Origin of the sequence: Mycobacterium helveticum (assembly GCF_007714205.1) — a bacterium.
GTDB classification, from domain to species: domain Bacteria; phylum Actinomycetota; class Actinomycetes; order Mycobacteriales; family Mycobacteriaceae; genus Mycobacterium; species Mycobacterium helveticum.
This window is the reverse complement of the sequence record NZ_VMQU01000020.1, coordinates 1-52,814: the sequence shown is the minus strand read 5'-3', so window position 1 is coordinate 52,814 and position 52,814 is coordinate 1. Positions and strand designations below refer to the sequence as shown.

The window sequence follows — 52,814 nt, the reverse complement described above, 5'->3', positions numbered from 1 at the left end:
CGCGACTGCCAGGCCTTGATCTCATCGACGACGACCTCGGTGATATTGGAGATCAATTCCCGCGACACGGCAGCCCCGTACACCTCGCCCAAGTGTGCCTCGATATCGCGGGTCGTCATTCCCCGTGAATACAGCGACAACACCACCGAATTGATGTTGTTGAGCCGGCGGGTCTTCTTCGGCACGATCGCCGGCTCGAACGAACCGTTGCGGTCACGCGGCACATCGATGCGGACCGGGCCGTTGACCGTAGTCACGGTTTTCGGCGTCGTGCCGTTGCGGGAATTGCCCGACCCGCGCCCAGCCGGGTCACCGGCCTCATAGCCCAGATGATGAGTCAACTCCGAATCCAGCGCACGCTCCAATACCGCCTTGGTCAACTGATTCAGCAAACCATCCGCGCCGTCGATAGGCGTCCCTGATTTCACCGCGTCTTTGATCAGCGAATCCAACGTCTCCGCGGTGAACGTCTCGGCCAGTCGCCGCGCTGCCGTCTTGTCCTCAGCCGGCGACTGCGTGGTCTTCGTCACAAAACACTCCTTCTGCTCCGCCCAACGGCGGTCCGATGATGGACCACCCCGGACTTACACAGATGGAATGACACGCCCGTCGACGCGATCGGCAACCCCATCTGCCGCTGGATATAGCCGATCAACCCCGCCGCGAACTGCAACTGCGGAACATAGACGTTGCAATACATCCGATCGATGCACTCCACCTCGAAGCGCACATGATCGCTCAAGACATCGCTGACAGATCGCGCTACGGTCATGATGGGCTCCGGCCTTTCGGGCGGCCAGTTAGGCCAACCAACCGCATAGACGGTTCATACACCGGATCGGGTTTCCCGGTCACGGTCTCACCCCGACCGGCCGGAGCCCCCATACCATCGGCGACCAAAGGCACGCCTTGTCGGGCTGGGGCGAAGCCCCGTTAGTCTTAATTCAGTGCGTCGATCAGGGCTTCGGTCGGTTCTACACCGCCAAGCTGTGCCTCAACGGCAACCATTGGGCCCAGCGCCAAGCAGCCAAGGCCGGGATCGGGTTCACCGCGCCGGACAACGGTTTTTCCGCGGTCGACGACGTCGACCCAGCGCCGCACCCACGCCTGCTGCAGGCGCTACTGACGTTCGGCTGCCAAACCAACGGGTTCACTAACCGCGATCTGCGCGCCCTGACCACCGCGCTACGCGGGCTCGATCCCGGCGCCATCACAACCGGACAGATCACCTACGACCTGCGCCGGCTCAAACTACCGCGGACTGATCACCCGCATCACGGCCTGCACACCGCCCACTTCCTCACCTGCGTCCATGACCGATTACTGCCCACAGGCGTGGCGCAGCTCGCAGACTTGACTCAAAATGCCGGCTGTGCAGGAACTAGCCAAGCTACGCCGAGTCCGGGACTGCGCCCGGAATCGGTGGCCCTACGGGCAGTTTCGGCTCGCCGGGAGTACGCAGGTGGTAGCGGTCGTAGGTTGATGCGATGGCCGACGATTTCAGCCTTCGCTATGGAGACCTGCTGACCGGCAGTTATGACTGCGTGGATCGGATCGTGCTCAATGCGTTCTACCCTCTCGGATATCAACCCGGCGGGTTGCGGGTGTGGTGGCGGCGCTGGCATGACGACAGCGACGAAGAGCTGGACAACACCCATTTGATGCGGCTGGCCGGCAGGTTCGCGCGACGGGTCAAAGCATGGGGCGCGGCCAACGATGTGCCGGTGATCTTCTGCAAGGCCGGTGAACGCAAGCACCGCATCGCCGAGCAGTATCTGGCCGAACACGAGGTCGGTATCGGGGTGTTTTTGGTGCTGGCGGCCAAGGCGCCGGCGCCGGTGTGGAAGGTGAAGCGGTCGGCGGCCGGGCGGATCGTGAACATCGAGAGGAGGCGCGAGTACGTCAACCACTATTCGTTTCACATCATGGACCCCGTCTGGGGGCACGTGACCATCAAGATGTCGGGGCATCCGCCGTTCGGCGCACAGGTCATGCTCAACGGCCACGAATATGTGGCCCGGCAGGCCGAGGCGGCAGGGATAGCATTCAGCAAGGTCGGCAACTGTTTCACCGCGGTCGCCGACCCGGTGGGCCTGGCTCGGATCGCAGATGCCTTGTCGCAGGAAGCGGCTGTAGGGCGGCTGAGCCAGGTCTGCCAGCGCTGGATCTACTCCGCGTGCCTGTGCTTCGCACTCGACCTCGACGAGCAGCAACGCAGCGGATTTGCTTACGGTTTCGCCGTCTATCAGCTCGAATACAGCCGCAACCTGATCTTCGCCGACGGATACCGCATGCAACAGGTCTTCGACGCGGTGGTGGACCGGACCCGCTCCCGCCTGGACGTGCCGAAAATACGCACCGTGTTCGGCACCGCGCAGCGTCCCCGCCGCACCCGCAGATCCTCCTCGGTGATTGAAGCCGCGATCGAGACACCTAGCTACTTCGACCTGAAAAAGTCGGCGCGTTGATCCGCGGTCGGCTGGTTCTGAGCCGGGAGGATGGCCTGAACCCCTTGGGCTAGAAGGGATTGAGGCCATCGTGTTTCGTACTTTAGGTGATCAGCCGTCGTTGTGGGAGTCGATCCTGCCCGAGGAGGTGCGGCGGCTGCCCGAGGAGTTGGCGCGGGTGGATGCGTTGTTGGACGATCCGGCGTTCTTTGCACCGTTTGCGCCGTTCTTCGACCCGCGGATCGGCCGGCCCTCGACGCCGATGGAGACCTATCTGCGGTTGATGTTCTTGAAGTTTCGCTATCGGCTGGGCTTTGAGAGTCTGTGCCGGGAGGTCTCGGACTCGATCACCTGGCGGATGTTCTGCCGGATTCCGCTGGAGGTGGCGGTGCCGCATCCGACCACGTTGATGAAGCTGACCACGCGCTGCGGGTCGGCGGCGGTGGACGGGCTCAACGAGACGCTGCTGGCCAAGGCGGCCGAAGCGAAGGTGCTGCGCACCAACCGGATCCGGGCCGACACGACAGTGGTTCCGGCCAATGTGGCTTATCCGACTGACTCGGGGCTGCTGGCCAAGGCGGTACGGCGGATCGCAACAACCAGCAAGCGGGTCCAGGCCGCTGGCGGCGCGGTGCGTACCGGGGTCCGCGACCGCTCCCGCGCGGCGGGCAAGCGCGCGCATGCGGTCGCGGCGAAACTGCGCTCGCGCGCCGCAGCGGGCCGCGAGGAGGCCACGGCCGCGGTGCTTAAAAGCACCGCTGAGCTGGCCGGATTGGCTCAGAAGGCGGCACGCGATGCCCAGCGGCTGTTGGTCAACGCCAAGCGGGCGGTGCGCCGGGCGAAGGCCAAAGCGGCCGAGATGCGTGAACGCGGTGAACACGATGCGGCCGCTGGCCGACGGCGCGGCCGGCTCGTGCGCGCGGTCAACGACCTGGCCAAGCTGGTAGCCGCGACCCGCCAGATCGTCGCACAGACCCGCCAACGGGTGTCCGGGCAGACTCCTGACGGCGCCACTCGGCGGGTCAGCCTGCACGACGGCGATGCCCGCCCGATCGCCAAGGGCCGCCTCGGACGACCGGTCGAGTTCGGATACAAGGCCCAGGTCACCGACAACGACGACGGGATCGTGCTCGACCACACCATCGAGGCGGGCAACCCGCCCGACGCCCCGCAACTGGCGCCCGCGGTCGCGCGGGTCACCAAGCGCACCGGGCGTACGCCCGCCACCGTCACCGCAGACCGCGGCTACGGCGAGAAACGCGTCGAGGACGCCCTGCACGACCTCGGTGTGCGCACCGTCGTGATACCCCGCAAAGGCAAACCCGGCCAGGCTCGTCAAGCCAAGGAACACCGACCCGCGTTTCGGCGAACAATCAAGTGGCGCACCGGCTGCGAAGGCCGCATCAGCACCCTCAAGCGTGGCTACGGCTGGGACCGCACCCGCATCGACAACACCGAGGGCGCCCGGATCTGGGCCGGGCATGGAATCCTGACGCACAACCTGGTCAAGATCAGCGCCCTCGCCGCGTGATCGACAGCGCCGAAGCCCCATTCACACGCAAAATTAGGCACAACCGGAACACCCGCTCAGCACGAGCGAGGGTTTTTCAGGTCGAAGTAGCTACGACCTGACCGTGTTCAAGCTGCACTTCGGGCGGCTGACCGGCAAGGCGTACACAAAAGGCGAACGCGTGCTTAGGTTCGAGGCGATCGTGCACAACACCGCGGAGTTGCGCTGTGGGCGGATGATCGAGCACTTCCCCGAGATCGTGTCTCAGCTGGCCGGTATCGCCGAACGGTTCTGCACCGCACTGGACTGCGTGGACACCGGATTCATCGCCGACGGTGTGCTCGACGAGCTGCCCACCGGATCCACGCTGGGCGCTACCCGGGTCGGCGGTGTCGACTTGAACAAGCAGCGGATGCGGGACGTGCTCTCGGCCGTGCTCGCGCTGGCCCCAGCGCCACGCGGGTTCACCGTCGGCGAGCTCGCTGCGAAGGTCCATGCGATGACCGGACGATCCGCTGCGGGATACACCATCCGGCAGGCGGCCTACGATCTGCGCAAACTCCGCGGCAAACAGCTCGTCGACAGACCGGGTCGCTCCCGCCGCTACCACGTCCCACCCGTCGCCGCGCGCACCATCGCCGCCCTGCTCACCCTCCGCGACCAGATCGTCGCCCCCATCCTCGCCGGGATCCGCAACCCGAGAATGGGTCGAAAACCCAAGGCCTGGAACAGGGTAGACCGCGACTACGAACAGATCCGCATCCACATGCAGACCCTCTTCGACGACCTCGCCCTCACCACCCCTGATCCACTAGCCGCTTGAGGATGCCCTCACCGCCGAGCAGCCCACATCACCAACAAATTGTCGAAACCTGATCCTCAAGCCGCTAGCCGCTGTTGCGCAGCGCGCTGGCCAGCCCGTTCATCGTCAACAGGATGCCGCGCTGCACCAACTCGTCGTCGTCGCCGCAGCGATAGCGGCGCAGCAGTTCCACCTGCAGATGGTTCAGCGGTTCCAGATACGGGAAGCGGTTGAACACCGAACGGGCCAGCGCCGGGTTGTCGGCCAGCAGGTCGCCCTGCCCCGTGATGAGCTTGTGCATGGCGATGGTTCGCTGGTGCTCGGCGACGATCTTGTCGAACACCCGGTGCCGCAACGACTCGTCGTCCACCAGTTCGGCGTAGCGGGCCGCCAGTCCCAGGTCGCTCTTGGCCAGCACCTGCGCCATGTTCGAGAGCACGCTGCGAAAGAACGGCCACCGGCGGTACAGGTCGTGCAGGGCCCGCACCCGCTCGTCCTGGGTCTCCGGGCCCGCCGCGATCCACCGCTCGAACGCCGTCCCGGTGCCGTACCAGCCCGGCAGCATCACCCGGGACTGGCTCCACGCCAGCACCCACGGGATGGCGCGCAGGTCGGCGATCGAGGAGGTGGGCTTCCGCGAGGTCGGGCGGCTGCCGATGTTCAGCGACCCGATCTCGCTGGCCGGGGTGGAGGCCATGAAGTACTCGACGAAACCCGGTGTCTCGTGCACCAGTTCGGCGTAGGCGCGCCGCGCCAGCGCGGCCACCTCGTCGAGCAGCGCGTACGCCGGCTCCGCCGCGTCGCCGAGGCCCTCCACGTCCAGCAGCGTCGACTCGAGCGTCGCCGCCACCAGGCTCTCCAGGTTGCGCCGCGCCGTGCGCGGCTCGGCGTATTTGGCGGCGATCACCTCCCCCTGCTCGGTGAGCCGCAGCGAACCGCTCACCGCACCCGGCGGCTGCGCCAGGATAGCCTGGTAGCTCGGACCGCCGCCGCGGCCGACGGTGCCGCCGCGACCATGGAAGAGCCGCAACCGTATTCCGGCCTTGCGGGCCACCTCCACCAGCGCGAGCTCGGCGCGGTAGACCGCCCAGTTGGCGGCCAGATACCCGCCGTCCTTGTTGGAGTCGGAGTAGCCGAGCATCACCTCCTGGCAGTCCCCCCGCGCGGCCACCAGCGCCCGGTAGAGGGGCAGCTCGAGCATGGCGTGCAGGGTCGCCGCCCCGTTGTGCAGGTCGTCGATCGTCTCGAACAGCGGCGAGATCGCCACCGGGCAGTGCGGTTGCGGCCCGGCGACGTCCAGCAGTCCGGCCTCCTTGAGCAGGATCGCGGCCTCCAGGACGTCGGACACCGACCGGCACATCGAGATGACGTAGTTGGGCACCGCGGCGGGGCCGTAGGTCCGGATCGCGTGGGCGGCGGCCGCGACGACGCCCAGCTCGCCGCGGGCCAGGTCGGACAGTCCCCCGCAAGCCGGTGGTGCCCCCAGCGCGCGCTCACCGACCAGCGGCCGGCGGGTTGCGAGCTCGCCGGCCAGCAGCGCGACCCGCTCCTGTTCGGGCAACGAGCCGTAGTCGGGGTGCACCCCCGCCCACGCCAGCAGCTCGGCGACCACCTGTTCGTGCACGTCGGAGTTCTGCCGCAGGTCCAGGCCGCACAGGTGAAACCCGAAGGCGTGCACACCTTCCCGCAGCAGCGCCAGGCGGTCGTCGGCCAGCAGCGCGCCGCCGTGCGACCGCAGCGAGGCGTCGATCGTGTCCAGGTCGGCCCGCAACTCGGCCGGCGTGCCGTAGGGCGCCAGGCCCAGGTCGAGCCCGTGTTGCGGGCGCCGGTCCAGGATGTGTGCGGTCGTGGCGGTGAGCCGCCCGCGGATCACCCGCAGCGCCCGCCGGTAGGGCTCGTCGGCGCGGGCCTGTTCCCGGCAGCCGTCGGCGAGTGCGGCCAGCGCGTCGGTGACGCGGACCAGCCGCGCCGACATCGACAGCTCCTGCTCGAGGTGCGTCAGCTCCGACAGGTAGTGGGCCAGTGCGGTGAACGCGGCGCTGCCGGTGGCCAGCCGCACGACGTCGGCGGTCACGTTCGGATTGCCGTCGCGGTCGCCGCCGATCCAGGAGCCGGGTTGCAGCAGGGGCCCCGACAGCAGGTCGGTGCCGGGCCAGCGGGCGCGCAGCGCGGCCCGGACCTCGGCGTTGACCTGCGGGATCACCTCGAACAACGCCGCCGGGTAGTACCGCAGCCCCACCTCGATCTCGTCGGAGATCTTCAGCCGCGACAACCGGATGAGCGCGGTCTGCCACAGCGTGAGGACGTGCCGGCGCAGTTCGCGTTCGATGCTGCGCCCGTCGGCGGTCTCGGTGCGCCCGTCGGCGTGCAGCCGCATCAGCTCGGTGATGCGGTGCTGGGTGACGAACACGGTGCGACGGCGTGTCTCGGTCGGATGGGCGGTGATCACCGGGGAGACCAGCGCGCCCCGCAACGCGTCGGCGACGGTGGCCGAATCCAGCTCGGCAGCTTCGAGTTTCGCGTACGTGGCAGCCAGGCTGCTGTCCTGCGGCGGGTCCCCGGCGGCGACGTGGACCGCGCGACGGCGCTCCCGGTGGATGTCTTCGGCGACGTTGGCCAGCAGCGCGAAATGGCTGAACGCCCGGATGACCGGGATGGCCCGGTGGATGTCGAGCCCGGAGAACAGGCGCGCCATGTCGGCCCGGTCGATCTCCGAGCGCCGCACCCGGAACGACTCCACCCGGGCGCGTTCCACGAGGTCGAACACCTCGTCGCCGTTCTGCTCGCGCACGGTGTCGCCGAGGATGGCGCCCAGCAGACGGATGTCGGCGCGCATCGGCTCGGTCGCCTCGCGGCCGACCAGGGTCCGTTGCACGGCGCCGATCGGTGCCAGTGCGGTGTCAGAAACCTCGACCATAGGTCCCAGTATCGGCGGGGAGGGGGCGGTCCGCCCGTCGAGCGCCCGACGGTGCAACCGGCGACGCATTACCGGCGCGTCGCGTCGTGGATTTCACGCTCGGCGTTGTCGCGCCGGAAGGTCAGCGGTATTTGATGAGCAGGGCCATCCCGACGATGCACACCAGCCAGATGCCGACGATGAACAGCGTCAAGCGGTCGAGGTTCTTCTCCACCACCGTCGACCCGGACAAGCTGGACTGCACACCCCCGCCGAACAGCGTCGACAGGCCGCCGCCCTTGGCGCGGTGCAACAGCACCAGCAACACCACCAGGATGCTGGTGACGACCAGCGTGATCCGCAGGGCCAACTCCATGGGACGCAGTTTAGCGGGTCGGGCGGGGCGGTTTCGGCGCCCCTACGGCAGCGGCCCGCCGGCGGCGATCGCCGCCAGCATCGCGAACTGCTCCCCGTCCAACGACGCCCCACCGACCAGTCCCCCGTCGATGTCGTCCCGGGCGACGAGCTCGCCGACGTTCTTGGCGGTCACCGAGCCCCCGTAGAGGACCCGCACGGAGTCGGCGACCCGCGGTGAGGCCAGCGAGCCCAGCTCGGCGCGGATGGCCGCGCACACCTCCTGCGCGTCGGCGGCGCCGGCCACCCGCCCGGTGCCGATCGCCCACACCGGCTCGTAGGCGATGACGACCTTGGCGATCTGCTCGGCCGACAGCCCGGCCAGCGAGCCGCGCAGCTGCTCGACGTTGTGGGCGACGTGGTTTCCGGCCTCGCGGACGTCGAGATGCTCGCCGATGCAGACGATCGGGGTCAGCTCGTTCTTGAGCGCGGCGGCGGCCTTGGCGGCCACCAGCGCGTCGTCCTCGTGATGGTAGGTGCGCCGCTCGGAGTGCCCGACGACGACGAAGGTGCAGCCCAGCTTGGCCAGGAAGGCACCGCTGATGTCGCCGGTGTAGGCGCCGGCATCGTGCTGGGACAGGTCCTGGGCGCCGTAGGTCAGCCGCAGCTTGTCGCCGTCGACCAGGGTCTGCACGCTGCGCAGGTCGGTGAACGGCGGGATGACCGTGACGTCGACCTTGTCGTAGTACTTGTCCGGCAACGCGAACGCGATCTTCTGGACGAGCGCGATCGCCTCGAAGTGGTTGAGGTTCATCTTCCAGTTGCCCGCGATCAGTGGCTTGCGGCTCACGAGTCTGCTGCCCCCTTGTTTTCGCCAGGCTGAGGCTGACTTAGCACCTCGATGCCCGGCAGCGTCTTGCCCTCCAGATATTCCAGCGAGGCGCCGCCGCCGGTGGAGATGTGCGAGAAGTCGCCCTCCGGGATGCCCAGGGCGCGCACCGCGGCCGCCGAGTCGCCGCCACCGACGACGCTGAACGCGCCCTTGCCGGTCGCCGCGGCGATCGCCTCCGCGACACCCCTGGTGCCCGCGGCGAACGCCGGGAACTCGAACACCCCCATCGGGCCGTTCCAGAACACGGTGCTCGCGTTGGACAGCAACGTCGCGAACCGTTTGACCGAGCCCGGCCCGATGTCCAGCCCTATCGCGTCGTCTCCGATGGCGTCGGCGGCGACGGTCCGCGGGGTCGCGTCGGCGGCGAACTTCTCGCCCACCACGATGTCCACCGGCAGCCGCAGCACGTCGTGATAGTCGTCGAGCAGCCTGCGGCAGGTCTGAACCATCTCTTCTTCCAACAACGACTTGCCCACCGAAAGACCCTGCGCGGCAAGGAAAGTAAAGCACATCCCGCCGCCGATGACGATGCTGTCGGCCTTGGTGGCCAGCGACTCGATGACGCCGAGCTTGTCGGACACCTTGGACCCGCCGAGTACCACCGCGTAGGGCCGTTTGGTGGAGCTGGTCAACTGCTCCAGCACCCGGATCTCCTCGGCCACCAGCGTGCCGGCGTAGTGCGGCAGCAGGGTGGCAACGTCGTAGACGGACGCCTGCTTGCGGTGCACCACCCCGAAGCCGTCGGACACGAAAGCGCCCGCGGGACCGACCAGTTCGGCCAGTTGCCGGGCCAGCGCCAGTCGCTCGCCGTCGTCTTTGCTGGTCTCGCGCGGGTCGAAGCGGACGTTCTCCAGCAACAGGACGTCGCCGTCGGTCAGGCCCTCGGCGCGGGCCAGCGCGTCGGCGCCGACGACCGGGGAACGATCGGAGCCGGCCATCTGCACGTGCCGGCCCAGCCGCTCGCCCAGCGCAGCGGCGACCGGTGCCAACGACAGCTTCGGGTCCGGACCGCCCCTGGGCCGGCCCAGGTGCGCGGCGACCACCACTTTGGCGCCGGCGTTCAGCAGTGCCGCCAAGGTGGGCACCGACGCCGCGATGCGGCCGGGATCGGTGATGGCGCCCTGCTGACCGGCGGAGTTGTCGAGCGGCACGTTCAGGTCGGAGCGCACCAGCACGCCGCGACCCGAAACACCTTCCGCCAGAAGGTTTTCCAGAGTGTGGATGGCCACGGTTACAGGGACTTGCCGACCAGGGCGACCAGATCGATGAGGCGGTTGGAGTAGCCCCACTCGTTGTCGTACCAGGACACCACCTTGGCCTGGTTGTCGATCACCTTGGTCAGCCCGGAGTCGAAGATCGAGCTGTGCGGGTCGGTGACGATGTCGCTGGAGACGATGGGTGCGTCGTAGTACTTCAGGATGCCCTTGAGCCTGCCGTCGGCGGCGGCCTTGAACGCCGCGTTGATCTCCTCGACGCCGGCCGCCTTGGACAGGTCGGCGGTCAGGTCGGTGACCGAGCCGGTGGGGATCGGCACCCGCAACGCGTAGCCGTCCAGCTTGCCCTTCAGCTCGGGCATCACCAGGCCGATCGCCTTGGCCGCACCGGTGGACGTCGGCACGATGTTCAGCGCGGCGGCGCGGGCGCGGCGCAGGTCCTTGTGCGGCCCGTCCTGCAGGTTCTGGTCCTGGGTGTAGGCGTGGATGGTGGTCATCAGGCCCCGGACGATGCCGAACTCGTCGTTGAGCACCTTGGCCAGCGGCGCGAGGCAGTTCGTCGTGCAGGAGGCGTTGGAGATGATGTTCTGGCTGCCGTCGTACTTGTCGTCGTTGACGCCGAGCACGATCGTGATGTCGGGGTCGGTGGCGGGCGCGGAGATGATGACCTTCTTCGCGCCGGCGTCCAGGTGGCCCTTGGCCTTGGCCGCGTTGGTGAACAGACCGGTGGATTCGACGACGACGTCGACGCCGAGGTCGCTCCACGGCAGCGCGGCCGGGCCCTCCCGGACCTCGAGCGCCTTGATCTTGCGGTCGCCCACGACGATGGTGTCCTCGCCCTCGAGGCCGACGTCGTAGGGCAGCCGGCCCAGGATCGAGTCGAACTTGAGCAGGTGCGCCAGCGTGTGGTTGTCGGTGATGTCGTTGACGGCGACCACTTCCATGTCCGCGGCACCCTGCGCCTGCTGCGCCAACAAAGCCCGGTAGAAGTTGCGCCCGATTCGGCCGAAGCCGTTGATGCCTACTCGGACCGTCACTATTCTCTCCCTGTCTCCCTGTGTCCCTGTGTTCCTGTGTCCGCCGATCAGCGCTTTGCCGTCAGCCTAGATCAGTGCCGCGCGCCGCCGGCTCACCGGTAGAAACCCGGGAACCCCGCCGCGGTCGGGCACCGCGCGCCACGCAGCCGAAAAGGCCCACAGGAATTCTTTCCGAATTTGTCCCGGCGGGCGCAACGGCGCCGCTTTATACCATGTTTGACAAGGCCCCCGGTAACCGAATCATGACTGCTTCGCATCGGTTTAATAGACGCCGCAATTGTCCGACAGAAAATAGTGGACAACCCGCACTACATTGGACGCGAGCGCGATTACCGCCCGGGGTGTCCCGGTGCGGCCGACGGCAACGACCACAGCGTGAAAGCTTCGGCCCAGGCGGGTTTCGGCGGCAGCCGGCACCGAGCGGCGCCGAGCGGAGCCGACCTTTTCCGGGGTTTCGGCGGCGCTTTTCGGTCGGCGGGCACCGGCAACGTCACCATTTGGAAACGGCGCGGTGCGGCGTGGCCCGTGCTGCGCGCCTGCTGCTGATAATCGTGTCGGTCGGCTAGACACCTCTGCGGTACGGCTAATGCGGTTCTGCTGCACCACTTGATTGCGAAATACCGAGCGCTCATAAAGGAGTCGACGTTGATGACGATCTTTGATCGGTTCAACATCAAAGTAGTTGCCGGCGCGGGATTGTGCGGGGCTGCTATGGCGTTGAGCCCCGAAGCGGCAGCCGCCCCGCTGAAAACCGGCGGCTACGCGTGCGTCCAGGATCAGGCGGGTGACGCCGCGGCCCCGGCCGCCGCCGGCGCTCCCGCCGCGGCCGGCGCGGCCGGCGCTCCCGGCGGCGTCTGCGCCAGCGCTCCGCTCACCGACATGGCCGGGGTCCCGGTGATCGCGCCCGGGCCGGTGGTGCCGGTGGGCGCCCCACTGATCGCCCTCGGGCCGCCGGTGCCGGCCGGTGCCCCGCTGCCCCTGGGCGCCCCGCTGCCCCTGGGCGCCCCGCTGCCGGTGGTGCCGGCCGGTGCCCCGCTGATCGCGCTCGGGCCGGTGCTGGCCGGGGCTCCCGTGGACGGCATCGCGGCCGCCCCGATCATCGACATGGCCGGTGCCAAGGATGCGCCGACCGGTCCGGCGCCGGCCGGCGGCCCGGTTCCCGGTCAGCCGGCGCTGCCCGGACCTTCGGGAGGCTGACGCCGACCCCCTCCGACTGAAACGGACCCGCTGGTTGCGACCAGCGGGTCCGTTGTTTGTATGTCTGGGTTGTTGTATGTCTGGGTTGTTGTATGTCTGGCAGTGTGTGTGGCCGGCAGCCGGCCCCGGCTATTCCTGCACGATCACCGGGTCGCCGACGTGGACCGTGTTGTAGTACCACTCCGCGTCGGCCGGGCTGAGGCTGATGCAGCCGTGGCTGACATTGTCGAGCCCGAGTGAGTTGATGGCCCACGGGGCCGAATGCACGAAAAGGCCACGGCTGGTGATGCGGACGGCGTAGTCCACCGGGATGCGGTAACCGTCTGGATCGTCGACGGGGACCCCGACGCTGCTCGAATCCATGATCACCGAGCGTTCCTTGGACAGGACGGTGTAGGAGCCGGTGGGCGTCGCAAACTCCGGCCTGCCCATCGAAGCCGGCAGCACGCCCTCTTGCCCCCAGTGCGGCCGGTGGTGCGGCGCCGGCAGCGGAGGAGGCGGATCGGCCTCGGCACCGTCGATGCTCACGGTGAACGTGTGGTCCGAGATGTTGGCGACGCCGACGACGGCGGGACCGGTTTGGAAGTCCAGGGAAAGGCCGTGCCGTCCACCCACCGACAGCGCCACCGTGCTGTGCGCCGGCCAGTACCGGCTGGGAACCCACTGCACGACGTTGCTGTCGAGCCATTCGAACCTGCCGGTCCTGGCGGGCGACGACGTGACGTCCACGGCGCGCTCGGCCGCGTGCCGTGCGGCCGGGCCGGCGACGGGCGCGCGGAACGTCACCACGACCGGGTGCGCGATGCCCACCACCTCGCCCCGCGTCGGCAGAACCGACGCGATGGCGAACCGGTCGGACTGGTTGGCCGCCGCCAGGCTGGCGCCGGCCGGCCCCGCAACCACGCTCGCAGCAACGCTCGCAGCAACGCCGATGACCCCGAGAACATCCCGAACAACTGCCCGCATGGCTCCAATCCCCGTGTAACTGACATCGTTGCAATAGTGATCGTAGGGGTGCCGTCGCGTGTGGAACCGCAAGGGCGCATTCGCGATTCGGTCAAGGCTGTGTCACGTTTCGGCTACGGCGGCCGGCTCAGCGCCGCTTGCGCGCCCAGCGCAGCGCCGCGTCGGCGGCGTGGTGGCCGCACAGCCCGTGGACACCGGCGCCCGGCGGCGTGGACTGCGAACACAGATACACCCCCGGTACGCCGGTCGCGTAGGGGTTGACCGCGACCCGCGGGCGGAACAGCACCTGCAGCCCGTCGTTGGCGCCGCCGATGATGTCCCCGCCGACGAAGTTGGGGTTGTAGGCCTGCAGGTCGGCGGTGCCCGTGCTGACGGTGGCGACGACGCGGTCGCGAAAGCCCGGGGCGAACCGCTCGATCTGCCCGACGACCGCGGCGGTGGCGTCGCCGTCGTAGCCGAAGGGCACGTGCGCGTAGGCCCAGACCGGGTTGAGGTTGCCCGCGCTGCGCGACGGGTCCGCCAGGTACTGCTGCCCCACCAGCACGAAGGGGCGCCGCACCATCGCGCCTTGTGCGCGTTGACGTTCGGTGTCGGCGACCTCGGCGAAGGAGCCGCCGAGGTGGACGGTGCCGGCGCGCCCGCAGTCGGGGTTCGTCCAGGGGACGTCGCCCTCGATGACGAAGTCGACCTTGAACGCCGACGCGCCCTCGCGGTAGCGCCGGTAGGAGCGTCTGATCCGGGCGGGCATGAGATCGCCGTAGAGGTCGTGGGCCTGCGCGGGGCTGAGATCGAGCATGACGATGTCGGCGTCGGGGATGTCGCGGCGGTCGGCGACGGTCACCCCGGTGGCCACGGCGCCGCCGTGCTCGGTCAGCGCGGCGGCCAGGGCGCGGGTGATCGAACCGGATCCGCCTTCGGCGACGGGCCAGCCGTAGCGGTGCCCGCTGGCCAGGATCATCAGCCCGAGCGACGCGGTCAGCGGCCGGTCCAGTCTGGTGTAGACGTGCGCGGCGGTGCCGCCGAACAGCGCGCGCGCCTGCTCGGTGCGAAACCAGCGGGCCATCGTGGTGGCCGGCAGCAGCGCGCGCGGACCGAAACGGGCCAGCCGCAGCGGGTGTCGCGGGACGTTGATCACCGGGCGGAGCAGATCCTGCGCCAGCGCGTCGAACCCCGCCGCGAGGTCCCCGACGGCGCGCCGCCACCGCGCCGCGTCGGGCCCCATGCGCTGCGTGGTCCGATCGATCGACCGGTACAGCACGCCGGCGGTGCCGTCGTCGAGCGGGTGGGCGCAGTCCACCTCGGGCCACTTCCACACCAGCCCGTGGCGCGCCAGGTCGATCTCCCGCCAGAACGGGGAGCCGACGCCGAGCGGGTGGAACGCCGAGCAGTGGTCGTGGACGACCCCGGGCACCGTCAGCTCGCCCGAGCGCGCTCCCCCGCCGACCGTGTCACGGGCCTCCAGCACCTGTACGTCGACACCGTGCCGGGCCAGGTGGATCGCGGCGGCGAGGCCGTTGGGGCCGGCGCCGACGACAACGGCCCTAGACATGGCAGGTCATCAGGTGGTGCGCTGCGCGGTGACGTGGACCGGGTAGTCGTCGCCGGGTTGCGGCCACGGCTGGCGGGTCAGCATGTCGGCGACGTCGACGTAGCCTTCTTCGATCAGGCCGGACTCGGCGTCGACGATGCGGTACGCCTGCCGCCGGGTCTGGATCGGCTGGCTTTCCAGGATGATCACCCGGACGTCTCCGTCGTCGAACCGGCAGCGCCGCTGCACGGCGGCGAGCAACTGCTCGTTGTGCAGGTGGCCTTCGCCGAAGTTCCACCCGATCAGCGGCCCGGCGACGATTTCGCCGTCGCGCAGGCTGTAGTCGGCCTCGTCGAGCCCGCGCAAGGCGCGCGGTATCAGCCCGTTGAGCGTCCGCCCGTGGGTGTGCATGGACCGCCACGCCATCAACTTGTCGATCACGAGTTCGGCCGTGGCCGGACCGTAAAGGCGGGCAAGCTGTTTGGGGACCAGCGCCGAGGACTTGGTGACGCTGGACTCGATCTTGTCCTCGGCGCCCCGGCGCAGGCACCAGGTGCTGGTAGCCCAGTTGCCGGCGTAGTAGCGCATCGCGGGCAGGAACGAGATCTGCCGGGGGAACAGGTTGCCCACGACCGGCACCACCACCAGCGCCGCGATCAGGATGGCCAGCAGCAGCGGGGAGCCGAGGTCGACGGCCCGGATCCCGGCGTAGTGGCCGAACAGGTAGAACAGCGAGAAAAGGAAGAACACGTTCCACTCCAACGGAACCCCCATCGGGATGGTGGAGGTGATGTTGAGGTGGAACAGCACCATGAACCCGATCAGGAACCAGGCCCACCGGTGACCGTCGGCGAAGAAGACCAGCACCAGGGGCACCAGGAATTCAGCGGTGGTGCCCCCGACGTGGGCCATGATCTTCGGCACCCGGGAGGGGCGCAGGTCGTCGACGGGGTCGAGGTAGAGCCGGTGCTTGAACCAGTTGAACGCCTTGCTGCGCAGCAGCGGGCTGTTGCTCATCATGACCGCGACCACGTAGGGGAAGTGGTGGTTGAGCTTGGAGGTCGCCGCGCCCCACCACAACGCCAGCATGATGATCTTGAAGGCGGCGATCTGGTCGGTGAACCCGAAGAAGAACACCAGCAGCGTCAGCCCGTAGTGCTCGCCGCGCGCGGCGAGGAAGATGGTCTTGTCGCGCAGGCCCAGCAGCGCCAGCGCGACGATCATCGGGACCACCAGCACGGGATCGATCAGGCCGATGTCATTGGAGGGGTCACCCGCGGCGGTGACCGGGCCGCCCGTACCCGGCGAGAGCAGGGCCCAGACCCCGGAACCCAGCACGATCGCATAGAGGGCGACGTCGACGACGGTGCGGTTGTCGCCAGCGGTCAACGGCACCCTACCCGGCCAGGGTGGCAGCCGAATCGTGTTGGGCCGCAACCAATACAGAAAACCACCGAACGGCGGCCAGAACCGGGCGGTCAGCGCTCCCGAACCGCAGCCCAAGCCCAGGATCTCGAACAGCAGCGTGAAGATGACGACTTTCTGGTAGACGATCGGCTGGGTCCACCAATCGGCGACGCGCCCGAGCCCGCCCAGCCCCGGCGTCAGCGAGATCACCGCGGCGGCACCGGCGCCGTAGGCGGCGATCTTGAACACGTAGAACAGGTACAGCGCGTAGGGGGTCCCGAAGCCGTGCTCGACCCAATGCCGGGCCATGATCTGCCGCCGCTCCGCGCGCGGCCGGGAGGGCCAGGTTTCGGGGTCGACGTCGGGGAACTCCGGTGCCATGAATCCCATCGGGCGTACGCGCCTACCGGACCGCGAACCGCACCTGCGCACCGCCGGCGACGCCGCCCGGGTCCTGCCGCGGGAAGCGCCGGTGCAGGTTCTCGATCAGACCGTCGAGGATCCGCCGGTCCTGTTCTTCGCCGTGGGCCGTCCGCCGCAAGCCGTAGGCGCGCTCGGCGTCGCCCCCCTTCTCGGCGGCGACGACGGCCCTGCGGCTTTCGTCGATCCGATGGTCGATGAGGCGGCGGCGCTGCAGCAGCAGACCCAGAAAATACTCGGCCTGGCGACGGTCGGCCGTCTCGGCCGCCACGGCCGCGGAGCCATCGGGCGTCACCCCGGTGGCGCCAACCCGCGGGGGCACGTCAGTCAGGCCGGCGAGGTCCATTCCGTCCCTCTCAACTGGGGTTTACCGTCGGGCGTGGGTAACCATAGCGCGCCGCACGCGGCCGGCACCATACGCGTGGACGTCAAGATACGCCGCCGCCGGGCCCGCCGCGGCGAGTTGCGCGGGAAAAGAAAACGCGGAGCAACCCCCCGACACCGGCCCGTTACGATCGGGGAACGCACCGTCGCCTCGATGCGGCCCGGCCCCGAGGTAACCCAACCCGAGGTAACCCAACCCGAGGAGCAACGTGACCGAAGACGCCGCGGACGTCGGGGACATCGACAAGTGGGATCCGGGACTGACGCAGCGCGTGATGGGCGTCATGCGTCCGGTGCTCAAGACCTACTTCCGCTGCCAGGTGCACGGTCTGGGCTCCTTCCCGCCCGGCGGCGCGCTGGTGGTCGGTAACCATTCCGGCGGCATGTTCCCGATGGACGTCCCGATCTTCAGCGCCGAGTTCTATGCGCGGTTCGGGTACGACCGGCCGGTCTACACGCTCAGCCACGACATCCTGATGGCGGGGCCCACCGGGCAGTTCTTCCGGCGCACCGGCTACATCCGCGCCAACCGGGAGAACGCCGCGGCGGCCCTGCGGTCCGGCGGCGTGGTGATCGTGTTCCCCGGCGGCGACTACGACGCCTGCCGGCCGACGTTGTCGGAGAACGTCATCGACTTCAACGGCCGCAAGGGCTACGTGCGCACGGCGGTCGAAGCCGGCGTGCCCATCGTGCCCGCGGTCTCGATCGGCGGGCAGGAGACCCAGCTCTACCTGTCCCGCGGCACCTGGCTGGCCGAGCGGCTCGGGGTGAAGCGCCTGCTGCGCAGCGCCATCCTGCCGCTGTCGTTCGGCTTCCCGTTCGGCCTCAGCGCGGTGATCCCGCCCAACGTGCCGCTGCCCACCAAGATCGTGACGCGGGTGCTGGAGCCGATCGACATCGCAGCGCGCTTCGGCGACGAACCCGACGCCGACGAGGTCGACGAGTACGTGCGCTCGGTCATGCAGCAGGGTCTCGACGAGCTGGCCGCCGAGCGCCGCTTCCCGATCCTGGGCTGAGCCGTGGACTCTCGCATCGGACAGGCCCTGGGCCTGCTGGGCACGTTGCGGCGCGCCGGACTGATCGCGCCGCTGCGCCCCGACCGCTACCTGAAGATCGCCGCCGCCATGCGGCGCGAGGGCATGGGCATGACGGTGGGCTTCGCCGGCGCGGCGCAGCGCTGCCCTGAGCGCCCCGGCCTGATCGACGAAATCGGCACGCTCACCTGGCGGCAGCTCGACGAGCGGATCGACGCGTTCGCCGCGGCGCTGCACGGGCTGCCATCCGGCGCGGCGCCCACCGGAAAGGCAGGCGTGGTCGGGGTCATGTGCCGCAACCACCGCGGCTTCGTCGAGGCGGTGGTGGCCGCCAACCGGATCGGCTCCGACGTGGTGCTGCTCAACACGTCGTTCGCCGGGCCGGCGCTGACCGAGGTGGTCAACCGCGAAGGGGTCGACACCGTCGTCTACGACGAGGAGTTCGCCGCGACGGTGGACCGCGCGCTCGCCGACATTCCGGCGGCCACCCGGATCGTGGCCTGGACCGACGGGCCGCGGGACGAACCGACGGTCGAGGGCCTGATCGCCGCACACACCGGCCGGCAACCGCAACGCAGCGGCCGCAAGGGCAGGATGATCCTGCTCACCTCGGGCACCACCGGAAGCCCCAAGGGCGCCAACCAATCCGGCGGCAACGCGGGAATCGGCACCCTCAAAACGATCCTGGACCGCACGCCCTGGCGCACCGAGGAACCCGTCGTGATCGTGGCGCCGATGTTTCACGCGTGGGGCTTTTCGCAGTTGGTGTTCGCCGCGACGATGGCGTGCACGGTGATCACCCGGCGCAAGTTCGACCCGGAGACGACGCTCAACCTCATCGACCGGCACAACGCGACCGGCCTCATCGTCGTCCCGGTGATGTTCGACCGCATCATGGAGCTGCCCGACGAGGTGCGAAAGCGCTACAGCGGCGAGTCATTACGGTTCGCGGCGGCATCGGGGTCCCGGATGCGCCCCGACGTCGTCATCGCGTTCATGGATCAGCTCGGCGACGTCATCTACAACAACTACAACGCCACCGAGGCCGGCATGATCGCCACGGCCACGCCGCAGGACCTGCGCGCGGCGCCCGACACCGCGGGCCGGCCCGCCGGCGGGACCGAAATCCGGATCCTGGACTCCGAATTCCACGAGCTGCCCCCCGGCGAGGTGGGCACCATCTCCGTGCGCAACGACACCCAGTTCGAGGGCTACACGGAGGGCTCCGCGAAAGACTTCCACGCCGGGTTCATGTCGTCGGGCGACGTCGGGTACCTGGACGCGGCCGGGCGGCTGTTCGTCGTCGGCCGCGACGACGAGATGATCGTCTCCGGCGGGGAGAACGTCTACCCCGTCGAGGTGGAGAAGACGCTGGCCGCACACCCCGGCGTGGCCGAAGCCGCGGTGATCGGCGTCGACGACGAGCAGTACGGCCAGCGGCTGGCGACGTTCGTGGTGCTGCAGCCGGGCAGGCCGGCGACCGCCGACGACCTCAAGCAGCACGTTCGGGAAAACCTGGCCAACTACAAGGTGCCCCGCGGGATCGCGATCGTCGACGAGCTGCCCCGCGGCAGCACCGGCAAGATCCTGCGCAACGAACTGCGGGCGAAGGGGCGCGGCTCGTGAGGTTCGCGCTGACCGGGCGGCTGCGCCGCCCGCGGCCCCTGGCCCGGGCCGCGCTGGAATTGGCCAACGCCGCCAACGGCTTCCGGCCGTTGGCCCGCAAGGGTTACCGGACCGTTCTGGTGTTCTGGTTCGGCTGGCCGACCTCGGAGGTGCCGGGCCTGTACTTCTCGGCCTCCCTGGTGGATGCGCTGCGCCGCGGCCGGCGCGGCGACTTCGCCGGGCCCCGGGGCCGGGCGGCGCTCGTCCTGACGGTCGCGTCGTGGGCGATCCTGGGGGCGATCCGCTACCGCGGCGTCACCACCCCCGGCCCCGTGCTCGAGGCCGGGCTGCGCGAACAACTCGGCCCCGACTACGCCAACGAGATCCTCGACCTCCCGGCGGCCTTCACCCGCCGCGGGCGCCGGATCCTGCCGCTGGCCAACACCGTCGCGCGCCGTCGCTACGTCGAGAAGACCAACGTGGTGCGCTACGGCCCGCACGGCCGCGCGAACCTCGCCGACGTCTGGCGGCGCCGCGACCTGCCGCGCGACGGGAAGGCACCGGTGCTGCTGCAGGTGCCCGGCGGGGCCTGGGTGATCGGGATGCGCCGTCCGCAGGCCTACCCGCTGATGAGCCACCTGGCGGCCCGCGGCTGGGTGTGCGTGTCGATCGGCTACCGGGTGTCCCCGCGGCACACCTGGCCCGACCACATCGTCGACGTCAAACGCGCGCTGGCGTGGGTGAAGGAGAACATCGCCGACTACGGCGGCGACCCCGACTTCGTCGCGATCACCGGCGGGTCCGCGGGCGGTCACCTGTGTTCGCTGGCCGCGCTGACCGCGGGCGACCCCGAATACCAGCCGGGCTTCGAGGACGCCGACACCTCGGTGGTCGCCGCGGTTCCGGTGTACGGGCGCTACGACTGGTTCTCCACTGAGGGCGACGGGCGTCGCGAATTCATAGGCCTGCTCGAGAAGTTCGTCGTCAAAAGGAAATTCGCGACGCACCGGCACGTCTACGTCGACGCCTCGCCGATCCGGCGGCTGCGCGCCGACGCGCCGCCGTTCTTCGTCCTGCACGGCCGCGACGACTCGCTCATCCCGGTCGGCGAGGCGCAGGAATTCGTCGACGAACTGCGCGCGGTGTCCAAGTCGCCGGTCGCCTACGCCGAATTGCCCGGCGCCCAGCACGCTTTCGACATCTTCTCGTCGCCGCGGGCGCACCAATCCGCCGAGGCGGTGGCCCGGTTTTTGTCCTGGGTCTACGCGACGACCTATCCGGATCGCGGCTAGCCGAAAAATCAGCCCGCAGCCGCCTCACCGCGATCGATGACCACCATACCCATCGGCGCCGCCTTCATCGGCTCCTGCACCAACGCATGACGGCGGTCGACGTCGGGGATGCAGATGGCGCTGACTCCGTCGGCCCCGCGAACTGCTTCGCGACGGACTGGACGACATCGACGACCATCTGCGCCACCGCAACGACATCGACGCCTACCGCACCCGCGACCGACACCTGCGCCCCTGGCTGTACCGCCCCACCGCCAGCACAGGACCCGGGCCCGGTCAGCGCCGGCTCGATGAGGTCGGCCATCTCGTCGATGTCGTTGGCCACCTCCGGGGTGGTCACGAAGCCGAGGTCGAGGTAGTCCGTGTAGGGTAAGCAGGTGACGTTCAGGGCGACGTCCAGCACCGGTCGACCCAGCACCGGTCGACCCAGCACCGGTCGACCCAGCACCGGTCGACCCAGCGGCACCAGCGAATCCAGCTTGGCGCCGGCCATGTACAGCGGCCACGGCGGCCCCGGCACGTTGGACACAACCAGGTTGATGGGGGCCAGGTTTCGCGACAGCCCGCTGGCGGTGTACGCCCGCGCGGCCAGCTGCAGCAGCCCGGGCGGGGTGGTCTCGGTCGACCCCATGATCTGATGCGCCGACAGCGCCTTGGCCCGAGGCGATCGATGCGCTCAGGACGTTCCCGTGTCTTTCACAGCAAGTCCCCCGTTTAGCACATCGGTGCTGTGGGCAACCGAGTCTGAATCGTCATCCGCTTCGGGAGGAGGACCGGGATTGAATGCATCGAATCATTCGGGTCGTCAGCGGTCCGAGGGCCAGTGGGCGTTGGCAGATCGGGCGCCGCTTAATGACAACGAACAGTTCAAGCACGACGACGCGCCGCTCAATGTGCGTGACCGCATCCTGAACACCTACGCTGCGGCGGGTTTCGACAGCATCGACAAGACCGATCTGCGGGGCCGGTTCCGCTGGATGGGTTTGTACACCCAGAGGGAACAAGGGTATGACGGCTCGTGGACCGGTGACGAGAACATCGACGTGATTGAGAGCCGCAACTTCATGATGCGGGTCCGCTCGGACGGTAAGGCGTTGTCGGCCGCCGCGTTGGCCGCCCTGGGGGAGATTTCCACAGAGTTCGCCCGCGATACCGCCGATATCGGGGACCGGGAAAACCTGCAGATTCATTGGGTGCAGATCGAAGACGTTCCCGAGATCTGGCGTCGGTTGGAGACGGTGGGCCTGTCGACCATCGAGGCGTGTGGGGATTGTCCGCGTGGCTTTCACGGCTCGCCGCTGGCTGGTGAGTCTGTCGATGAGGTGCTCGACGCGACCCCGGCGATCGACGAGATCGTCCGGCGGTTTCTGGATAACCCGGAGTACGCGAATCTGCCGCGTAAATACAAGACCGCGATTTCGGGTTTGCAGGACGTCTCCCACGAAACCCACGATGTGGCGTTTATCGGGGTTGACCATCCCGAGCACGGCCCGGGGACGGACGTGTGGGTCGGTGGCGGGTTGTCCACCAATCCGATGCTCGCCCAGCGATTAGGGGCCTGGGTTCCGCTGGACGAGGTGCCCGATGTGTGGGAGGCGGTGACTGCGCTGTTTCGTGACTATGGTTACCGTCGGCTGCGTTCCAAGGCGCGAATGAAGTTTCTGGTCAAGGACTGGGGTGTGGAGAAATTCCGCCACATCCTGCAAACCGAGTACCTGCACCGCTCGCTTCGTGACGGCCCGGCCCCCGAGCCGCCGGCTTTCCCGATCGACCATGTCGGTGTGCAGCGGCAAAAAAACGGCCACAATGCGATCGGGGTCGCCCCGATCGCCGGACGGGTTTCTGGCACCATCTTGTCGGCGGTGGCCGATCTGATGGGGAAAGCCGGCTCGGACCGGGCCCGGTTGAGTCCGTATCAGAAATTGATCGTGCTCGATGTGCCCGACGACAAACTTGACGACACACTGGCCGGCCTCGACGCCCTGGGCCTGCCGCGGCAGCCGTCACGCTGGCGGAAAAATCTGATGGCCTGCAGTGGGATTGAATTCTGCAAATTGTCTTTCACCGAGACACGGGTCCGAGCCCAAACCTTGGTCCCCGAACTGGAGCGCCGTCTGGCCGATCTCAACAGCGCGCTAGACGTGCCGATCAGCGTGCACCTCAACGGGTGCCCGAATTCGTGCGCCCGGGTGCAGATCGCCGACATCGGCTTCAAGGGCCAAATGGTCGACGACGGTCACGGCGGGGCGGTGGAAGGCTTTCAGGTGCATCTCGGCGGCAGCGTTGGCGCGGGTGCCGAGTTCGGGCGAAAACTGCGCCAGCACAAGGTGTTCAGCACCGATCTCGGCGACTACATCGACCGCGTGGTGCGCAACTTCATCGATCAGCGCCAGGACGGCGAACGATTCGCGCAGTGGGCGCTGCGCGCCGACGAAGAGGATCTGCGATGAGTCAACACACCGACAGCTGGACCGAGGTCCAGTTGCGCGACCTGGCCGCCCGCGGCGCGGCCGAACTCGACGGCGCCGACGCGACCGACCTGCTGCGCTGGACGGATGCGCAGTTCGGCGAGCATTACGTCGTCGCGTCGAACATGCAGGACGCGGTGCTCATCGACCTGGCCGCTGCCGTGCGCCCGGGTGTGCCGGTGCTCTACATCGACACCGGCAACGAATTCAGCGAAACCCTCGGCATGCGTGACGCGGTCGCGGCCAACTACGACGTGCGGATGCTGACCATCGGTCCCGAACCGTCGGTGCTGGCTCTGGGAACGAGCCTGTGCCACACCGATCCCAACGAGTGCTGCCGGTTGCGCAAGGTCGTCCCGTTGACCAAAGCACTGCCCGAACACGGATTTCGTGCCTGGGTGACCGGGCTCCGGCGGGTCGACGCGCCCACTCGCGCCGACGCCCCGCTGATCAGCTTCGACGAGACGTTCGGCTTGCTCAAGGTCAATCCGTTGGCCGCCTGGACCGATGACGACATGCAGCGCTATATCACGGAACACACGGTGCTGGTCAATCCCCTTATAGAAGAGGGCTACACGTCGATCGGGTGCGCACCGAACACCACGAAGCCGGCGCCGGGCGCCGACAAACGTAGCGGACGTTGGCAGGGATTGAACAAGACCGAGTGCGGGCTACACGTCCCGAAAGCACCGTGAATCACCGTCGTCGAAGGGAAATTCGGTGGTGATGCGTCCCTTTTACATTGCGATCGTCGGCTCCGGCCCGTCGGCATTCTTCGCCGCGGCGTCGCTGTTGAAGGCCGCCGACGCGTCGGAGGACTTCGACGTGGTGGTCGACATGCTGGAGATGTTGCCGACCCCGTGGGGTTTGGTGCGCTCGGGGGTGGCGCCGGATCATCCCAAGATCAAGTCCGTCAGCAAGCAGTTCGAAAAGACTGCCGAGGATCCGCGCTTCCGGTTTTTCGGGAATGTCGCGGTGGGCCAACACATCAGCGTGGATGAGCTCGCCCGGCAGTACGACGCCGTGATCTATGCCGTCGGCGCGCAATCTGATCGGCCGCTCAACATTCCCGGGGAACACCTGGTCGGGAGTGTGGCCGCGGTCGACTTCGTGGGTTGGTACAACGCCCACCCGAACTTCGCACAGATGGCACCCGACCTGTCCGGGGCGCGGGCTGTCGTGGTCGGCAACGGCAATGTCGCCCTGGACGTGGCACGCATGCTGGTGACCGACCCGGACGTGCTCGCGAGCACCGACATCGCCGATCATGCGCTGGAATCGCTGCGACCCTGCGGAGTGCGCGAAGTGCTGATCGTGGGCCGGCGCGGCCCGTTACAGGCCGCGTTCACCACACTGGAGCTGCGCGAATTGGGCGAGCTGGACGGCGTCGACGTCATCGTCGACCCGGCCCAGCTGGCGGTCGACGACGACGATGTCGCCGCGGCGAGCAAGACCGTCAAGAGCAACGTGGCCGTGCTACGCAAATACGCCGCCCGCCAGCCCCATCCCGGCTACCGCCGCATCGTCTTCCGCTTCCTGAGCTCGCCCATCGAGATCCGCGGCAACGGCAAAGTCGAGCAGATCGTGCTGGGCCGTAACGAGCTGGTCCGCGACGACAACGGCGCGATGGTGGCCAAGGACACCGGCGCACGCGAAACCCTGTCCGCCCAACTCATCGTCCGAGCGGTCGGTTACCGCGGCATCCCCATCGCCGGGCTGCCGTTCGACGACCGCAGTGGCACCATCCCCAACACCAACGGCAAGGTCGCGGGCACCCGCAACGCCTACGTCGTCGGCTGGATAAAACGCGGACCCACCGGGGTGATCGGCACCAACAAGAAAGATTCCCAAGAAACCGTCGACACGCTGCTCAACGACCTGCGTGCTGCCAAAGATTCCGGGCTCGCCGAGTTCGGCGCCGACCACGCCGACCAACTCGCCACCTGGCTGGCCGCACGCCGACCGCAACTGGTCACCACCGCACACTGGAAGCTCATCGACGCCTACGAGCGAAAAGCCGGTCAGTCCTGCGGCAGGCCCCGCGTCAAGCTGTCCGCCATTGCCGAAATGCTGCGGGTTGGCCACGATTGACCCGGTCATACCACCGTATCGCTCACCGTGAGCTGAAAAGGAAGGCAAAATCCGTGACGTTTGTGATTACCGAACCCTGCATCGACGTTAAAGACAAGAGTTGCGTCGACGAATGTCCCGTCGACTGTATCTACGAGGGTCAACGCATGCTCTACATCCAGCCCGACGAGTGCATCGATTGCGCCGCCTGCGAGCCGGTGTGCCCGGTCGAAGCCATCTATGTCGACGAAGACGTCCCGGAGGAGTGGAGCGACTACACCCAGATCAACGCCGACTTCTTCGCCCAGCTCGGCTCTCCCGGCGGCGCAGCCCGGGTCGGAATGACCGACAACGACCCGGACCCGATCAAAAATAAGGACCCCGCAAAGTAGGCGTCACTCATATTGCGAATGTAACTGATTGTGCTACATACACTTCGCCCGCGGTCACTCGCCTCGCCGGCCAGTGCCCGCGCGCCGTACCCTGCTGCGCGCACTGTTGTGTTGTCCGCTCAGCCGGTCCCGGCTGATTCCCGGGCATTAAGGCCGACGCCGTAATGATCACGGTGACAGCCCCGCTGTGGATCGGCGTGGTGTTCGGAATCCTGTTCGGCGGCGTCGGCGAGGTCTGGGGAATCGGTAATCCGGAGACCCTGATCCGGCTCGCCCGTTGGAAAGACCGGTTGTTGGTCGGCTGCCTGGCTATCGCTTGCGCAATCGGGGCTCTCGCCCTCTACGGCCTGTATGCTCTCGGAATTTCCATGCATTTTTCGCCGAAGCCGGTATACGTCGTCGGCGTGGCCATTGGTGGACTGCTGTTCGGCGCGGGCATGGCGGTATCTGGCTACGTCCCGGGTTCAGAATTGATGGCCCTCGGCGAGGGCCGCCGCGACGCGTTGTATGCGTTTCCGGGCGGTGTCCTGGGCGCCGCAGCCTGGACAATGCTGTATCAAACGGCGGCCGGCCGGTGGTTACTACACACCGCTGGCTACGGTGATGTCATCGCATCCGGTTCGGTCCACCACATTCGGCCGGTATTCACACTGCTGATCGCCGCCGTGTACGCGGTTGCACTGCTCGCCGGTACGGCATTTCTTCCTCGCTATTCAGGCGGCCGAAGTTGGGTGATGCAAGCCCGCACGGGACAGATCAGTCCGCGGGATCAGGAATCGATGCGCGACACGGCCGCATATTTGGCAGAAGGCGGGTTGCGGCAGAACTGCTCGAACGGGCTCCACAGCGTGGTGGCGGCCGACGTGCCCGACAGTAACTTCTACTCCCGAATCAAGTTGAGCACCAGTGTCTTTATCGGGTTGCTGGTGGTACTCGCCATTTTCCTGCACCAGATTTTCGGTGAATCCACGACATACTCGTGGTTGGCCGGTCGACTGTTCCTCCCGAGCTTCGATTACAGCAACGTGGCGATCCACAAAGTAGGATGGGAGCCGTTTTCCGACATCGGAACGTTCCTCGGCGCATTGCTTGCCGCGCTCTTCGTGAGCCGGCATTTTCAGGGCTTCCGGCCGGTTATTCCTCCATCCTGGCGCAACCGGTTCGGAAACGGTCCGGTCAAGCGGGCACTCGGCAGCTTCGGTGGCGCCTTCGTCATGATGTTCGGTGCGCGGATGACCGATGGATGTACCAGTGGGCACCTTCTCAGTGGTGGCGTGCAGATGGCCGCCAGCGCCTGGGTGTTCGCGATCGCGGTCTTCATCGGCATGACCGCGACGGCTCGTTTCGTGTACGGGAATGCGCGTGCAGAAAGATGAAACCGCATGAGAAATGGTTGCGCGTGATCGTTGTGTGCGGCACGGTAGCGACGTGTGCGGTCGCGGCGCTGGTGACCCACAATCGCGCGTCGACGCCGCTGACCCTGGCCCAGGTGAGCATCACGGCCATCATCCCGGTGGGGCTCCTCGCCTACGCCACCATCTCCCTGCAGCCGAAGCGGATATCAAAGCCCGACTCGGCTGACACAAATCAAACAAGCCGCCCGACAACCGATGCGGAGGGCAACAATGCACGACCAGCAACACCAGGTTGCGAAGAATCGCGGCGCGTTCGGGATGTTCACGCCACAGAGTCGGAGCATCGAGCGGATCGGCAATCTCATGGCCGACACCATGATGCTGACAACCCTGGCCCTGGGACGTGAGCGTTCGAGCCGCCGGCGGCCGCTCACCGGAATTTCCCGCGCCGATATGGTGCTCGACGCGATGGTGCGCGGACGCCCGGTACGTGTCGTACTTCATCGCTGGGGAATTGCTGCCCGGCTCTGATATCAGGGCCCCGGCCACGCAGGGTGCGCCACGGTGAACATCGTGCGCTTGGCGGCGCTGACCACCGGCGGCGTCGTCGCCGCGGGACCGTTGGGCTTTCTGATCGGACTCTCCCTTGGCGCGCTCGGCGGTGGTGGATCCATGTTGGCGGTGCCGGCCCTGGTCTACGGGGTGGGCCAGGGGGCCCACGCGGCGACGACGACCTCGCTGTTGGCGGTCGGCGCCACGGCGTTGGTCGGGACGGTTGGCCACTTACGCGCGGGCCGGGTGCGGATGGTCGCCGGGCTGGTTTTCGGATTGGTCGGCATCGGCGGCTCGGTTCTTGGTTCACTACTCAGCCGCGCAATCCCCAACAGCGTTCTGATGCTTGCGTTTTCCGCGCTGATATTGCTGGCTGCATGGCGCATGCGCGCCCGGCACACCGAGACTCCCTGCCACACCAAGCAATTGACCTCCGCCGCTGCCGACGGCCACCAGCCGACCACCGGCGCTCACCACGCCGGCTCGGATGCGAACGCCAGTGAAGGCGGCGGTCCGCAACGGACAAAGCCGGGAACCGCCTGGCGAGTGGTCGTCGCCGGCAGCGTCGTCGGATTCTTCACCGGATTCTTCGGGGTGGGCGGCGGCTTCGTGATCGTGCCGGCGCTGGTCCTGGCGCTGGGCTACGAGATGCCGCTCGCGGTCGGGACCTCCCTGCTGGTGATCGTCATCAGCTCCGCCGAAGGGCTGGTGGCCCGCCTCCCCGACGCACGGATCGACTGGCGAGTGGCGATCCCGTTCACCGTGGCCGGAATGGTCGGGGTACTGCTCGGCGATGTGATCGCCGGCCGGGTGCCGGCGGACCGATTGACCCGATGGTTCGTGTGGCTCCTCGTCGCTGTCGCCGGGTACACCGCGGTCCAGTCGCTGCTGACGATTTGAACCAATACCCCGACAACCAAGGGCAGGAGAACGCTAGGAGCCCAGCGCCGCGGCTTTCTCCAGCCCGGTCAGCGCCTCGTCGATGCCGTCGGCCATCTCGTCGATGTCGTTGGCCACCTCCGGGGTGGTCACGAAGCCGAAGTCGAGGTAGTCCGTGTAGGAGAAACAGGTGATGTTCAGGGCGACGTCCAGCACCGGCGGACCCAGCGGCACCAGCGAATCCAGCTTGGCGCCGGCCATGTACAGCGGCCACGGCGGCCCCGGCACGTTGGACACAACCAGGTTGATGGGGGCCAGGTTTCGCGACAGCCCGCTGGCGGTGTACGCCCGCGCGGCCAGCTGCAGCAGCCCGGGCGGGGTGGTCTCGGTCAGCCCCATGATCTGATGCGCCGACAGCGCCTTGGCCATCAGCTTGGCGCTCTGCGTGCTGTCGTGGATGGCGCGCAGCCGCTCGGCGGGGTGGTCGACGTCGGTGGCCAGCGACACGGTCATCGAGCTGATCTTGTTGCCGACGTCATCCCTGCTCGCGTCGGTGCGGGTCGACACCGGGATCTGGGCGATCAGCGGCTTGGACGGTAGCTCGCCGCGCTTTTGCAGGTAATCCCGGGCGGCGCCGGCCACCAGCGCCAGCACGACGTCGTTGAGCTTGACACCGAAGGCGTCCTTGACGGCCTTGGCCCGCGACAGCTCGATGCGGCACCCGGTGATCCGCCGGTGCGGCGACACGGGCGCGTTGAAACGCGTTTTCGGCGCCTCGAAGAAGCGCGGCGGCCGGCTACGGACACCGAGGCCGGCGACCTGCTGACGCAGCGTCTGCTCCACCAGCCGGGCGATGCGGAACGGCGTCAGGACGGCGACGTTGATCAGGGCGCCCACTGCGCGCCGCTCGATGCCCGGAAGCTGGGCTCCCACCAGCGATCCGAGGGTCTGCTGCTGCGGCGGCCGCGGTTCGGGCGTCACGTCCAACAGGATTTCGCCGAGCCCGGCACCCGAGACGCCGTCGACGATGGCGTGGTGCATCTTGGTCAGCGACGCGATCCGGCCGCCCTCGACGCCCTCGATCACCCACAGCTCCCACAGCGGCCGGGAGCGGTCCAGCTTGTAGGACATCAGCCGGCCCACCAGCTCTTCGACTTCGCGGCGGCCGCCCGGCGCGGGGACCCCGATGCGGCGGACGTGGAAGTCGATGTCGAGGTCCTCGTCCTCGACGAACCACGGCCGGTCCAGGCCCAACGGCGCGCCGGTGACGCGCCAGCGCAACTGTGGCAGCTCGGGCAGACGCTCGATGATCAGCTGACGCAGCCGCGCAAAGCTGTACTCGGGCGCGTCGCCGGGGTCGCAGATCGCCAGCGCACCGACGTGCATGTGCCAGCCCGCGGTCTCGGCAGACCAGAAAGCCGCGTCCACACTCGAAAGCCGTTCCATGCTCCGACCGTAGCCCTCGGCGTCGAAGACTCAACAGCTATTTTCGGCAATTCGTGCGGGTCCGGGCGTCGCCCATCAGGCGTCTTCCAACAGGTCCGGCGTCACCGCCGACTCCGTGTCGGGGATGCCGTCGACCTTCGCCTTGCGGTCGGCCATCGACAGCAGGCGCCGAATGCGGCCCGCCACAGCGTCTTTGGTCATCGGAGGGTCGGCCAGCCGACCGAGCTCCTCCAGCGAGGCCTGCCGGTGCTCCACCCGCAGCTTGCCGGCCGAGGCCAGATGGTCGGGCACGGTGGCGCCGAGTATCTCCAGCGCGCGCTCCACCCGCGCGGCCGCCGCGACCGCGGCCCGGGCCGAGCGGCGCAGGTTGGCGTCGTCGAAGTTGGCGAGCCGGTTGGCGGTCGCGCGGACCTCGCGCCGCATCCGGCGCTCCTCCCAGACCAGCCGGGTGTCCTGGGCGCCCATCCGGGTCAGCAGCGCGCCGATCGCCTCGCCGTCGCGCACCACCACGCGGTCGGCGCCGCGCACCTCGCGCGCCTTGGCGCTGACCCCGAGCCGGCGTGCCGCACCCACCAGCGCCAGCGCGGCCTCCGGGCCGGGGCAGCTGACCTCCAGGGCCGACGAGCGTCCCGGTTCGGTCAGCGAACCGTGCGCCAGGAACGCCCCGCGCCACGCCGCTTCGGCGTCGGCGACGCTGCCCCCGACCACCTGGGCGGGCAGGCCCCGCACCGGACGCCCCCGGTTGTCGAGCAGGCCGGTCTGGCGGGCCAGCGCCTCGCCGTCGTTGGCCACCCGCAGCACGTAGCGGGTGGTCCTGCGAATCCCCGTGGCCGACAACACATGCACGAGCGCGTTGTAGCCGTACAGGTCGAAGATGTCCTTGCGTAGGCGCCGCGCGATGTTGCCCAGGTCCACCTCGGCCTCGACGATCACCCGGCCACCCACGATGTGCAGCCCACCGGCAAACCTCAGCAGGGACGTGACCTCGGCGCGGCGGGCGCTGACCGACTGCACGACCAGGCGGCTCAACTCGTCCTTGACTTCGGTCGTCATCGCCACGCGTCGTCACCCCTCGGTCCGTTGCCAGCCGGTCCATCCGCCCCGGTCTGCGGGCGTTCACCGTCGATCCGAATCTCTTCGGTGGCTGTCGCGCTGTGCGCCGACGAGTCCTTGTTGCCCACTCGCACGCCGTCCAGGACAGCCGCGAGCTTGCCCGGGTCATGTAAAGGTGTACCAGGTCTGGACACGTCAGCGAAGTGCACCTCGGCTTGCAGCACTGTCGCCGTCCGGCGCAGCTGGTCGCGTTCCCGGTCACTGGGGACCCGATCGGCGTCGATGATGACGTCGTGCACGGCGAAATCCGGCGCGTGCTGGGCCAGCACGTGCAGGTGGCGCTCCACCGAGAAACCGGCCGTCTCCCCCGGCTCGGCCACCAGGTTGAGCACCAGCGCGCGGCGGGCGGTGGTCGCCCGCAGCGCCGCGGCCAGTTCCGGCACCAGCACATGCGGGATCACGCTGGTGAACCACGACCCGGGGCCGAGCACCACCAGGTCGGCGGCCATGATCGCGTCGACCGCCTGCCGGGTCGCCGGCGGGTTGCCGGGCAGCAGCCGGACCCGCCGCACCTTGCCCGGGGTGGTCGCGATCGCCACCTGGCCGCGGATCAGCCGGAACATCCGCGGGTCGGCCTCCAGGCCGGAGACGTCGGCCTCGATCTGCAGCGCGATCGGGCACATCGGCAGCACCCGGCCCTTGACGCCGAGGATGCGCCCGAGCTCGTCGAGGGCCGCGACCGGGTCGCCGAGCACCTCGGACAGGCCCGCGAGCATCAGGTTGCCGATGGGATGCCCGGCCAGCGCGCCGCTGCCACCGAAGCGGTGCTGCAGGATGGTCGCCCACAGCCGACCGTGCGGGCTGTCAGATGCCAGCGCCGCCAACGCCATTCGCAGGTCGCCCGGGGGGACGATGTCCAGTTCGCTGCGCAGCCGGCCCGACGAGCCGCCGTCGTCGGCGACGGTGACCACCGCGGTGACGTGCGGGCTCAGCCGGCGGGCCGCGGACAGCGTCGCATACAGGCCGTGCCCACCGCCCAGCGCGACGATGTTTCGACTGGCCGGGGGGGTGGCTGGCGGGCTCATTCGCGGCCCAGGTCCCGGTGCAGCACCCGCACCGACAGTTGGGCTCCGGTGTTGGGGCCCCGCAGCAGCTGCATCAGCGCCTCGGCGATCGCGACGCTGCGATGCTTGCCGCCGGTGCAGCCGATCGCGACCGTCATGTAGCGCTTGCCCTCCCGGCGGTAGCCGTCGACGACCAGGTTCAGCAGCTGATGGTAGGCGTCGAGGAACTCGGCCGCGCCGGGCTGGGCCAACACGTAGTCGCGCACCGCCGGGTGTTGGCCGGTATGGGGACGCAGCTCGTCGACCCAGTGCGGGTTGGGCAGGAACCGCACGTCCATCACCATGTCGGCGTCCATGGGCAGCCCGTATTTGAACCCGAACGACTCGACGGTGACGCTGATGGACGCGGCGGCGACGCCACCGAAGGCCCGCTCGATGCTTTCCCGCAGGGCCCGCACCGACAGCGTCGACGTGTCGATGATCAGGTCGGCGCCGGCGCGCACCGGGGCCAGCATCCTGCGTTCGGCGGCGATGCCCTCGGCCAGGGTCTGATCACCCTGCAGCGGGTGGCTGCGGCGGTTCTGCTCGTAGCGGCGCACCAGCGTGTCGTCGGACGCCTCCAGAAAGACCACCCGCGGGGCGATGTTGCGGGTGGCCAGCTCGGTGCGCACCGAGTCCAGGTCACCGGTGAATCCGCGTGAGCGGACGTCCATCACGACCGCCAGCTGGGTGATCCTCGACCCGGCGGCCAGCCCGAGATCCACCATCCGGGTGATCAGCTGCGGCGGCAGGTTGTCGGCCACGTACCAGCCGAGGTCCTCGAGCACCTTGGCCGCCGTGCCCCGGCCGGCCCCGGACAACCCGGTCACCAGGACGACGTCGATGCCGGCCGCGGATCCCTCGTCGTGGGGCCCGGGGGGGCTCTGGGCCAGCTCACCCTGACCCGTCATCCCGAGTCCTCCGGTTGCGCCGGCCGCAGCGCCTCGAGCACGGCGGTGGCGGTGGCCACGCCGATACCCGGGACGGCGGTGATCTGGTCGACGGTGGCCTCCTTGAGGCGGGCTATGGATCCGAAATGCGTTACCAGCGCCTTGCGGCGGTGCTCCCCCAATCCTGGCACCGAATCCAGCACGGATGCGGTCATTCGTTTGGATCGCTTGCTGCGATGGTAGGCGATGGCGAACCGGTGCGCCTCGTCGCGGACCCGCTGCAGCAGGTAGAGGCCCTCGCTGTTGCGCGGCAGGATGATCGGGTCCGGCTCCGAGGGCACCCACACCTCCTCGAGCCGCTTGGCCAGGCCGATCACCGCCACGTCGGTGACACCCAGTTCGTCGAGCACGGCGCTGGCCGCATTGACCTGCGGCGCGCCGCCGTCGACGACGTACAGGTTGGGCGGATAGGCGAATCGGCGCGATTTGCCTTCCGGGGACAGCATATTCGGGTCCTGCTGGTCATTCAGGTGGCGCAGGAACCGGCGGCGGGTCACCTCGGCGATGGAGGCGACGTCGTCGGAACGTCCCCGCCCGGCCGCTTCCCGGACCGCGAAGTGGCGGTAGTCCGACTTGCGCGGCAAACCGTCCTCGAACACCACCAACGAGGCCACCACGTCGGTGCCCTGCACATGGCTGACGTCGACGCATTCGATGCGCAGCGGCGCGTCCGCCAGACCCAGGGCATCCTGGATGTTCTGCAGCGCCGCCGATCTGGCGTTGAAGTCGCCCGCCCTTTTCAGTTTGTGTTGCTGCAGCGCTTCTTTGGCGTTGCGCTGCACGGTTTCGGCCAGCGCCTTTTTGTCGCCGCGGCGCGGCACCCGCAGGCTGACCCGGGAGCCGCGCAACCCGGAAAGCCAGCTCGACAGCTCGTCGGCATTGGACGGCAGGCACGGCACCAGCACCTCACGGGGAACCGGGTTGACCGCTTCGTCGGCGGCGCCACCCAGCTCGGCCTGCTCGCCGTAGAACTGCGTCAGGAACTGCTCCACCAACTGCTCCTCGCCGGAATCGCCCGGGTCGCCGGACTTTTCGACGATCCAGCCGCGCTGGCCACGCACCCGCCCGCCGCGGACGTGGAACACCTGCACGGCGGCTTCCAGTTCGTCGTCGGCGAACGCGATGACGTCGGCGTCGGTACCGTCGCCGAAGACCACCGCCTGCTTCTCCATGGCCCGCTTCAGCGCGGACAGGTCGTCCCGCAGCCGGGCGGCCCGCTCGAAGTCGAGCCGCTCGGCCGCGGCGTTCATCTGCTGCTCCAGCTCGCGGGCGAACCGGTCGGTCTTGCCGGACAGGAAGTCGCAGAAATCGTCCACGATGCGGCGATGCTGCTCGGCGCTGACCCTGCCGATACACGGCGCCGAGCACTTGTCGATGTAGCCGAGCAGGCACGGCCGGTCAATCTGCTTGTGCCGCTTGAACACCCCACCCGAGCAGGTGCGTGCCGGGAAGACCCGGGTGAGCAGGTCCAGCGTCTCCCGGATGGCCCAGGCATGCGAGTACGGCCCGAAGTAGCGCACCCCTTTGCGGCGCGGGCCGCGATACACCATCAGGCGGGGAAACTCCTCGCCCAGGGTGACCGCAAGCACCGGGTAGGACTTGTCGTCCCGGTAGCGCACGTTGAAGCGCGGATCGAACTCCTTGATCCAGTTGTATTCGAGCTGCAGCGCCTCGACCTCGGTGGTGACCACCGTCCACTCGACCTTGGCCGCGGTGGTCACCATCTGCCGGGTGCGCGGGTGCAGGCCGGCGACGTCGGCGAAGTACGACGTCAGCCGGCTCCGCAGGCTCTTGGCCTTGCCGACGTAGATGACTCGCCCGTGCGGGTCCCGGAACCGGTAGACACCCGGCTCGACCGGGATGGACCCCGGTGCGGGGCGATACGTGGCGGGATCGGGCACGTGTCCAGGCTAGTAGCCGTCGGGACGGCTTCCGGCACGGCAGGGCCCCGGCGGCATCAGGGGCGGGCGTCGGCAACCGTCAATCGAGTGCGGTCGGCGGGCCACTCGGATCGACGAACCGGACGTCTCGACCGACCCTCACTCAGCCACCTGGTCGTAGGCATCAACGCGCCACGTTCCGTCAACCAAGCTGAGTTGATTCCAACAAGCGGTCCGCTGGCGAACTCGAACAAGGGAGGGATCCAGCTGTTCGAGCAAGGCCTGATTGAACGCGTCGTGGGAAACCAGGACGATCGGGCCGGGGGCAAGTTCGTCGACAAGTTCGAAGAACGCCTTCTTGGCGCGCTCGGCCACCGCCGCACGCGGCTCGACTCCCGGTGCCGCATCGACGCTGCCGTATTGCTTTTCGACTTCGGCGCGAGGGTGCCCGGTCATGGGTCCGTAGTCGCGGTCGTTCAGTCGCAGGTCGACGCTGGCCGGGACACCTGCGGCCGCAGCGATCGCCTCAGCCGTCGACACCGCTCGCTGCAGCGGGCTGCACACGACCGCCGTGGGACCTTTGGCGGCCAGCACCTGCGCCAGCCGCGCCACCTCGGCAAGGCCGACCTCGTCCAGCGGCGGATCGCTCAGCCCACGCAGTCGCCCCTCGGCGTTGAAAGCAGTGCGGCCGTGGCGAGCCAGGTAAACGCGCGTCATCTTTGCTCCGGTCATATCTCCTCCGTCAAGAGATGTTGGTAGTGGCGGCATCGTGAAGCCGCCGGGCCCTTGGCCTGGATTAGCCAAAATTCGTGGAGTAGCTCACTTATGGGCGCTGCCGACCTCCAGCCACCGGGCGCATTCGTCGCCGAGTTTGTCGAGGGCTTTGCGGTCGAAGCGCTCGATCTGCTCGTCGCTCAACTCGGTGCGGAAGTCGCGCTTGGGCCCCTTGTCGAAGAAGGCCTTGGCGCTGGACATGTGCTCCCCACCGAAGGGCGCCATCTTCTCGGCCCGCCCGCTCATGTACTCAAACGAGCAGTGCTCGAGGATGGCGTCCATGCGCAGCGACGCGGGGTCGACGGACAAGAACTCCGCGATCCGCGAAACGTGGCCCCGCAAATCGTTTTTGAGATCGTTGTAGTGCACCAGCAGGACGTTCGGTTCGTCCTTGAGCCGCCACCACGACGCCATGACGTCGAACAGGTCACAGCACTGGTACCCGTCGGTGTCCAGCCACACATCGAAGAACTCCCGCATGTCCGGCGGGATCACCAGCGGAGTCGGGTCACCGGACCACTCGGCGTGAATGCGGTTGATCTGCTCCATGGTCGCCGGGGAGAAGTTGTGCAGATAGTTGTGGAAACTGATCCCCAGGTCTTTCCCGTTGCGCCCGACGAACACGTAGTGGGCTTCCGGCGCGATCGGCAGGGCATCGGCGGGTACATGCGACTTCATGACCCGGCGCGTGCCGGCCTCCCGCTGCTCCTTGAGCGTCTTGAGCATTCCGGCGTGATCGCCCCAGCTGGAGTCCAGCCACGGGGAGGTGTCCGAGAGCCCGGCGTCGTGCTCCTCACCGTTGCTCAAAATCTGCTGCAGGATCCGCTGGGTCCAGGTGGTGCCGGCCTTGAACGGGTCGGCAACCACAATGTCCCGGTCGACAAAGCCCCCCTGAGCCAAAAAGTCTTGCCACACCGTCGAATTGGACAGATAGTCGCGCAGCACCCTGGTCGGTGCGAGCAATTCGTTTGTCACGGAAGTCCGCCTTTCTTGTCGTCATCGCCTGCGGGGCCTCTGCCGAGACACGCCTGGCTTTCCATTACAGCCCTCACCCCGACCACTTCACGTCATGCCTGTGCCGGTATGACGCCCACCTTTTCGAGATATGCGACCACTTCCTCGGCCAGCGCATCGGCACTCTTGGCGGCGCCGTCGAGCCTCAGTTCGGGCTTGAGTGGGGCCTCGTAGGGGTCGTCGATCCCGGTGAAGCCTTTGATCTGGCCGGCCCGAACCTTCTTGTACAACCCTTTCGGATCGCGCTGCTCGCAGATCTCGATCGGGGTGTCGACGAAAATCTCGATGAAGTCGTTTCCGTCGAGAGTCGCGCGGACGCGGTCGCGATCACGCCGATACGGGCTGATGAACGCGGTCAAGGTGATGATTCCGGCTTCGCAGAACAGTTTCGCAACGGCGCCGATCCTGCGAATATTCTCCTCGCGGTCGTCGGCCGAGAAGCCCAGGCCGAAGCGCGCGGAAAATTCTTTGCCGTGCATTTTCTCGAGGATATCCGGACCGGCGTTGAGTCCGTAGCGCACATTATCTCCGTCGAGCATGTAGCTTCGTGCAGCGCGTTCGTACAACTTGCGGTCCACCAGATTTGCGATTGTGCTCTTGCCGCTGGCACTAAATCCGGTGAGCCAGATCACACAACCCCGGTGACCATTCAGTTTTTCCCGTTCACCCCGACTCACACTGTGCTCGTGCCAGGTGATGTCATTGCCCATTGAAGCGAATCCTTTCTCGGCACAGCCAAGCCGACCAGCGGGCTGATGCGGCGTTCATTTGAAGCCGATGACGAAGGTCTCGTTTTTCAACGAAGGCTTGTTGTAGGTGAACGACGTGCTGCGCTGGCCAAGGCGAGCCGAGTTGCGATAAATGCAGTCACCGGCCGCCACATCCCACTCCATTGTCGGGCCCATGCGCGGGTAGATGTCAGCGGCCCCCTCGGCCACCAGGCAGAACTTGAGCGAGCTTCCTGCATAAATCCGCTCCTTGACGGGGAGGTCTTTCAGGTAGTTTTCCAGTTCGGCGGACGGGTGCGAAGCACTCTCGACGACAACCAGGCCCTTGGCGAGATCCGGGACCTCTGAATAAATCCGCACCGGAGCGTGTTCGCCGTCCCGTTTCCAGCTCCCGTGTCCTTTTTCTGCGTAGTACAGCAAGTCTTTGGCCGGCGTGTATATCACACCCAGCAGGGGCTCCAGTTCGTCCACGAGCGCGATATTAACGGTAAACTCATCGCTGCCTTTGATGAATTCTTTGGTGCCATCCAGAGGGTCTACCACCCAGAAACGCCGCCAATGTTTCCTCGTCTCATAATCGACGGACCGGATTTCCTCGGAAATGATCGGAATATTCGGATTCAGCTTCTTCAGATGTTCGGTGATGTGCCGATTGGCCGCCAAATCTGCATCTGTGACCGGCGAGGTGTCGTCGCCGTGGTCGCCTTTTTCTCTCGCGTGCGGGTGCTGGCGGTGCTTGAGGATGACTTTCCCGGCCTCAACCGCGATGGCGATCACCTCGTCGAGGGACGGCATCGCGGAGTCGGCGGCTTCTCGTTGACTCATTGGATTGACGATCCTTTCTTTTCGTTGCTACCAGCCGCGGGGCATCTCGGGAATGCCCCTGTCAGCTGTCCTGGCCGGCCGGCGCGACGACGCCTTGCTCCGCGTCCGCCGCGGCGGTACCCAGCAGCCCCAGGCGTGGACGCACGTAGCGCGCCCACGCCAAGAACGCCGCGACGACATAACTCAGGGTGAAGATCCACAGGGCCGGGGTGGCGGTGCCGGCCAGCTCATAGGATTGCCGTAGCACCACGTTGATCCCCATCCCGCCGAGCGCACCGAATGCGCCCGCAAACCCGATCAGCGCCGATGACCGGACCCGGGCCCAATCTCGGCGATCGCTCTCCGGGAGGCCCAACCCGCGACTACGCGCCTCGAAGACCAGGGGAATGAGCTGGTAAATAGGCCCTTTGCCGGCACCACAGAAGATGAACAGCACAATGAAAAAAATGATGTAACCGACCATCGTCAGCCCGGTCGCGGGCGCACCGGAACCGTGCGCGAGGTCGTCGTGCGTGCTGATGACAGCCAGGCAACCGCCGGCCACGATAGCGCCGATGAAGACGGTCAGTGCGACGCGGCCGCCACCGAAGCGGTCACTGAGCTTGCCGCCGGCGATGCGCGCCAAGGACCCCAACAAAGGCCCGATGAACGCGACCTCGGCAGCATGCAGCGATGCCTGCCCCGGACTCTCCCCAGCCGCGATGAAATCGCGGTTCAGCAGTTGGCCGAAGGCGAACGCGAAGCCCAGAAATGAGCCGGACGCGCACAAGTAGAGGAAACACAGGATCCAGGTGTCGGACACCGGAAGAATCGCGCGCAAGTTGTTCAACGACAGTCCGGCGCGGTGCGCGACGAAGTTGTCCATGAAGAGTGCCGCACCGGCACCGCCGACGGCCAGCAGGCAGAGATAGATCGCGCACACCCAGTAGGGCGCCATATGGCCTGCCACGGCCAGGACCACCAGCCCCACCGCTTGGATGGCCGCCGACCCCAGATTGGCCATGCCGCCGGTCAGGCCGAGCACCGCACCCTTGAGCCGTTGGGGATACAGACCGTCGACCTTGGCCAGCGACGCCGAGTAGTTGCCGCCGCCCAACCCGGTCAAGGCCGCGCACACGAGGTACGGCCACAGCGGCAGGCCCGGGTGCGCCAGCAACCAGATAGTTCCGGCGGTGGGGATCACGAGCACAAACGACGAAAGCGTCGTCCAGGTGCGCCCCCCGAACCAATTGGCCGCCATGGAATAAGGGATACGCACCACGGCGCCGACCAACGAGGCGGCCGCGGCTATGAGGAGCTTGTCTCCGGTCGAGAACCCGTAGACGGACACCGGCATAAACAGCACCATCACCGACCACAGGTACCAGACCGAAAATGTGACGTGCACGTTGACGACGAGCCAGACCAGATTTCGCCGAGCGATGGCATGGTTGCCGGCATCCCAGGCCGCTTCGTCCTGGGGGTTCCATTCGGAGATGCGCGAACGCACCATCGCCATTACACCTTTCTTGAGAACTACCTGAGGGGCGAACAGCTCATCGCGCTGCGCCGACAGACACCTGTGCCGGCCGCGCCGGACCTCTGGCTCACTTGTCGCACGCATACCCGGGAACGCCGCAGCCAAATCGGGCAATAGCCAACTACGCTTGCCCGCAAGCGGTTAGCGCCGCCCGCGCCGAGGAGCTAGCCCGGCTTCAGCACCCGCCCCGAGGACGCGCTGAGCGGCTCAGCGCCCTTGCTGCCGGGCGCCGCTCTGCCCCGTGGGCTGACGTGCAGCGCCGGCAGCACGACACCCGGACAACGCCCTCCTCCGTACCACGGGCGCGCGTCGGCGCGGCTCTTCCTCGAACTTCGCAACAGCGCGAGGCCATGCCGGTGCCGAAACACGCTGCGGGCGAGAAGATGTCGAAAGGCCATGTAGTCTCCTCTGCGTCGTCCTCGGCTCCGGTTACGGCTGCCGAGCACAATCTGTTTCGCAGGAACCATTGGCCGTCGCGATAAGACGTGCAGTTAAGGCGGGTCCCACCGCCCGTGAGCTTCGACGCCAAGCGTGCGCGCCCACTTAAAATCACTCTGAACCTATTACTTGACCGTAGCATCTCCACGCCGGTACTCCGAGAGATTCTCGGCGATATACAGGGGATGTCCAGCCTGCCCTGTCGGGATGCTCACCGACGCGGCCGACGCGGCACCGCTATTTATTGTGCGGGGGTTGCACGAACGGGTCGGACACGGCCACAAGAATCTTGACCCGCATCCTCTCCGGGGGAGCGTGTTGCGGCCGGTCGGCGTGCGCGGTCCGTTGTCCCGCGAGGTCGTCGCCTCACGGCGCAGTTGCGCCCGTGCCCGTGCCCGTGCCCGTGCCCGGCGCATCCGATGGCGCAGAATCTCCGGTTGCCAGGCCGGCTCGCGGGCCGGCCGGGCGATCACCCGCCCCGCGCCGACCCCGGGCACAAGCCGCACGCCGCGGACACGCATTTGCGGCGCAGGCTTCCTCGGTTGCGAACCGTATCTGGCTGGTTCGGAGCAGGTTTCGGTCCATGCGGATAGATCACGTCGCCGCCGTCATCCGCGCAACGGGGGCACCGCTGCGCCGCGGAACGTCCCGTCGCAGGTCCGCTTTCGCCGACCGGGCGCACCCCTGCGCCCGGGGACCGTAACCTGGCAACTCGCTGTAAGTCGTTAGCGTTGGGCTTGTCAAACAGCGCTCTTGAGCCCTAATGTCGTTTCGTAGAATAGTGGAACTAGTAAGGGCGTGTTCACCGAATCTTAACTCGCCCTGGCGGTGGGGCTCGCCACGTCCGTCCATCACGTGAGTGATGACCAACGGTCCCTGCGTTAATCAGACAGAATCTTTGTCGGACGAGTGTCCGGCAAAGGCTGACGCGGAGGAACGCACGTGGCTCTTCACTTTGCATCGATGTTTGTCCTGGAGCCTTTTGCCCGGGTAATTCGCGCCCAGGGCGATCCCTGCCTCCCGGGTTTGCCTGCACACGACGTCGTGCGCGACAAGCACGCCCGCGTATCACCGTGCGGACCGACTTCGCAGACCCAGCACCTCGCCGCGTCCTCGGCAGCGGTCCGCGCCGTGTGCTGGTGGAGCCGCCGCCCGCCAATGCGGAGCGCCACACCCGGGTCATCGCAATATCGCCGGATGGCACGAGGGCCCCTGCGCCGCAGCTCATCCCCAGAAATCGGGCAATACGCCCGCGCATCGCGGGAAGGTATGTGACCCATGCCAAGGACCCGCATCGCTGATTGGAACCCGGACGACGCTGTCGCGTGGGCGGCGGGAAACAACGCGATAGCACGCCGCAATCTGTTCTGGCTGACAGTGAACGTGCATGTCGCGTTCTCAGTCTGGTACCTCTGGTCGGTGATGGTGCTGTTGATGCCGCAGTCTGTCTACGGGTTCTCGACCGCCGACAAGCTGACGATCGACGCCGTCGCATCACTGGTCGGGGCGCTGGCGCGCATCCCGTATTCGATGGCTGCCAATTGGTTTGGCGGGCGCACCTGGACGACGTTCTCCTCACTGATACTGCTGGTTCCCACCGGCGGGGCCGTCGTGCTGTTGGCCCATCCCGGTCTGCCGTTGTGGCCATATCTTGTATGCGCCGCGTTCACCGGCTTGGGCGGCGGTAACTACTCGGCGTCGCTGGCGAAAGCCGACGGCTTATATCCGCAGCGGCTCAAAGGTTTTGCGCTGGGGTTGGCCGGCGGGATGGCCAACCTCGGGTCGGCAACCATCCAGATGTTGGGGTTGATCGCGCTGGCGGTCGCCGGCCACCGCGCGCCGTACTGGATCTGCGCGATATACCTGGTGTTGCTGGCCATCGCCGGCGTCGGTGCGGCCATCTTCATGGATGATGTTGTCGCACATCGCGCCGGCATATCCCCGGCGAACTTGCGCGCAATTCTGCCGGTCCCCGACACGTGGTTACTCTCATTTCTCTACCTCTGCGCTTCGGGCTCGTTTCTGGGCTTCGCATTCGCGTTCGGCCAGGTGCTGGAGCACAACTTTGTCGCGGGCGGCCAAAGTCACGCGCAGGCGTCGTTGCATGCCGCCCAGATCGCTTTCATCGGTCCGTTGTTGGGTTCGGTCGCGCGCATCGCCGGGGGGCGGCTGAGCGACCGTTATGGTGGCGGCCGCGTTGCGTTCAGCGTATTTGTCGGCGCGATCGGCGCTGGCGGCGCTTTGGTGGCAATCAGCACCCACGCCGATCTCACCGGTGGGCGCAGTGCCGCGACCGGGCCGACGATGATCGGCTATGCCGTCAGCTTTATCGCGCTGTTCATCTTCTGCGGTGCGGGCAAAGGGCCGGTCTACCAGCTCATCCCGGCGGTGTTCGAGGCGCGGAGCCGAAAACTGGGCCTCGACGAGGAGGACCGGCACAACTGGGCGCGGGTGAGGTCGTCATCGTTGATCGGGTTCGCCGGTGCCTTCGGCGCACTCGGCGGCATGGGAATCAACGTGACCCTGAGGCAATCGTATGCGAGCACCGGCACGGCAACACCCGCGTTGTGGTTCTTCGTGCTCTGCTACGTCATCGCCGCCGCCGTGGCGTGGGTGCGGTATGTGCGACCGCAGAATCCACGCGTACCGCAAGCCCATGTCGGCAAGGCGTCGCGCGCCGGCGGCATTGAGCAGGGCTGCACCGGCGTTCGACGAGGCGGCGCAACATTGACTTACGGCTGACTTACGCCCTACCAATTGTCATCGACAACCATAATTCGACCCCGTAAGCACACGTAGCCATCACCAGATTCGCCATGAGAAGGGAGCCCACGAACACACACTTAAAATCGTCATGAGCGAAACAATCGGCCGGCGTGAAAGACACATATCGGAGCAATCGGCGCGATACCAGAAATGACGAGGATCCAGGAGCGTCAACCATCAAACCTTTTCGAGCTGATTGTGCGGGAGGTTTTCTGCGATCTTGCACGTGGTTGTCGATAATTTCGAGCCCGCAGCGTTACGAAACCAAAGCGGAGCAACGATGATGCCGGATCTTGTTGCTCCCACTAAAATTGTGCGAGATTACCTCAATTATTCGCCGGTCTGGAACGATTTCCTCGGCCAGGGCGGTTTTGTTGAAGGCGACATCGTGGTCGCCGGCCCATTCAAGGCGGGTTCCATGTGGATCCAACGGATCGTGCAGCAGATACTCAGCGACGCACGGAAAAAAGATGACAGGCTCTTCGAAACGACGCCGTGGCTCGACTCAAGCTGGGGCAACCACGCGCGGATGCTCAGTGTTCTTCGACAGCGCCGCACCGCGGGTTACCAACGCATCATCAAATCGCACCTGCCCGCCGACGCGCTTCCGATCGCAGCCGAAACCCGCTACATCTTCGTGGGCCGTAACGGCAAAGACGTGGGAGTCAGTTTTCATGACTACCTCTCCAAATTTTCCGCATCGACAATCGAAGACATCAATAGGATCTATGCCACCTGGTCCGCCCACCCCACCCCCTTGGTTATTCCTCACTATGCACAGCAGTTCTTCGGCCTATGGCTGGACACCAACGGGTACGGGTGCTGCGACATTTTCGACATCATGTCCTCATGGTGGAAGCTGAAGGACACGCCCAGTAACTATTCAGGTCGGAGCGGGTTGTGGTGGCTGCCAGGGATTTCCGTTGATCGCGTCGCGTAATGCGGTGAGGACATCGTCACCGTGTTTTCGGACGGTGGAGATGTATCCGCGGATGCGCAGCCACGCGGTGGCGCCGGTGGTGGCGCGGTGACAGCCCGAGATCTTCAACTGGGTTTTGACTGGCCGCAGGTCGCGTTCGCTGCCGTTGTTGGTGAACGGCACCGCCAGATCGGTGGCAAAGCGCAGGATTTCAGGTTCGCGGTCGCGCAGGCGTTGCAGCAGGTTGCGGGCCTTGGACTGCTTGCGACCGGGCGCGCGCGGGTGCTCGGCCAGCCCGACGCGTACCGCGTCGCGCAACAGCTGCAACGGTTCGGCGGCCGCGCTGGGTGGAATCCGGTGAAGTCCGCGATCTTTGGCCTGGTCAGCGAGTGCGGCCAGGCCAGCCAGCGCGCTACGCGCTTGGACGGGCCATTCGGCGTCGGGGTGGGCTTCGGCGACGGCGGTCAACTCGCGGATGAGGTGGGCGCCGCACAGCGCATGAGTGGCCGGGTAGGCATCGTAGACCGCCAGCGCGTCATGCACCACGGTGCCGGGATAGGTGGGCAGTACGCCGAATTCGTCGACGGCCACCCTGCCCCGGCTGGGGTGCAGGTGATACGCGGTGAGCAGATCGGTGCGGGCCACGTGCAGCCACTGCTTGTCGCCGCTGACATTGACCGTGGTTTCGTCGACACCGATCACCGCGGCCAGAGTGATCAAAGTCGTGATCAGCTTCTCGACGTCGACCAGCGCCTCGGCGGTGCGGGCGACCTGGGCCGACACCCAGCCGGTGGACACCTCCGCACCGCACAGATCGGCGATCAACAGGGCGGCCCGTTGGACCGGAACGTGCTGAAACACCACCAGATACACCGTTGCGCGCAGGTTGGGCCCATAACAGGCCGGGCCGTCTACTCCGGCGGGCGCGTCGGCTGTGGTCAGCGTCCCGCACCGGCAGGCCCGCTTGTGCAGACGGTGCTCGACGACCCGCACCGCCGGCAACACAACATCGTGCACCTGGCGGGCGATCACCCCGGCCGGCGCCGCGCCGACCAGACCGGCCCCGCACCCGCCGCAGGTGGCGGGCACATGGTCGATCACCTCGTCGGGGTCGCCCACCAACTCCAGAGTCGTCCCCAGCGTGCCCGGCTGCTTACCCGGCTTGCGCCCGGAACGCGTGCGCCGCTGCGGCTTCGGGGCGGTGAACCGGTCCGACGACGGCGGCAGCGACGAATTACGCGAGTTCTGCCCCAGCCGCCGCTCCAGCTCAGCGACCCGCTCGCTCAGCTCTTCAATACGCGCGGTCTGCTGTTCGATCAGCTCGGCCTGCGCCACCACCACAGCCAGCAGCTCCCGGCGAGACAGCTGCTCAACATCAACCACACCAGCATCATCAGCCCCACACGACCACGATCAAGCCGCCACGCCGCCAAACATCACACCAGTATCACAGGCAACAGGCTGAATGGTTACCACGCCCAACGTACTCCTGATCCACTACCAGAACCTCACGGAAGATTTGCCCGGACAAATCAAGCGCGTGGCGGATTTTCTTTCTGTCGACCTCGAGTCGACACGGATGAACACCATTGTTCAAAATTGCTCGTTCGGACGCGTGAGTGGCCGCGTCGAGAAGACGGCCGTGGTCGGTGCCGAACGCATATCCAGCACTAACCGTATTCCTGGCGACCACGCCAGGCGGCCCTTTGGCGCCGAATTGCCCCCGCCACTCATCGAACGTTTCGATCGCATTGCGGTGCAGAAGCTGGGCAGCGAGTGTGCGCAGTGGTTGGAAGCAGGCCGAAATGGTTGAACTCAAAAGCGCTACCGAGGTTAGGAGTGCAGATGTCACAAACGCCACAAACCGGAACGCCGGGGGCTGCGCCGGGTGACCCGGCGAACATCACCTCGACCGACTGCACCCAGGAAGCCGGCGAGAAGTCCCCACCCATCCAGCAATCCCCGACCGCAGACCAGGTGTTGTCGCGCTTGGCCGCAATACAATTGGACACCTACGCGCAGACCGTCCGGGCGCTTCACGCTCCGAAAGTCGTGACACCGCCAGCCGGAGACCACGTATCGGCACTGACCGCAGCACGGTTCGGCGCCCACGCACAGATGCTGGAGGCGATCAGCACCCGGTTCGCCGAAGCGCACGAAGCCTTGCTCAAAAGCCTTGCAGAAATTGCCAATTCTGGCACTGCCGATGGTCCCGGCGACACCGGCCCGACGACTTAGGGAACCTTAGGGAACAAGGCCGTGTATTTCCGATCCTTACTTTCGGCGTTCAGCGCCACCCGGATGCATCCCAGGCCAGAAACGTCTCAACGAGCAGGCGATTTTGCGGGGTGAACGCATCCAGTGCTGCACACCTCACCCTCGCCGGGCCCGCGCGGGCTGAGCCGGCAGTGCCGCAAACCCGCTCGGACAGCCTCAGCCGCCTCAGCGCCACCGACACCCGACGAAACCTCGATGCCCATGGTCGACGGCGCGACCGGGGCTGTCCACAACCGGACGGTGTGAACATCGCCCGGTCGGTCGCCTCGACGAGGCGCCGGCAAATCGACATCCCGGGAAAGTGCCCCTCAACGCGCCCCGGCCGGACGGTGGCGGCCGCGCGAGCGATCTGTACCGCCACCGTCGATGGCGGGCCCGGCGGCCGCGATCATGGGCCTGGTCCTGCGGTTGTCCGCCACGGGTTCGAGAGCCGGCACGGCCGTAGGGCCTTGGGGCTGCTGCCTCAATTCATCTCGGGGCCAATTGCTTTAACACCATGGAAGGCTGCAGCACGTTGCACTCAGGTCGGTCCGGCCGGTGGAGTGCGGCGGGCAGACACCTACGATCGGGTACCGAAGGCATCTCTGGCCGCATTGGCCGAGCAAGCGATCAGGAATATTTTCACCGAAAAGGAGTCGATCAATGAACCAAGCCCGCCCAGCCATCGTGGTTGGCGTCGACGGATCACCGGGCAGCGAGGGCGCGCTGCGATGGGCGGCCAAACAGGCCCAACTCACTGGCGCCGAACTGCACGCCATCACAAGTTGGCAAACGCCATCCGCGTACGGCTATTACGTCGACTATTCCGACGCCGACGCGGCCGCCGAGGCGCAAAAGACACTCGAACAGGTGATCAGCAAGTCGCTCGGCACTCCTCCTTCGGTACCTGTCGTTACCAGCGTGGTGAAGGGGCAGCCTGCCGAGGTACTCGTCGAGGCCTCTCGATCAGCCGAGTTGCTTGTCGTGGGCAGTCGCGGGCGCGGCACGTTCACCGCAATGCTGTTGGGGTCCGTCAGCCAACACTGTGTCCAACACGCGGCCTGCACCGTCGTCGTGGTCCGACCCCCCCAGAAGACGGACACGCGGCAGGGCACTGAGTAACAACGCGTCACGTGCGCGCGCCTGCCGCCGCGCTCCCCTTTCCCGGGTCGCTTGCCTTCACGCCGGAGGCGCGATGACAGTGCAGGCCGGACCCATATTGACCGTGTGCTCCGGCGCGGCCAAGGCTACTTTCGCCCCCGGTCACGATGTCGTCGTCGGGCGGGATCTTCGGGCGGATATGCGCCTAACGGACCCGCTGATATGAGGGTGGAGGCGGGCTCTGAATCCGCCGGTTTCCAATAACGACCCGGCTAACGACCCGGCGCGGTAGTTGGTGGGGTTGCGAAATCCGAGGGCCGATCAGGGGGTCGATCGAAGTAGGTCGGAGACGTCGGCGGGTGCGTTTCACGAGTGTCCGTCCGCGGGTGATCAGTTCCTGCAGGGGCCTGGGAACTCCTGCGCTCAGCGTGGTGACGGGTACACCGGCACTCATCAAGGGCGTTGCCGGCCGGCTTGACCACGTGGACGGGATCCATCCATCGCCGTTGCCGCCTCGGGCACGTCTTCGGCAGCGGCACTTTTGCAGCCCGAAACGCCTGCCATGGCACGACTTCAGGTCGACACCGATACGCGTACACCGTCGAACCGAGGCTGGATCAGCGACGCGAATCCGCTGGTCTCCGGCGAGCACAGTCAGCACCTCGTTGTTGTGGCGGGAACTGGATGCCCTTGTCTGCCAACACGTAGCGCTAGCCTGATTGCTCCCCCGCTGCCGGTGTCCTCGACGACACCTGGGGAGCGGAAGCCACGCGCTGCCAGGTCGAGCGCGACTTCCCGCGGGAACCTGGAAACTTCCTGTGCATAGACGAAATGCCTTGCCTCGAGCCGCAGCTGATCGGTATTGTCAAGGTATTCGTTCAGCGAAATTTTAACCTGGACGAGACTGTGACGATGTGTCGGCCGATATCGGTCACACGTCTTGGCGGTGGGGCTCGCCACAATCGCTCGTCGTTCATCGGCGGCCAACGGTCCCTTCGTAGGAGTTCAGTGCTTGGCTGGGCGATCGCCCGGCCGAAGACGACACGAAGGGATTCTGAACAGGCCGTGGACATTCTTCACTAAACGAGTGCGTGCACCGTCCGGCAGTCGATCGCCGGGACGGACTTCACGACATCGACCGACATTCAAAAGCGTACTCCGACGGTGCCCACTTCGGTTGGTAGCCAGTGGTTTTGCCGTCCCGCGACCCAGTGTCGCGACCAGCGGCCCAATGACGAACGGCCGTGCCTGCCCCGTTGTCGTCAGGTTATTGACGACCGACCGCCCGTCCAACATCGACTACGAAAGATGCCTACCGCATGGCGCGTTCGCGCATATCGGAGTGGAATCCAGAAGACACCACCACGTGGGCACGTGGTAACAACGCGATCACGCGTCGCAACCTCTTCTCTCCGGTCGTGAATGTGCATGGCGCGTCTTCGGTTTGGCCTTTGTGGTCGGTGATGGTGCTGTTCATGCCGTATGCCGTTTGTTTTGGCCGTCTACTGGTTTGGTGGTTTGGCCGCCGGACATGGATGACGATCTCGTCTTCGGTACTGCCGATGCCGACCACGGATGCCATCGTCGTGTTGGCGCATCCCGGTTTACCGCTGTGGCCGCTTGTGTTGTGCGCGGCGACGGGCCGGGGGGGCCGGCAACCACTCGTCAGCGTTGACGAAGGCCGACGGTTTGTATCCGCAGCGGCGCAGGGGTTTTGCTCTGGGGTTCACCGGCGGGATGGCCAACCTCGGATCGGCGACGATCCACCTGGTCGGCCTTCTCGTGCTGGTGACCGTCGAGCACGAGGCGCCCTATTGGGTGAAGGCCCGACGGCCAGGGTATGCCGTATGACGGACAGAAAGGAAATTTGACGTGGGCACGAACATCACTTGGCACGACCAGAGCGTTTCTCGAAGTGAGCGCGAGAAACTCAATGGCCACAAGGGCTGTGTGATCTGGTTCACCGGATTGAGCGCCAGCGGCAAAAGCACGGTGGCCAATACGGTGGATCGCAAACTGTACCAGCGCCGCATGAGCAGCTACTTGCTCGACGGCGACAACGTCCGTTACGGACTGAATGCCGGCCCGGACATATTGAAGAAGCTGCACGGCGACCATTTTTCCGAACGTTTCGGGCTGGGGTTCTCCGCGGAGGACCGCGAAGAGAATATCCGGCGCATCGGGGCGGTCGCGAACTTGTTCTGCGACGCGGGCATCATCACGTTGACCGCATTCATCAGCCCCTACCGGCGCGATCGCGACCGGGTACGGGCCACCCTCAATGAGGGCGATTTCATCGAAATATTCGTCGACACGCCGCTAGAGATCTGCGAACAGCGCGACCCGAAGGGACTCTACAAAAAGGTCCGGGCGGGAGAGATCAAGGGATTCACGGGCATCGACGATCCCTACGAGGCCCCCGCGAATCCCGAACTCCGCCTCGACGGCGGCGCCAAGTCAGCCGACACGTTGGCCGATGAGGTCATCGCTCACCTCGAAAAGGTCGGTGTCATTCCGGTGCTGACGCGAAGTGGAAGCCACTAGGAAGGGGGTGCCGCAATGAGCAAAGCATCCCGGATTTCACTCCTCGAGGTCCAACAGAAAGGCGGATTATCGTGAGCAAGCAGCTGATCGCGCCCACCCGGGTGCTGAGGGACTACCTGTCGGATTCCCGGGTGTGGCAGGACTTTCTTGACCAGGGGGGCTTTGTCGACCGGGACATTGTGGTTGCCGACCCGTTCAAGGCCGGCACCACGTGGACCCAGCGGATTCTGCAGCAGATTTTGAGCAACGGTGAGGAGCACGACGCCGGGCTCTCGGACACCTCCCCGTGGCTGGACTCCAGCTGGGGCGATCACGCCGGAATGCTCAAGACGCTCAAGGAGCAGCGGGAGGCCGGCACGCGCCGGGTCATGAAGTCGCATGTACCCGCCGATGCCCTGCCGATCGCGCCGGAAGCCCACTACGTGTTCGTCGGGCGCAACGGCAAGGACCTGGGCGTCAGTTTCCACAACTATCTGCACAACTTCTCCCCGGCGACCATGGAGCAGATCAACCGCATTCACGCCGAGTGGTCCGGTGATTCGACTCCGCTGGTGATCCCGCCGGACATGCGGGAGTTCTTCGATGTGTGGCTGGACACCGACGGGTACCAGTGCTGTGACCTGCTCGATGTCATGGCGTCGTGGTGGCGGCTCAAGGATGAGCCGAACATCGTGTTGGTGCATTACCGGAACCTCAAGCACGATCTGGCGGGTGAGGTTGCGCGGATCGCGGAGTTCTTGTCCATCGATCCCGGGTCGTTGCGTATGGACGCCATCGTCGAGCACTGCTCGTTTGAGTACATGAGCGGGCGGGCGGAGAAGATGGCGCCCTTTGGTGGGGAGCACATGTCCAGTGCCAAGGCCTTCTTCGACAAGGGGCCCAAGCGCGACTTCCGCACCGAGTTGAGCGACGAGCAGATCGAGCGCTTCGACCGCAAAGCCCTCGACAAACTCGGCGACGAATGCGCCCGGTGGCTGGAAAACGGCGCGGGAGGCCAATAAGTGCGCACCCTCAACGCAATCACGCTCGGTCACGCGGGCATGCTCGACGCGGGCGAAGCCGAGCGGAGTCATACCCGAAGCAAGGTGTCCGCATTTGCAGCAACATCAACTCGTGCTCGAACGGGGAACGCGCGTGTCGTCGCAGCCTGATGCCGGAAAATCCGCCGCCGGCGCGAACACGTCGGGGCCGGATGCGCCCGAAAGCCCGCCAAACCCCGGCCATGGCGGCCAAGGGACGGAGCGCTCCCTGGATGATCTCATGGCTACGCTGACTGCTCTGCAGCTGGAAAACTATGGGCAGGCACTTGGTGCCGTGGCCGCTCCGACACGAGTCGATCCCGCTGCCGGAGACGTGATCTCAATCCAGACCGCGGCTCGTTTCGGTACACACGCCGAGATGCTCGAAGCCGTGAGCAAACAATTCGCGGCGCAGCAACAGGCCTTACTACAACGCTTTGCCAATCTCGGAAATCCGGGGGAGGAAGCCGATTCGGGCGGGGAGCGCACCAATGCATAAGCATCGTGTGCATAAGCATCGTGTGCATAAGCATCGTGTGCATAAGCATCGTGCCACGCTCCTGCGGCAGTTGTCCGAGCAGGCCGGCGGGCTCGTCGGATCAACGCACGACGCACAGCTATGTCAGTACGGTTGTCTCAGTAGGTTATCGAGAAAAGGTGATTTTTGATGGATTTTGTTGGCCACAACGGCAAACCGATCGTTGATCGCGTATCAACAGCGGACGCGGCTGCCCGGATCAGGGGGCTGCGGCGCGTTCCGATCCCGAAAGCGCTTGCTCACGAGGTGATAAGCCTGTCGTACGGATTCTTCACCCCGCTGACCGGTTTCATGCGTCGCAGCGAGGTGGACGGCACTTTGAACGACATGGCGCTGCCCGATGGCACGTTGTGGAGCATTCCGATCGTGTTCGACATCTCCAGCGAGGACATCGACAGATTCGACATCAGCGAGGGCATCGCCGTGGTCCTGGAATATATGGACGCGCCGATGGCTATCCTCGAGGTCGCCGAGATCTATGAGTATGACCGCGAGGAGATGGCCCAAAAGACATACGGTACTACCGATTCGCGGCATCCTGGTGTCAAAAAGATGTTGGCATATCAGGACAGGTTCCTCGGCGGTGACATCACACTGATCAACGAGCCGGTGTTCAACGAGCCGTTCAAGCTTTTCTGGTTGACTCCCAAGGGCCACCGTCAGGCCGCGCAGCGAAACGGATGGCAGCACATGGTGGCGCACCAGACCCGCAATGTGCCCCATACCGGCCACGAAGCGCTGATGAAACAGGCGTGGTTCGCCGCCAATGAGGACCTCCCCGTCGACACGTTGAAGACCGGCGTTCTGGTCAACGCGATCATGGGGCAAAAGCGGGTCGGGGACTATGTCGACGAGGCGATCCTGCTGGCGCAGAATGCGCTGCGCACGAGCGGATATTTCCGCGAGGACGTGCACATGGTGTCCTTCACGCTGTGGGACATGCGGTACGCCGGCCCGCGCGAAGCGATTTTTCACGCCATCCTGAGAACGAATCTGGGATGTTCCCACCACATGTTCGGCCGCGATCACGCGGGCGTCGGCGATTTCTACGGTCCCTATGACGCGCAGAACCTCCTGACGAAGTACCGGGACAAACTCTCGCTGAAGCCGGTCTTCCTGCGCGAGAACTGGTACAGCCCCGAGTGCGGAGACATCCAAAGTTCGGCTCTATTGCCATGAATGTGGATGACCTCATGTGTGGTATGGGAGCTCGAGGGTGACCGGCCCGCAGACGAGCATG

Annotated in this window: 47 protein-coding genes and 3 pseudogenes; 26 read left to right on the top strand and 24 right to left on the bottom strand. The window is 66.7% G+C overall.

What is annotated here, in order from left to right; translation table 11 throughout:
• Both FPZ47_RS07085 and FPZ47_RS07080 read right to left on the bottom strand, forming a co-directional pair.
• Positions 1-479: transposase (locus FPZ47_RS07085; RefSeq protein WP_246859829.1), on the bottom strand; the 479-nt coding region annotated here is incomplete at its 3' end.
• 47 nt (positions 480-526) lie between these two features.
• Positions 527-772, bottom strand: a complete 246-nt coding sequence (locus tag FPZ47_RS07080) for a hypothetical protein (RefSeq protein WP_144950043.1) — start codon at positions 770-772, stop codon at positions 527-529.
• Positions 773-909: 137 nt separating this feature from the next.
• Between FPZ47_RS07080 and FPZ47_RS07075 the strand changes: the two genes are divergently transcribed.
• From FPZ47_RS07075 to FPZ47_RS07060, 4 genes are all read left to right on the top strand, one after another.
• The gene (locus FPZ47_RS07075; protein WP_144950045.1) at positions 910-1,527 is read left to right on the top strand and encodes a hypothetical protein; all 618 of its coding nucleotides are present in this window, start codon (positions 910-912) and stop codon (positions 1,525-1,527) included.
• Positions 1,488-2,468: a hypothetical protein gene (locus FPZ47_RS07070; protein WP_144950047.1), complete on the top strand. Its 981-nt coding sequence runs from the start codon at positions 1,488-1,490 to the stop codon at positions 2,466-2,468. The genes FPZ47_RS07075 and FPZ47_RS07070 overlap by 40 nt, the downstream gene beginning before the upstream one ends.
• 70 nt (positions 2,469-2,538) lie before the next feature.
• The gene (locus tag FPZ47_RS07065) at positions 2,539-3,978 is read left to right on the top strand and encodes an ISNCY family transposase (protein WP_144950049.1); all 1,440 of its coding nucleotides are present in this window, start codon (positions 2,539-2,541) and stop codon (positions 3,976-3,978) included.
• Between the two features lie 103 nt (positions 3,979-4,081).
• Positions 4,082-4,780 carry a hypothetical protein gene (locus FPZ47_RS07060; RefSeq protein WP_144950051.1) on the top strand — a complete coding sequence of 233 codons (699 nt, stop codon included), beginning with the start codon at positions 4,082-4,084 and terminating at the stop codon, positions 4,778-4,780.
• Positions 4,781-4,844: 64 nt separating this feature from the next.
• Here FPZ47_RS07060 and ppc read toward each other — a convergent pair whose 3' ends face one another.
• The 5 genes from ppc to gap form a co-directional block, all read right to left on the bottom strand.
• Positions 4,845-7,676, bottom strand: a complete 2,832-nt coding sequence (gene ppc / locus FPZ47_RS07055; RefSeq protein WP_144950053.1) for a phosphoenolpyruvate carboxylase — start codon at positions 7,674-7,676, stop codon at positions 4,845-4,847.
• 121 nt (positions 7,677-7,797) lie between these two features.
• Positions 7,798-8,031, bottom strand: coding sequence for a preprotein translocase subunit SecG (gene secG / locus FPZ47_RS07050; RefSeq protein WP_144950055.1), 234 nt, complete (start codon positions 8,029-8,031; stop codon positions 7,798-7,800).
• A gap of 42 nt (positions 8,032-8,073) precedes the next feature.
• Positions 8,074-8,859 carry a triose-phosphate isomerase gene (gene tpiA / locus FPZ47_RS07045; RefSeq protein WP_144950057.1) on the bottom strand — a complete coding sequence of 262 codons (786 nt, stop codon included), beginning with the start codon at positions 8,857-8,859 and terminating at the stop codon, positions 8,074-8,076.
• A complete protein-coding gene (locus tag FPZ47_RS07040; RefSeq protein ID WP_144950059.1) occupies positions 8,856-10,130 on the bottom strand; it encodes a phosphoglycerate kinase in 1,275 nt (424 codons plus the stop codon). Before FPZ47_RS07040 ends, tpiA begins: the two co-directional genes overlap by 4 nt.
• Before the next feature lie 2 nt (positions 10,131-10,132).
• Positions 10,133-11,152: a type I glyceraldehyde-3-phosphate dehydrogenase gene (gap, locus tag FPZ47_RS07035; protein ID WP_144950061.1), complete on the bottom strand. Its 1,020-nt coding sequence runs from the start codon at positions 11,150-11,152 to the stop codon at positions 10,133-10,135.
• Between the two features lie 648 nt (positions 11,153-11,800).
• On the opposite strand from gap, the gene FPZ47_RS07030 reads away from it, so the two are divergent.
• Positions 11,801-12,349 carry a hypothetical protein gene (locus FPZ47_RS07030; RefSeq protein ID WP_145039376.1) on the top strand — a complete coding sequence of 183 codons (549 nt, stop codon included), beginning with the start codon at positions 11,801-11,803 and terminating at the stop codon, positions 12,347-12,349.
• 129 nt (positions 12,350-12,478) lie between these two features.
• On the opposite strand, the gene FPZ47_RS07025 is transcribed toward FPZ47_RS07030, so the two are convergent.
• The 4 genes from FPZ47_RS07025 to FPZ47_RS28290 form a co-directional block, all read right to left on the bottom strand.
• Positions 12,479-13,315, bottom strand: coding sequence for a L,D-transpeptidase (locus tag FPZ47_RS07025; protein ID WP_144950065.1), 837 nt, complete (start codon positions 13,313-13,315; stop codon positions 12,479-12,481).
• A 127-nt stretch (positions 13,316-13,442) separates the two neighbouring features.
• Entirely contained in the window at positions 13,443-14,864 is a 1,422-nt protein-coding gene (locus FPZ47_RS07020; protein ID WP_144950067.1) for a phytoene desaturase family protein, read from the bottom strand.
• Between the two features lie 9 nt (positions 14,865-14,873).
• Positions 14,874-16,640, bottom strand: a complete 1,767-nt coding sequence (locus FPZ47_RS07015; protein WP_144950069.1) for a DUF3556 domain-containing protein — start codon at positions 16,638-16,640, stop codon at positions 14,874-14,876.
• 13 nt (positions 16,641-16,653) lie between these two features.
• Complete coding sequence (locus tag FPZ47_RS28290; RefSeq protein ID WP_168209380.1) at positions 16,654-17,016, bottom strand: hypothetical protein; 363 nt, start codon at positions 17,014-17,016, stop codon at positions 16,654-16,656.
• A 313-nt stretch (positions 17,017-17,329) separates the two neighbouring features.
• Between FPZ47_RS28290 and FPZ47_RS07005 the strand changes: the two genes are divergently transcribed.
• Genes FPZ47_RS07005 through FPZ47_RS06995 form a run of 3 tightly spaced genes read left to right on the top strand, consistent with a single transcriptional unit; the run spans position 17,330 to position 20,985 of the window.
• Entirely contained in the window at positions 17,330-18,070 is a 741-nt protein-coding gene (locus FPZ47_RS07005) for a lysophospholipid acyltransferase family protein (protein ID WP_144950125.1), read from the top strand.
• 3 nt (positions 18,071-18,073) lie between these two features.
• Positions 18,074-19,714: an acyl-CoA ligase FadD12 gene (fadD12, locus tag FPZ47_RS07000; RefSeq protein WP_144950071.1), complete on the top strand. Its 1,641-nt coding sequence runs from the start codon at positions 18,074-18,076 to the stop codon at positions 19,712-19,714.
• Positions 19,715-19,722: 8 nt separating this feature from the next.
• Complete coding sequence (locus FPZ47_RS06995) at positions 19,723-20,985, top strand: alpha/beta hydrolase (protein ID WP_425461755.1); 1,263 nt, start codon at positions 19,723-19,725, stop codon at positions 20,983-20,985.
• A 277-nt stretch (positions 20,986-21,262) separates the two neighbouring features.
• On the opposite strand, the pseudogene FPZ47_RS06990 reads toward FPZ47_RS06995, so the two are convergent.
• Positions 21,263-21,643, bottom strand: a pseudogene (locus tag FPZ47_RS06990) (WS/DGAT domain-containing protein); the annotation flags it as partial.
• Positions 21,644-21,764: 121 nt separating this feature from the next.
• Between FPZ47_RS06990 and FPZ47_RS06985 the strand changes: the two are divergent.
• The 7 genes from FPZ47_RS06985 (at position 21,765) to FPZ47_RS06955 (ending at position 28,722) form a co-directional block, all read left to right on the top strand.
• The gene (locus tag FPZ47_RS06985) at positions 21,765-23,435 is read left to right on the top strand and encodes a nitrite/sulfite reductase (RefSeq protein WP_144950127.1); all 1,671 of its coding nucleotides are present in this window, start codon (positions 21,765-21,767) and stop codon (positions 23,433-23,435) included.
• Positions 23,432-24,148, top strand: a complete 717-nt coding sequence (locus FPZ47_RS06980) for a phosphoadenylyl-sulfate reductase (RefSeq protein WP_144950075.1) — start codon at positions 23,432-23,434, stop codon at positions 24,146-24,148. Before FPZ47_RS06985 ends, FPZ47_RS06980 begins: the two co-directional genes overlap by 4 nt.
• Positions 24,149-24,179: 31 nt before the next feature.
• Positions 24,180-25,544, top strand: a complete 1,365-nt coding sequence (locus tag FPZ47_RS06975) for an FAD-dependent oxidoreductase (RefSeq protein WP_144950077.1) — start codon at positions 24,180-24,182, stop codon at positions 25,542-25,544.
• A 53-nt stretch (positions 25,545-25,597) separates the two neighbouring features.
• Positions 25,598-25,915, top strand: coding sequence for a ferredoxin (gene fdxA, locus FPZ47_RS06970; RefSeq protein WP_144950079.1), 318 nt, complete (start codon positions 25,598-25,600; stop codon positions 25,913-25,915).
• Positions 25,916-26,079: 164 nt separating this feature from the next.
• The gene (locus FPZ47_RS06965; protein ID WP_144950081.1) at positions 26,080-27,291 is read left to right on the top strand and encodes a YeeE/YedE thiosulfate transporter family protein; all 1,212 of its coding nucleotides are present in this window, start codon (positions 26,080-26,082) and stop codon (positions 27,289-27,291) included.
• Between the two features lie 249 nt (positions 27,292-27,540).
• On the top strand, positions 27,541-27,801 hold the full coding sequence (locus tag FPZ47_RS06960; RefSeq protein WP_144950083.1) for a DUF2892 domain-containing protein: 261 nt from the start codon (positions 27,541-27,543) through the stop codon (positions 27,799-27,801).
• Between the two features lie 33 nt (positions 27,802-27,834).
• Positions 27,835-28,722: a sulfite exporter TauE/SafE family protein gene (locus FPZ47_RS06955; RefSeq protein WP_210419851.1), complete on the top strand. Its 888-nt coding sequence runs from the start codon at positions 27,835-27,837 to the stop codon at positions 28,720-28,722.
• A gap of 33 nt (positions 28,723-28,755) precedes the next feature.
• Here the strand turns inward: FPZ47_RS06955 and FPZ47_RS06950 are convergent, their stop codons facing one another.
• The 10 genes from FPZ47_RS06950 to FPZ47_RS06905 all read right to left on the bottom strand — a co-directional run bounded on the left by FPZ47_RS06950 (position 28,756) and on the right by FPZ47_RS06905 (position 39,966).
• Positions 28,756-30,147, bottom strand: a complete 1,392-nt coding sequence (locus tag FPZ47_RS06950) for a WS/DGAT/MGAT family O-acyltransferase (RefSeq protein WP_144950085.1) — start codon at positions 30,145-30,147, stop codon at positions 28,756-28,758.
• Between the two features lie 75 nt (positions 30,148-30,222).
• The gene (gene whiA, locus FPZ47_RS06945) at positions 30,223-31,200 is read right to left on the bottom strand and encodes a DNA-binding protein WhiA (protein ID WP_144950087.1); all 978 of its coding nucleotides are present in this window, start codon (positions 31,198-31,200) and stop codon (positions 30,223-30,225) included.
• The gene (yvcK, locus tag FPZ47_RS06940) at positions 31,197-32,285 is read right to left on the bottom strand and encodes a uridine diphosphate-N-acetylglucosamine-binding protein YvcK (RefSeq protein ID WP_144950089.1); all 1,089 of its coding nucleotides are present in this window, start codon (positions 32,283-32,285) and stop codon (positions 31,197-31,199) included. The genes whiA and yvcK overlap by 4 nt, the downstream gene beginning before the upstream one ends.
• Entirely contained in the window at positions 32,282-33,214 is a 933-nt protein-coding gene (gene rapZ / locus FPZ47_RS06935; RefSeq protein ID WP_246133325.1) for an RNase adapter RapZ, read from the bottom strand. The genes yvcK and rapZ overlap by 4 nt, the downstream gene beginning before the upstream one ends.
• Positions 33,211-35,154, bottom strand: a complete 1,944-nt coding sequence (gene uvrC / locus FPZ47_RS06930) for an excinuclease ABC subunit UvrC (RefSeq protein ID WP_144950091.1) — start codon at positions 35,152-35,154, stop codon at positions 33,211-33,213. Before uvrC ends, rapZ begins: the two co-directional genes overlap by 4 nt.
• A 138-nt stretch (positions 35,155-35,292) precedes the next feature.
• Positions 35,293-35,850, bottom strand: a complete 558-nt coding sequence (locus tag FPZ47_RS06925) for a histidine phosphatase family protein (protein ID WP_144950093.1) — start codon at positions 35,848-35,850, stop codon at positions 35,293-35,295.
• Between the two features lie 102 nt (positions 35,851-35,952).
• Complete coding sequence (locus tag FPZ47_RS06920; protein ID WP_144950095.1) at positions 35,953-36,882, bottom strand: sulfotransferase domain-containing protein; 930 nt, start codon at positions 36,880-36,882, stop codon at positions 35,953-35,955.
• A gap of 92 nt (positions 36,883-36,974) precedes the next feature.
• Positions 36,975-37,631: an adenylyl-sulfate kinase gene (gene cysC, locus FPZ47_RS06915; protein WP_144950097.1), complete on the bottom strand. Its 657-nt coding sequence runs from the start codon at positions 37,629-37,631 to the stop codon at positions 36,975-36,977.
• 54 nt (positions 37,632-37,685) lie between these two features.
• Positions 37,686-38,474 carry a 3'(2'),5'-bisphosphate nucleotidase CysQ gene (gene cysQ / locus FPZ47_RS06910; RefSeq protein WP_144950099.1) on the bottom strand — a complete coding sequence of 263 codons (789 nt, stop codon included), beginning with the start codon at positions 38,472-38,474 and terminating at the stop codon, positions 37,686-37,688.
• A gap of 61 nt (positions 38,475-38,535) precedes the next feature.
• Positions 38,536-39,966, bottom strand: a complete 1,431-nt coding sequence (locus FPZ47_RS06905; RefSeq protein WP_144950101.1) for an MFS transporter — start codon at positions 39,964-39,966, stop codon at positions 38,536-38,538.
• A 1,743-nt stretch (positions 39,967-41,709) separates the two neighbouring features.
• Between FPZ47_RS06905 and FPZ47_RS06900 the strand changes: the two genes are divergently transcribed.
• Complete coding sequence (locus FPZ47_RS06900) at positions 41,710-43,173, top strand: MFS transporter (protein ID WP_144950103.1); 1,464 nt, start codon at positions 41,710-41,712, stop codon at positions 43,171-43,173.
• A 250-nt stretch (positions 43,174-43,423) separates the two neighbouring features.
• Positions 43,424-44,137, top strand: a complete 714-nt coding sequence (locus FPZ47_RS06895) for a sulfotransferase domain-containing protein (protein WP_246133326.1) — start codon at positions 43,424-43,426, stop codon at positions 44,135-44,137.
• Here FPZ47_RS06895 and tnpC read toward each other — a convergent pair.
• Complete coding sequence (gene tnpC / locus FPZ47_RS06890; protein ID WP_144950105.1) at positions 44,081-45,499, bottom strand: IS66 family transposase; 1,419 nt, start codon at positions 45,497-45,499, stop codon at positions 44,081-44,083. The two genes, FPZ47_RS06895 and tnpC, sit on opposite strands and share 57 nt — an antisense overlap.
• Positions 45,500-45,581: 82 nt before the next feature.
• On the opposite strand from tnpC, the gene FPZ47_RS06885 reads away from it, so the two are divergent.
• The 4 genes and pseudogenes from FPZ47_RS06885 to FPZ47_RS30590 all read left to right on the top strand — a co-directional run.
• On the top strand, positions 45,582-45,929 hold the full coding sequence (locus FPZ47_RS06885; protein WP_144950107.1) for a sulfotransferase domain-containing protein: 348 nt from the start codon (positions 45,582-45,584) through the stop codon (positions 45,927-45,929).
• A 32-nt stretch (positions 45,930-45,961) separates the two neighbouring features.
• Positions 45,962-46,354: a PE family protein gene (locus tag FPZ47_RS06880; protein WP_144950109.1), complete on the top strand. Its 393-nt coding sequence runs from the start codon at positions 45,962-45,964 to the stop codon at positions 46,352-46,354.
• 681 nt (positions 46,355-47,035) lie between these two features.
• Entirely contained in the window at positions 47,036-47,494 is a 459-nt protein-coding gene (locus FPZ47_RS06875; protein WP_210419850.1) for a universal stress protein, read from the top strand.
• 73 nt (positions 47,495-47,567) lie between these two features.
• Positions 47,568-47,696, top strand: a pseudogene (locus tag FPZ47_RS30590) (FHA domain-containing protein); the annotation flags it as partial.
• A 1,089-nt stretch (positions 47,697-48,785) separates the two neighbouring features.
• Here the strand turns inward: FPZ47_RS30590 and FPZ47_RS06870 are convergent.
• A complete protein-coding gene (locus tag FPZ47_RS06870) occupies positions 48,786-49,046 on the bottom strand; it encodes a hypothetical protein (protein ID WP_144950112.1) in 261 nt (86 codons plus the stop codon).
• A gap of 98 nt (positions 49,047-49,144) precedes the next feature.
• On the opposite strand from FPZ47_RS06870, the gene FPZ47_RS06865 reads away from it, so the two are divergent.
• From FPZ47_RS06865 to sat, 5 genes and pseudogenes are all read left to right on the top strand, one after another.
• Positions 49,145-49,324 (top strand): hypothetical protein, encoded by a 180-nt coding sequence (locus tag FPZ47_RS06865; RefSeq protein ID WP_144950114.1) that lies wholly within the window; start codon positions 49,145-49,147, stop codon positions 49,322-49,324.
• Positions 49,325-49,345: 21 nt separating this feature from the next.
• A complete protein-coding gene (cysC, locus tag FPZ47_RS06860; protein ID WP_144950116.1) occupies positions 49,346-50,017 on the top strand; it encodes an adenylyl-sulfate kinase in 672 nt (223 codons plus the stop codon).
• Positions 50,018-50,088: 71 nt separating this feature from the next.
• Positions 50,089-51,018, top strand: coding sequence for a sulfotransferase domain-containing protein (locus tag FPZ47_RS06855; RefSeq protein ID WP_144950118.1), 930 nt, complete (start codon positions 50,089-50,091; stop codon positions 51,016-51,018).
• Between the two features lie 94 nt (positions 51,019-51,112).
• The gene (locus FPZ47_RS06850; RefSeq protein WP_144950120.1) at positions 51,113-51,535 is read left to right on the top strand and encodes a PE family protein; all 423 of its coding nucleotides are present in this window, start codon (positions 51,113-51,115) and stop codon (positions 51,533-51,535) included.
• A gap of 168 nt (positions 51,536-51,703) precedes the next feature.
• Positions 51,704-52,744, top strand: a pseudogene (gene sat / locus FPZ47_RS06845) (sulfate adenylyltransferase); the annotation flags it as partial.
• Positions 52,745-52,814: the final 70 nt, after the last annotated feature.

Coding starts and splice junctions, on each gene's coding strand:
- secG (WP_144950055.1), bottom strand. CDS start 8,031: ATGGAGTTGGCCCTGCGGATCACGCTGGTCGTCACCAGCATCCTGGTG.
- FPZ47_RS07025 (WP_144950065.1), bottom strand. CDS start 13,315: ATGCGGGCAGTTGTTCGGGATGTTCTCGGGGTCATCGGCGTTGCTGCG.
- whiA (WP_144950087.1), bottom strand. CDS start 31,200: ATGACGACCGAAGTCAAGGACGAGTTGAGCCGCCTGGTCGTGCAGTCG.
- ppc (WP_144950053.1), bottom strand. CDS start 7,676: ATGGTCGAGGTTTCTGACACCGCACTGGCACCGATCGGCGCCGTGCAA.
- FPZ47_RS06975 (WP_144950077.1), top strand. CDS start 24,180: ATGCGTCCCTTTTACATTGCGATCGTCGGCTCCGGCCCGTCGGCATTC.
- FPZ47_RS06925 (WP_144950093.1), bottom strand. CDS start 35,850: ATGACGCGCGTTTACCTGGCTCGCCACGGCCGCACTGCTTTCAACGCC.
- FPZ47_RS07070 (WP_144950047.1), top strand. CDS start 1,488: ATGGCCGACGATTTCAGCCTTCGCTATGGAGACCTGCTGACCGGCAGT.
- FPZ47_RS06900 (WP_144950103.1), top strand. CDS start 41,710: ATGCCAAGGACCCGCATCGCTGATTGGAACCCGGACGACGCTGTCGCG.
- FPZ47_RS07020 (WP_144950067.1), bottom strand. CDS start 14,864: ATGTCTAGGGCCGTTGTCGTCGGCGCCGGCCCCAACGGCCTCGCCGCC.
- FPZ47_RS06960 (WP_144950083.1), top strand. CDS start 27,541: ATGCACGACCAGCAACACCAGGTTGCGAAGAATCGCGGCGCGTTCGGG.
- FPZ47_RS07030 (WP_145039376.1), top strand. CDS start 11,801: ATGACGATCTTTGATCGGTTCAACATCAAAGTAGTTGCCGGCGCGGGA.
- FPZ47_RS06905 (WP_144950101.1), bottom strand. CDS start 39,966: ATGGTGCGTTCGCGCATCTCCGAATGGAACCCCCAGGACGAAGCGGCC.
- FPZ47_RS07005 (WP_144950125.1), top strand. CDS start 17,330: ATGGGCGTCATGCGTCCGGTGCTCAAGACCTACTTCCGCTGCCAGGTG.
- FPZ47_RS06875 (WP_210419850.1), top strand. CDS start 47,036: ATGAACCAAGCCCGCCCAGCCATCGTGGTTGGCGTCGACGGATCACCG.
- FPZ47_RS06885 (WP_144950107.1), top strand. CDS start 45,582: ATGGTTACCACGCCCAACGTACTCCTGATCCACTACCAGAACCTCACG.
- cysQ (WP_144950099.1), bottom strand. CDS start 38,474: ATGAGTCAACGAGAAGCCGCCGACTCCGCGATGCCGTCCCTCGACGAG.
- FPZ47_RS28290 (WP_168209380.1), bottom strand. CDS start 17,016: ATGGACCTCGCCGGCCTGACTGACGTGCCCCCGCGGGTTGGCGCCACC.
- cysC (WP_144950097.1), bottom strand. CDS start 37,631: ATGGGCAATGACATCACCTGGCACGAGCACAGTGTGAGTCGGGGTGAA.
- yvcK (WP_144950089.1), bottom strand. CDS start 32,285: ATGAGCCCGCCAGCCACCCCCCCGGCCAGTCGAAACATCGTCGCGCTG.
- FPZ47_RS06965 (WP_144950081.1), top strand. CDS start 26,080: ATGATCACGGTGACAGCCCCGCTGTGGATCGGCGTGGTGTTCGGAATC.
- FPZ47_RS06950 (WP_144950085.1), bottom strand. CDS start 30,147: ATGGAACGGCTTTCGAGTGTGGACGCGGCTTTCTGGTCTGCCGAGACC.
- rapZ (WP_246133325.1), bottom strand. CDS start 33,214: ATGACGGGTCAGGGTGAGCTGGCCCAGAGCCCCCCCGGGCCCCACGAC.
- FPZ47_RS06880 (WP_144950109.1), top strand. CDS start 45,962: ATGTCACAAACGCCACAAACCGGAACGCCGGGGGCTGCGCCGGGTGAC.
- FPZ47_RS07015 (WP_144950069.1), bottom strand. CDS start 16,640: ATGGGATTCATGGCACCGGAGTTCCCCGACGTCGACCCCGAAACCTGG.
- FPZ47_RS07080 (WP_144950043.1), bottom strand. CDS start 772: ATGACCGTAGCGCGATCTGTCAGCGATGTCTTGAGCGATCATGTGCGC.
- FPZ47_RS06980 (WP_144950075.1), top strand. CDS start 23,432: ATGAGTCAACACACCGACAGCTGGACCGAGGTCCAGTTGCGCGACCTG.